Annotated in this window: 44 protein-coding genes (1 of these 44 running past the window's edge); 14 read left to right on the top strand and 30 right to left on the bottom strand. The window is 44.2% G+C overall.

Annotated elements, in window-relative coordinates; translation table 11 throughout:
- A protein-coding gene (locus H6A28_RS11175; protein WP_204480342.1) for an Nramp family divalent metal transporter crosses the window boundary here: on the top strand, positions 1–1,205 show its 3' portion. The gene continues 49 nt to the left of window position 1, outside the view; the window shows 1,205 of its 1,254 coding nt (coding positions 50–1,254); the start codon falls outside the window, past its left edge; the stop codon is at positions 1,203–1,205.
- 7 nt (positions 1,206–1,212) lie between these two features.
- On the opposite strand, the gene H6A28_RS11170 is transcribed toward H6A28_RS11175, so the two are convergent.
- Entirely contained in the window at positions 1,213–2,574 is a 1,362-nt protein-coding gene (locus H6A28_RS11170; RefSeq protein ID WP_204480336.1) for an MATE family efflux transporter, read from the bottom strand.
- 87 nt (positions 2,575–2,661) lie between these two features.
- Here H6A28_RS11170 and H6A28_RS11165 point away from each other — a divergent pair, with 87 nt between their 5' ends.
- From H6A28_RS11165 to ettA, 4 genes are all read left to right on the top strand, one after another.
- Positions 2,662–3,309: an HAD family hydrolase gene (locus H6A28_RS11165; protein WP_204480334.1), complete on the top strand. Its 648-nt coding sequence runs from the start codon at positions 2,662–2,664 to the stop codon at positions 3,307–3,309.
- Positions 3,310–3,373: 64 nt separating this feature from the next.
- Positions 3,374–4,195 carry a 3-methyl-2-oxobutanoate hydroxymethyltransferase gene (gene panB, locus H6A28_RS11160; RefSeq protein ID WP_204475631.1) on the top strand — a complete coding sequence of 274 codons (822 nt, stop codon included), beginning with the start codon at positions 3,374–3,376 and terminating at the stop codon, positions 4,193–4,195.
- A gap of 122 nt (positions 4,196–4,317) precedes the next feature.
- Positions 4,318–5,439, top strand: coding sequence for an MFS transporter (locus H6A28_RS11155; protein ID WP_204480332.1), 1,122 nt, complete (start codon positions 4,318–4,320; stop codon positions 5,437–5,439).
- Between the two features lie 19 nt (positions 5,440–5,458).
- The gene (gene ettA, locus H6A28_RS11150; RefSeq protein WP_204475629.1) at positions 5,459–7,147 is read left to right on the top strand and encodes an energy-dependent translational throttle protein EttA; all 1,689 of its coding nucleotides are present in this window, start codon (positions 5,459–5,461) and stop codon (positions 7,145–7,147) included.
- A gap of 193 nt (positions 7,148–7,340) precedes the next feature.
- Here the strand turns inward: ettA and H6A28_RS11145 are convergent, their stop codons facing one another.
- Positions 7,341–8,528: an ectonucleotide pyrophosphatase/phosphodiesterase gene (locus H6A28_RS11145; protein WP_204480330.1), complete on the bottom strand. Its 1,188-nt coding sequence runs from the start codon at positions 8,526–8,528 to the stop codon at positions 7,341–7,343.
- 95 nt (positions 8,529–8,623) lie between these two features.
- Positions 8,624–11,833 carry a TonB-dependent receptor gene (locus H6A28_RS11140; RefSeq protein ID WP_204480328.1) on the bottom strand — a complete coding sequence of 1,070 codons (3,210 nt, stop codon included), beginning with the start codon at positions 11,831–11,833 and terminating at the stop codon, positions 8,624–8,626.
- A gap of 410 nt (positions 11,834–12,243) precedes the next feature.
- Between H6A28_RS11140 and H6A28_RS11135 the strand changes: the two genes are divergently transcribed.
- Both H6A28_RS11135 and H6A28_RS11130 read left to right on the top strand, forming a co-directional pair.
- On the top strand, positions 12,244–13,419 hold the full coding sequence (locus H6A28_RS11135) for an MFS transporter (protein ID WP_204480326.1): 1,176 nt from the start codon (positions 12,244–12,246) through the stop codon (positions 13,417–13,419).
- Positions 13,420–13,442: 23 nt separating this feature from the next.
- Entirely contained in the window at positions 13,443–14,612 is a 1,170-nt protein-coding gene (locus H6A28_RS11130) for a DUF3843 family protein (protein WP_204480325.1), read from the top strand.
- A gap of 77 nt (positions 14,613–14,689) precedes the next feature.
- Here the strand turns inward: H6A28_RS11130 and galK are convergent, their stop codons facing one another.
- The 7 genes from galK to H6A28_RS11095 all read right to left on the bottom strand — a co-directional run bounded on the left by galK (position 14,690) and on the right by H6A28_RS11095 (position 22,648).
- The gene (galK, locus tag H6A28_RS11125; protein WP_204475624.1) at positions 14,690–15,844 is read right to left on the bottom strand and encodes a galactokinase; all 1,155 of its coding nucleotides are present in this window, start codon (positions 15,842–15,844) and stop codon (positions 14,690–14,692) included.
- Positions 15,845–15,915: 71 nt separating this feature from the next.
- Positions 15,916–17,409 (bottom strand): MFS transporter, encoded by a 1,494-nt coding sequence (locus tag H6A28_RS11120; protein ID WP_204480323.1) that lies wholly within the window; start codon positions 17,407–17,409, stop codon positions 15,916–15,918.
- A gap of 51 nt (positions 17,410–17,460) precedes the next feature.
- Complete coding sequence (locus tag H6A28_RS11115; protein ID WP_204480321.1) at positions 17,461–18,555, bottom strand: aldose epimerase family protein; 1,095 nt, start codon at positions 18,553–18,555, stop codon at positions 17,461–17,463.
- Between the two features lie 96 nt (positions 18,556–18,651).
- Positions 18,652–19,938 carry a bifunctional folylpolyglutamate synthase/dihydrofolate synthase gene (locus H6A28_RS11110; RefSeq protein WP_204480319.1) on the bottom strand — a complete coding sequence of 429 codons (1,287 nt, stop codon included), beginning with the start codon at positions 19,936–19,938 and terminating at the stop codon, positions 18,652–18,654.
- Between the two features lie 71 nt (positions 19,939–20,009).
- Positions 20,010–20,663 (bottom strand): hypothetical protein, encoded by a 654-nt coding sequence (locus H6A28_RS11105; protein ID WP_204480318.1) that lies wholly within the window; start codon positions 20,661–20,663, stop codon positions 20,010–20,012.
- A 170-nt stretch (positions 20,664–20,833) separates the two neighbouring features.
- The gene (dnaJ, locus tag H6A28_RS11100) at positions 20,834–22,018 is read right to left on the bottom strand and encodes a molecular chaperone DnaJ (protein ID WP_204475619.1); all 1,185 of its coding nucleotides are present in this window, start codon (positions 22,016–22,018) and stop codon (positions 20,834–20,836) included.
- A gap of 15 nt (positions 22,019–22,033) precedes the next feature.
- Entirely contained in the window at positions 22,034–22,648 is a 615-nt protein-coding gene (locus H6A28_RS11095; RefSeq protein WP_022053079.1) for a nucleotide exchange factor GrpE, read from the bottom strand.
- A 275-nt stretch (positions 22,649–22,923) separates the two neighbouring features.
- On the opposite strand from H6A28_RS11095, the gene H6A28_RS11090 reads away from it, so the two are divergent.
- From H6A28_RS11090 to H6A28_RS11075, 4 genes are read left to right on the top strand one after another with little or no spacing between them, the layout of a single operon-like run.
- Positions 22,924–27,264: a CusA/CzcA family heavy metal efflux RND transporter gene (locus tag H6A28_RS11090; RefSeq protein WP_204480316.1), complete on the top strand. Its 4,341-nt coding sequence runs from the start codon at positions 22,924–22,926 to the stop codon at positions 27,262–27,264.
- 18 nt (positions 27,265–27,282) lie between these two features.
- Positions 27,283–28,200, top strand: coding sequence for an efflux RND transporter periplasmic adaptor subunit (locus H6A28_RS11085; protein WP_204475617.1), 918 nt, complete (start codon positions 27,283–27,285; stop codon positions 28,198–28,200).
- 9 nt (positions 28,201–28,209) lie between these two features.
- Positions 28,210–29,253 carry a sensor histidine kinase gene (locus H6A28_RS11080; protein WP_204480314.1) on the top strand — a complete coding sequence of 348 codons (1,044 nt, stop codon included), beginning with the start codon at positions 28,210–28,212 and terminating at the stop codon, positions 29,251–29,253.
- Between the two features lies 1 nt (position 29,254).
- The gene (locus H6A28_RS11075; RefSeq protein WP_204480313.1) at positions 29,255–30,013 is read left to right on the top strand and encodes a LytR/AlgR family response regulator transcription factor; all 759 of its coding nucleotides are present in this window, start codon (positions 29,255–29,257) and stop codon (positions 30,011–30,013) included.
- A 55-nt stretch (positions 30,014–30,068) separates the two neighbouring features.
- On the opposite strand, the gene H6A28_RS11070 is transcribed toward H6A28_RS11075, so the two are convergent.
- From H6A28_RS11070 to H6A28_RS11025, 10 genes are all read right to left on the bottom strand, one after another.
- On the bottom strand, positions 30,069–32,471 hold the full coding sequence (locus H6A28_RS11070) for a hypothetical protein (RefSeq protein WP_204480311.1): 2,403 nt from the start codon (positions 32,469–32,471) through the stop codon (positions 30,069–30,071).
- Between the two features lie 31 nt (positions 32,472–32,502).
- Positions 32,503–33,345, bottom strand: coding sequence for a hypothetical protein (locus H6A28_RS11065; RefSeq protein ID WP_204476044.1), 843 nt, complete (start codon positions 33,343–33,345; stop codon positions 32,503–32,505).
- A 6-nt stretch (positions 33,346–33,351) separates the two neighbouring features.
- A complete protein-coding gene (locus H6A28_RS11060; protein ID WP_204480309.1) occupies positions 33,352–34,500 on the bottom strand; it encodes a hypothetical protein in 1,149 nt (382 codons plus the stop codon).
- Positions 34,501–34,561: 61 nt separating this feature from the next.
- Positions 34,562–35,170 (bottom strand): hypothetical protein, encoded by a 609-nt coding sequence (locus H6A28_RS11055; RefSeq protein WP_204476042.1) that lies wholly within the window; start codon positions 35,168–35,170, stop codon positions 34,562–34,564.
- A 21-nt stretch (positions 35,171–35,191) separates the two neighbouring features.
- Positions 35,192–35,509: a hypothetical protein gene (locus H6A28_RS11050; RefSeq protein ID WP_204476041.1), complete on the bottom strand. Its 318-nt coding sequence runs from the start codon at positions 35,507–35,509 to the stop codon at positions 35,192–35,194.
- Positions 35,510–35,593: 84 nt separating this feature from the next.
- On the bottom strand, positions 35,594–37,291 hold the full coding sequence (locus H6A28_RS11045) for a hypothetical protein (protein ID WP_204476040.1): 1,698 nt from the start codon (positions 37,289–37,291) through the stop codon (positions 35,594–35,596).
- Positions 37,292–37,332: 41 nt separating this feature from the next.
- A complete protein-coding gene (locus tag H6A28_RS11040) occupies positions 37,333–37,779 on the bottom strand; it encodes a hypothetical protein (RefSeq protein ID WP_204476039.1) in 447 nt (148 codons plus the stop codon).
- A 7-nt stretch (positions 37,780–37,786) separates the two neighbouring features.
- Positions 37,787–38,929 (bottom strand): hypothetical protein, encoded by a 1,143-nt coding sequence (locus H6A28_RS11035; protein ID WP_204480308.1) that lies wholly within the window; start codon positions 38,927–38,929, stop codon positions 37,787–37,789.
- Between the two features lie 18 nt (positions 38,930–38,947).
- Positions 38,948–39,754, bottom strand: coding sequence for a hypothetical protein (locus tag H6A28_RS11030; RefSeq protein WP_204480307.1), 807 nt, complete (start codon positions 39,752–39,754; stop codon positions 38,948–38,950).
- Complete coding sequence (locus tag H6A28_RS11025) at positions 39,751–40,983, bottom strand: HesA/MoeB/ThiF family protein (RefSeq protein ID WP_204476036.1); 1,233 nt, start codon at positions 40,981–40,983, stop codon at positions 39,751–39,753. Before H6A28_RS11025 ends, H6A28_RS11030 begins: the two co-directional genes overlap by 4 nt.
- 238 nt (positions 40,984–41,221) lie before the next feature.
- On the opposite strand from H6A28_RS11025, the gene H6A28_RS11020 reads away from it, so the two are divergent.
- Complete coding sequence (locus H6A28_RS11020) at positions 41,222–42,562, top strand: PEGA domain-containing protein (protein WP_204476035.1); 1,341 nt, start codon at positions 41,222–41,224, stop codon at positions 42,560–42,562.
- Between the two features lie 63 nt (positions 42,563–42,625).
- Positions 42,626–43,315 (top strand): ribosome recycling factor, encoded by a 690-nt coding sequence (locus H6A28_RS11015; protein ID WP_204476034.1) that lies wholly within the window; start codon positions 42,626–42,628, stop codon positions 43,313–43,315.
- Positions 43,316–43,378: 63 nt separating this feature from the next.
- Here H6A28_RS11015 and H6A28_RS11010 read toward each other — a convergent pair whose 3' ends face one another.
- The 10 genes from H6A28_RS11010 to H6A28_RS10965 form a co-directional block, all read right to left on the bottom strand.
- Positions 43,379–43,750: a DUF4280 domain-containing protein gene (locus tag H6A28_RS11010; protein WP_262896978.1), complete on the bottom strand. Its 372-nt coding sequence runs from the start codon at positions 43,748–43,750 to the stop codon at positions 43,379–43,381.
- Positions 43,751–43,780: 30 nt separating this feature from the next.
- A complete protein-coding gene (locus tag H6A28_RS11005) occupies positions 43,781–45,571 on the bottom strand; it encodes a hypothetical protein (protein WP_204480306.1) in 1,791 nt (596 codons plus the stop codon).
- An 18-nt stretch (positions 45,572–45,589) separates the two neighbouring features.
- A complete protein-coding gene (locus tag H6A28_RS11000) occupies positions 45,590–49,294 on the bottom strand; it encodes a phage baseplate assembly protein V (RefSeq protein ID WP_204480305.1) in 3,705 nt (1,234 codons plus the stop codon).
- A 19-nt stretch (positions 49,295–49,313) separates the two neighbouring features.
- Positions 49,314–49,820 carry a hypothetical protein gene (locus H6A28_RS10995; RefSeq protein ID WP_204476030.1) on the bottom strand — a complete coding sequence of 169 codons (507 nt, stop codon included), beginning with the start codon at positions 49,818–49,820 and terminating at the stop codon, positions 49,314–49,316.
- A gap of 27 nt (positions 49,821–49,847) precedes the next feature.
- On the bottom strand, positions 49,848–50,255 hold the full coding sequence (gene tssD / locus H6A28_RS10990; protein WP_204480304.1) for a type VI secretion system tube protein TssD: 408 nt from the start codon (positions 50,253–50,255) through the stop codon (positions 49,848–49,850).
- A 102-nt stretch (positions 50,256–50,357) separates the two neighbouring features.
- Positions 50,358–50,756: a type VI secretion system tube protein TssD gene (gene tssD / locus H6A28_RS10985; protein ID WP_204476028.1), complete on the bottom strand. Its 399-nt coding sequence runs from the start codon at positions 50,754–50,756 to the stop codon at positions 50,358–50,360.
- 39 nt (positions 50,757–50,795) lie between these two features.
- Positions 50,796–51,188, bottom strand: a complete 393-nt coding sequence (gene tssD, locus H6A28_RS10980; RefSeq protein WP_072544428.1) for a type VI secretion system tube protein TssD — start codon at positions 51,186–51,188, stop codon at positions 50,796–50,798.
- A 33-nt stretch (positions 51,189–51,221) separates the two neighbouring features.
- On the bottom strand, positions 51,222–52,595 hold the full coding sequence (locus tag H6A28_RS10975; protein WP_204480303.1) for a hypothetical protein: 1,374 nt from the start codon (positions 52,593–52,595) through the stop codon (positions 51,222–51,224).
- Between the two features lie 20 nt (positions 52,596–52,615).
- Positions 52,616–53,080, bottom strand: a complete 465-nt coding sequence (locus H6A28_RS10970; RefSeq protein ID WP_204476026.1) for a hypothetical protein — start codon at positions 53,078–53,080, stop codon at positions 52,616–52,618.
- Positions 53,081–53,123: 43 nt separating this feature from the next.
- Positions 53,124–55,574 carry an AAA family ATPase gene (locus H6A28_RS10965; RefSeq protein ID WP_204480301.1) on the bottom strand — a complete coding sequence of 817 codons (2,451 nt, stop codon included), beginning with the start codon at positions 55,572–55,574 and terminating at the stop codon, positions 53,124–53,126.
- 253 nt (positions 55,575–55,827) lie between these two features.
- Here H6A28_RS10965 and H6A28_RS10960 point away from each other — a divergent pair, with 253 nt between their 5' ends.
- A complete protein-coding gene (locus tag H6A28_RS10960) occupies positions 55,828–57,447 on the top strand; it encodes an ABC-F family ATP-binding cassette domain-containing protein (RefSeq protein ID WP_204480299.1) in 1,620 nt (539 codons plus the stop codon).
- Positions 57,448–57,671 lie beyond the last annotated feature (224 nt).

Here is a 57,671-nt window from a genome sequence, read left to right as displayed (position 1 = left end):
TAGGTGGATTGGATTTCTTCAAATACATCGGTCCGGGATTGCTCGTGACCGTCGGTTTCATCGACCCGGGTAACTGGGCCTCGAATTTTGCGGCAGGAGCTGATTTCGGCTATTCCCTGCTGTGGGTTATCACCCTGTCGACTATCATGTTGATAGTGTTGCAGCACAATGTAGCACATTTGGGTATCGTTACCGGGCTTTGCCTGAGTGAGGCGGCCACGAAATACACGCCCAAATGGGTGTCTCGTCCTGTATTAGGTACGGCGGTACTGGCTTCCATCTCTACTTCGCTTGCTGAGATTTTGGGAGGAGCCATCGCTTTGGAGATGCTCTTTCACATTCCCATCATTTGGGGAGCCCTATTGACCACAGCATTTGTCGTCATCATGCTTTTCACCAATTCCTATAAACGGATTGAGCGGGCCATCATTGCTTTTGTCTCCGTCATCGGATTGTCTTTTCTGTATGAAATGTTTCTGGTGGAGATTGACTGGCCATTGGCAGTCCGTTCATGGGTGGTACCATCCATCCCCCAGGGGAGTCTGCTGGTTATTATGAGCGTACTGGGAGCGGTGGTTATGCCCCACAACCTGTTTCTTCATTCGGAGGTGGTGCAGAGCCGGGAATACAACAAGCAGGACGATGCTTCCATTCGCAAGCTGCTGAAGTATGAGTTCTACGATACCCTTTTCTCCATGGGAGTGGGCTGGGCCATCAACAGTGCGATGATTTTGCTGGCAGCGGCTACTTTCTTTGCCAATGGAGTGGAAGTGGAAGAACTGCAACAGGCTAAGAGTCTGTTAGAACCCTTGTTGGGTAGTCAGGCAGCCTTAGTGTTCGCTTTGGCCTTGCTGATGGCCGGTATCTCGTCGACAGTGACGAGCGGTATGGCGGCAGGTTCCATCTTTGCCGGGATGTTCGGCGAGTCATATCATGTGAAGGATATCCATTCGCGGGTGGGTATTTTGCTTTCCTTGGGCGTCGCTTTGGTAGTGATTCTGTTCATTGACAACCCCTTTCAGGGTTTGATTATTTCTCAGATGGTGCTGAGTATCCAGTTGCCGTTTACCATCTTTTTGCAAGTGTGGCTGACTTCCTCCCGGCGGGTGATGGGTCCGTATGCCAATTCTCGGTGGAGCACGTGGGTACTCTATACCATGGCCGTGGTGGTGTCCGTACTGAATCTTGCACTGCTGTTTTCGTAAATGCTTGTCAGGCTTCGTGCGGAAGTCTCTCTCTCATTTTCTTTTTGAAATGATAAAGCAGCATGAGGGCGGCTACCGCAAAGGCCAGGCCGTCGGACAGCGGCATGCTGAACCATACCCCTTTCAGTCCGTAGACAGGCGGTAACCAGGCCAGTCCCGGAAGCAGGAAGAGCAGCTGACGGGAGAGGGACAGGAAGATGGAAATCCGTGCCTTTCCAATGGATTGGAAGAATTGAGTGATGACAATCTGTGCCCCGACCACGGGAAAAGCTAAGATACCGATTCGCAAGGCGAGGATGGCATCGTCCATCAGTTCCTGACTATCGGTAAACATACCCACGAAGAGTCCAGGAAACAGCTCTCCCACGGCAAATCCCACGGTGGTGATGATGCAGGCCGCCGTAATACCCAACTTTAAAGTGTGTTTCACCCGACTGAAATGGCGGGCTCCATAATTGTATCCCGTAATGGGTTGCATACCCATGGTGATGCCCATCACAATCATGACAAACAACATCTGGATGCGGTTGAGGATACCGAAGGCTCCGATGGCCATGTCGCCTCCATAGCTGAGCAACCGGTTGTTAATGAAGATGACGATACAGCAGGCGCACACGTTCATCACGAAGGGGGACATGCCGATGGCAAAAATATTTCCCATGATTTTCTTCTGCAAGCGAAGGTTGGGTCGGTGGAAACGGATGTAGCTTTTCCGGTTGCAGAAGTGATAGAGCACCCAGATCATGCCGAAAAACTGTGAGCAGACTGTGGCCAGTGCCGCTCCCCGGATGCCCCAGTCGAACACGAAGATGAAGATGGGAGCCAGAATGATGTTGCATCCCACCGTCAGCATGGACGAGAGCATGGCCTTGCGCGGATAGCCCGTGGCCCGCATGACGTTGTTGAGTCCGATCATGACATACGAGATGGGGCTGCCCAGCAGGATGACCTGCATGAAGTCGCGGGCATAAGGCATGGTCGCTTCGCTGGCCCCGAAGAAAAACAGAATCGGTTCCAGGAAGATGAACGCCAGTCCCCCGTAGAACACGGCATTGATGACACAGAGAATCGCCACATTGCCCAAGATGTCTTCGGTCCCTTTCTTGTCTTTCTGTCCCAGGCGGATGGAGGAGAGTGTAGCACCTCCCACACCCACCAGCGTACAGAACGCCACCAGCAGGTTCATGAGCGGGAAGGTGATGGCCAGTCCCGAGATGGCCAGTGCCCCCACACCGTGTCCGATGAAGATACTGTCGATGATGTTGTAGAGCGAGGTCAGTGTCATGCCGATGATGGCCGGGATGGAATATTCCAGCAACAGTTTACCGATGGGAGCTTCTCCTAAGATATGCGGATTGTTCTCTTTCATGTGAAATTTGTTTATTTTAATTCTCAAAGTTAGGAATATGAACCGATATTTCAGAACTTTGCACCGTTAAATCAAACTAAACATCGAATGGACAAAACGAAATGTGTAGCTGCCCTTTTTGATTTCGACGGGGTGGTGATGGATACCGAATCACAGTACAGTCTTTTTTGGAACAAGGTAGGAAAACAATATCATCCGGAATATGAAGAGTTCGGACGGGTTATCAAAGGACAGACTCTTAAGCAGATTTACGACCGCCATTTTCAGGGAATGGAACGGGAGCAGGCGGAGATTACCGACCGTCTGAACCGTTTTGAGACGGAGATGAAGTATGAATACGTGCCGGGAGTGGAAGATTTCATGCGCAGCCTGCATGCCCATGGGGTGAAGATTGCCATTGTGACCAGCTCGAACGAGAAGAAGATGGCCAACGTCTATGCCGCGCATCCCGAACTGAAGGGACTGGTCGACCGGATTCTGACGGCTGAAATGTTCCATAAATCGAAGCCGGAACCCGACTGCTTTCTGTTGGGGGCTGAGGTTTTTGAGACGGTACCGGAAAACTGTGTCGTTTTTGAGGATTCCTTTCATGGCATTCAGGCTGGAAATGCGGCAGGGATGGCTGTGGTGGGTCTGAGTACGACCAATCCGGCGGAAGCCATTCAGAATCAGTGTGCTTTGGTGATTCCAGATTTCCGCCATTTTACCTACGAGGCCATGATGAACTTGCTGTAACACTTGTCTGATTCAGAGAAATCGGCTATTTTTGTGGAAATTTTACTAAATAGGAAAAAGAATTATGGCAGGATATCTTTCAGGTGATACTCGTAAAGTAACGACTCACCGTTTGATTGAAATGAAACAAAGAGGTGAGAAAATTTCCATGCTGACCTCTTACGATTATACCATGGCACAGATTGTAGACGGTGCCGGAGTAGATGTGATTTTAGTAGGCGATTCGGCTTCAAATGTCATGGCCGGAAATGTGACCACCCTTCCCATCACGGTAGACCAGATGATTTATCATGGCAAGTCGGTGATGCGCGGTGTGAAACGGGCACTGGTGGTAGTAGACATGCCGTTTGGTTCGTATCAGGCAGACCCGTTCGACGGCGTGCGTAATGCCATCCGCATCATGAAAGAGACACATGCCGATGCGTTGAAGCTGGAAGGCGGTGAAGAGGTTATCGATGTGATTCGCCGTATCATCGGTGCCGGTATGCCGGTGATGGGACACCTGGGACTGATGCCGCAGTCCATCAACAAGTATGGTACTTATGGTGTACGGGCCAAGGAAGATGCCGAAGCTGAAAAGCTGATGAAAGACGCGCGTCTTTTGGAAGAGGCCGGATGTTTTGCGCTTGTGCTGGAAAAGATTCCGGCTGAACTGGCTGCCCGTGTGGCCAAGGAACTGACTATCCCCGTAATTGGTATCGGTGCTGGAGGGGGAGTAGACGGACAGGTGCTGGTGGTGACCGACATGCTGGGCATGACCAAAGGGTTCAGCCCACGCTTCTTGCGTCGTTATGCCGACCTGAACACGGTGATGACCGATGCCATCGGGCATTATGTGGCCGATGTGAAGTCGTGTGACTTCCCGAATGAATCAGAGCAGTATTGAGCCTATTTTTTTGGCATAAATAAGGGTGCATGGACTGTAGGACCGGGCGGTCAGTTTCCGGCAGGTGATACAGTCTGTGCATTTGTGTTTTGGAGAAGATAGAGATATAAAAGAATAAGAACATGTGGAATCGCAATTTTAATCTTTTACTTACAGCGAATTTTTTCCTGTACACGGCGGTGTATATGCTGTTTCCGGTCCTTCATCGGTGGATGGTGGGGGAGGGAGGATATACCAACCTTCAGGCCGGAGGAACCATTGCTATTTTTGGGGCTTCCTTGTATATCTTTGGGCCCTTTAATAATTACCTGGTCGATACGTTTAAGCGTAAGGCCGTATGTACGCGCAGTATCTTGTTGCTGGCGTTGGTAGGATTGATATACCCTTATTTTTCGGGGATAGGAACCATCGTAGCCCTTCGGGTATTGCAGGGAGCTTTGTTTGGAGTGGCGCTGATGTCGATGGGAAGTACCTTGGTTATCGACGTGACGCCCAGCCACTGCCGGAACAGGGCCAATCTTACTTTCACTTGGTCGGGAGTCCTCGGCATGTTGTGTGGCATCTGGGGGGGATACAGTTTGGGAGACTTTCTTTCGTTCCAGTATGAGCTGTATCTGTTTGTTATCCTGTGCATCGTTCCTATCCTGTTGGTATCGATGGTGAAAGTTTGCTTTCGCGCTCCGCTGGATTTGCCGTTGCTGTCGCTCGACCGTTTCCTGTTGTTCCGCACTCTGCTTCCGGGACTGAACATGATGGTGGTACCTTTCATTTTGGGGGTAGTATTCAGCACGACTTTCGATAGTTTTTTCTACATTTGTATTATGGCCGGATTTGTGGTCTTCCTGTTGCTCGACCGGTTGTTCCGCAGCCAGGCCGACGGGCGTTTCCTGAATGCCGTGGGATTGGTGCTGATGGGGATGGCCTTGGTGATGCTTTATCTTTCAGACGGTCGGGATTCCCTGTGGGGAGCCGGATTCCTGCTTGGATTGGGCATGGGACTTTCCCTGTTGCAGTTCCTGCGGATGATGATTTATCTTCCGCTGCATTGTGAGCGGGGAACGGGCTATCACACTTACCAGTTGCTGTGGGAGACCGGTGTGATGGTGGGCGTACTACTCGGGCAATATGTAGCCAACTCCATGAAACGGCAGTACCTGCTGGCCTTGCTGGTCTGCATGGTGGGACTGCTGGTTTACCAGGGAGGCATTCACGGCTATTTTGTGCGACGCATGAGAAACAGATAACTTAACCAATATAAAGAATATGGCAGACGACAAGAAAATTATCTTTTCAATGGTGGGAGTGAGCAAGTCATTCCAGAACAACAAGCAGGTATTGAAAGACATCTACCTATCCTTTTTTTATGGCGCGAAAATCGGAATCATCGGTCTGAACGGTTCCGGTAAGTCTACGTTGATGAAAATCATTGCCGGACTCGACAAGAATTACCAGGGCGAAGTGGTATTTTCGCCGGGATACAGTGTCGGCTATCTGGCACAGGAACCCCAGCTCGACGACGCGAAGACCGTGAAGGAAGTCGTGATGGAAGGGGTGCAGCAGGTGGTAGACACGCTGGCTGAATACGAAGAAATCAATCAGAAGTTCGGTTTGCCGGAGTATTACGAAGACCAGGAAAAGATGGACGCCCTCTTTGCGCGTCAGGCCGAATTGCAGGATATAATCGATGCTACGGATGCGTGGAATCTTGACAGCAAACTGGAGCGGGCGATGGATGCCCTGCGCTGTCCGCCAGAAGACCAGCTGGTGAAGAACCTCTCCGGAGGGGAACGCCGTCGGGTGGCTCTGTGCCGTCTGTTGTTGCAGAAGCCTGACATCCTGTTGCTTGACGAGCCGACCAACCACTTGGATGCGGAAAGCATCGACTGGCTGGAACAGCACCTGCAGCAGTACGAGGGAACGGTGATTGCCGTGACACACGACCGTTACTTCCTGGACCACGTGGCCGGATGGATTCTGGAACTCGACCGTGGCGAAGGTATTCCTTGGAAGGGAAACTATTCTAGCTGGCTGGAGCAGAAGACCAAGCGCATGGAGATGGAAGAAAAAACGGCCAGCAAGCGCCGCAAGACCTTGGAACGTGAGTTGGAATGGGTGCGCATGGCTCCCAAGGCCCGCCATGCCAAGGGTAAGGCTCGTCTAAATTCGTACGACAAACTTTTGAACGAAGACGTGAAGGAGAAGGAAGAGAAGCTGGAAATCTTCATCCCGAACGGTCCGCGTCTGGGCAACAAGGTCATCGAGGCCAAGCACGTGGCCAAGGCGTATGGCGACAAGTTGCTCTTTGACGACCTGAACTTCATGTTGCCGCCTAACGGCATTGTGGGAGTTATCGGTCCGAACGGTGCCGGAAAGACTACCCTGTTCCGTCTGATTATGGGACTGGAAACGGTGGACAAGGGTGAGTTTGAAGTAGGGGATACGGTCAAGATTGCCTATGTGGACCAGCAGCACAAGGACATTGATCCGAACAAGAGTGTGTATCAGGTCATTAGCGGAGGCAACGACCTGATTCGTATGGGTAACCGCGACGTGAACGCCCGTGCCTACCTGAGCCGTTTCAATTTCTCTGGTTCTGATCAGGAAAAGCTTTGCGGCATGCTTTCGGGTGGTGAACGTAACCGTCTGCACCTGGCCATGGCCCTGAAGGAAGAAGGTAATGTGCTGTTGCTCGACGAGCCGACCAACGATATTGATGTGAACACACTCCGGGCATTGGAAGAAGGTCTGGAAGATTTCGCAGGTTGTGCCGTGGTCATCAGTCACGACCGCTGGTTCCTCGACCGTATCTGTACGCACATCCTGGCATTCGAGGGAGATAGTCAGGTGTTCTACTTCGAAGGTTCCTACACGGAATACGAGGAAAATAAGATGAAGCGCATGGGCAATATAGAGCCGAAACGCGTACGCTACCGCAAATTGATGGAAGACTGATTTTCAGTTACTTATATAAAACATAAAAAACGCTTCGACGTTCGGAAGAAAACGTCGAAGCGTTTTTGTTTAAATGTACTTGCGTTTGAAGGAAAACGCACTTACGTTTTAGTTGAAACGCACTTGCGTTTAAGGTCAAACGTCCTTGTGTTTTTTTAAAACGCAAGTGCGTCTTTTTGCAGAGTTATAAATCTCATGGAATTAACATGTTTTCTACTTCCTCTAAGCTGCCGTCTGTCTTTTCAGGAGTGATGTGCAGCAAACGAGCCAGCAGGGAATAAATCGATACGTTCCGGAACTTGGGTGCTTCGTATCCCTTCTTGAAGTCGGGTCCGCATGCCCGGAACATCACCTGCATATCGTCGTAGGTCGGGTCGAAACCGTGAGCGCCTGGAAGTGTCTGGGTACCTTCTTCCACCAACCAGCCCAGGTCGGGCAGTACGATGATGTCGCCCACTCGCGGATTGCTACCGTAGTGCAGGTAAGCCGGAATTTCTTCTTTCTTCCATACCCGCACGTGCTCCAGTCCCTGCAAGGCCTGATATACTGAGTCGCGGTATTCTGGTTTTGTATAAATCTGTGCCGGCAGGTTGCCGTCTATCAGTGTGTACCAATTCTCTTTCAGCAGGTGCTTGATGGGCACAAAGCGGTCGGCACTCACTGTGGCCATACCGTGGTCGGCCGTCACAATCAGGTTGATGTCTTTTCCGAAAGGCAGACTTTGCAATCCCTCCCACAAGTATCTCATGAGTCCATCCAGTTCTTCGATGCAGCGGCGTGTTTCCTTGCTGTGCGGGCTGTAACTGTGACCGTAGGTGTCGGAATCTTCAAAGTACATCATAATCAGTTGAGGCCGTTCTTCTTCCGGCAACTTCAGCAGTCGCAGGGCCTCTGCCACACGTTCTGTTTGAGTAAGACGGGGCTTTTGGTCGTACACATGATAATAGGTAGGATGCTGTCCTTTTACGGCAATGTCGGAACCTACCCAATAGATATTTCCTGTCTTGATGCCCTGTTTCTGGGCTGTAATCCAGATGGGTTCCCCTCCGTAGTAGGCGGGGTTGTTGCGGGTTTCCGGCTTGGTCATCTTGTAGAGTTCCTTGCGTTCCGGGTCCCAGAATGTGTTGGCTACGATGCCATGATGGTCAGGTACCAGTCCCGTGGCAAGGGTATAGTGGTTAGGGAAGGTTTTTGAAGGGAAAGAAGGAATCATGGTAGCCTTCACGCCTTCGCGGGCCATCTGGTCGAAGAACGGAGTGTCGTACATTTGGGGGTAATCCCAGCGGAATCCGTCGAGGGAAACAATCACGGTGTAGTGTTTGCCGGCCCACAAGGAGAGGCAGGTGCACCACAGGAAAAAGAGGATGAAGAATTTTTTCATAAGTCCGGTTTTTGTTGAGGGTTGATAAAAAAGAAAGGTGTATTGCCGCTGGTCTTGTGGGCAATACACCTTTTATGAGAAGGGTCAGTCTTTCATTAGAAAGTCAGTCTTACACCCACCTGGCAGTGCCAGCGTGAGCTGATATCACTCTTCTGGATTTCAGCCTTGTTGTAAGAGAAAGAGGCAATCTTGTTGCCGTCTGCATCGGTAGAAAGACCGTTCATTGTCAACGGTGACAAGTTGTAGGCTGAGCTGTAGCTTGCGCCCCATTTCTTGTTCAGCATGTTGGCAAAGTTGATGATATCGAAAGTGAATTCCAGTTTGCCTACTCCCTGCACATTGTAGATGGTCTGAGCCAGGTGCAAGTCGATTTCATGTTCCCAGTTGCTCAGGTTAGAGTTGCGTTCTGCATACTGGCCTCTGTGGTTCTTGGCATAACTGTCGTTTTCAATCCACTGTTTGAAGGCCTGACGGCTCTGTTCAGCGCTCATGGTTACATTGCCCTTTTTGTCTGTAATGTCGACGAAATTCATTTTGCTCAATTCGGCATCGGTCGGGATGTAGAGCAGTGAGTTGCCAGACCATTTGTCACCGTTGTAATCAGACTTCTCGTTCATGGTCAAGCTGTAGCGGCTGCCAGAGAATCCGTTGTAGATTACCGAGATGGTAGTGCTGGTCCAACCGTTCCAGTATTTCGGACTGTTGTAAGAAGCCTGTACCATGACGCGGTGAGGAATATCAAATTTAGAGAAACCAAGTTCGTTTCCAGAGTTGGTGTCTACTGAATAGTTGTACTTCCAGTTAGAGTAAGCCACAGAACTTGTACCATCATTTACGGATTTGGCATGTCCGAACGTATAAGATGCAGACAAGTCCAGACCGAAGTTGAAGTGTTTCTCCAGCAAGGCTGACAATGCGTAAGTATATCCCTTGTTGGTGTTCTTCAGGTTGATGATACTGTAGTAGTTACCTGAGTTGAACTGGTAGTAAGGAGCGGCAGAAGCTTCATTGCCAGCTACGGCATATACTTTGTTACCGCTCTGGGTCAATGCCAGGTTTTCAAAGAAGACATTGTTCATGGTCTTTGAATAGATACCTTCCAAAGTCATTTTCACATCGCCCGGCAATTTCTGTTCCCATGCCAGGTTTACACGGAATACCTGCGGGTATTTGAAGTTTTTGTCTACGGTTACAATATCAGGTTTTGCGGCAGCTCCGCTTTGTGAGTTAGCTGCACCCAGCGGGTCGTTTGCATATTGTCCCAGTTTCGGGGCATCGTAAGTATAGTTTCCATCTTTATCTTCCGGAGTGATGGTAGTACCCTTGCTTTCCATACCGGTGTTATTGAAGGCATTTGATAACCATACGAACGGTACACGTCCGGTAAAGATTCCGACACCACCACGAATCAGGGTGTTGTGTGAATCGTTGGTATACCACCGGAAACCTACACGCGGTGAGAACAGTACTTTTGCGCTCGGGTTTTCTCCCACACGGGCGTTCAGATTCTGTGCTTCTGCAAACTGGTTGAAGGTTTCGTTTGTAGTCGGATTATTGAAGATGACCGGAATATCAATACGCAAACCGTAAGTCAGGTTGAAGTTGTTGCTGACATCCCATTTGTCCTGTGCGTAGAATCCGAACTGTCCGGATTTCATGGCAGGAGCCCATTTGGTTTCACCGCCTGTCAGTGCCGGGTCAGTATATTTGTACGAATATTTGTAGGGTCTGTCGGCAATGAAGTCTTCCAGTGAGTTGTAATACCATGAACCGTTGGAAGCCTGGATGAACAAGTTTTTCATCCGGTAGATTTCATTGTGCGTACCAAAGGTCAGCGTATGGTTACCCAAGTACCAAGAAAGGTTGTCTTCGAAGGTATAGATGTCCTGATCCAAGTAGTTGGCTCCAGAAGAATATTCAGTACCGATGTTGGCTGTAATGTTCGTGCCGTCCGGTGCCGGGATGTTGCTGATCTGGACAGTCGGACCCTGGTAGGCTACGTCACGGTGGTCACGGATGAAGCTGGCAGAAGCACGGAGTTCATTGTACAGGTTCTGTCCCAGGTGAGAGTTCAATTCGGCCACGATAGAGTTGGTCTTGTTGTTCATGCGGTAGCCGCTGTTTTCGAACATGTAGCTGGTAGAGCCTACACCATAGTTGTCTTTGTATGAGTTGTTGTGCTGGTAGCGCAAAGCCAACTTATGGTTCTGGTTGATGTTCCAGTCGATACGTGCTAACAGACCGAAAGACTTGTTGTCGATATTACGTTGTCCGTAGCTGTCACTGAAACCTGTCATGTTGTAATATGCATCTGCAATCTGCTTGGCTTGGTCAGACGTCAGATAAGAAGTGGTGTATCCCGGATAGATGCTTGACGGATAAGATTCCTTCTTGGCTTCTGCACTGACAAAGTAGAACAGTTTGTCTTTTACGATGGCACCACCCAATGTTCCACCAAAGGTACGGGTGTATTGCTGGGTGAGCGGAGATTTTTCGTAATCACGTACGGCGCTGTACTTGCCATACATGTTCTGGTTGTTGAAGTAAGTATAGGCAGAACCGTGAGTGGTGTTAGTACCCTGCTTGGTAATGGCATTGATACCACCTCCGGTAAATCCGCTCTGGCGTACGTCGAAAGGAGCTACGACTACCTGGATTTCCTGGATGGCATCCATTGAAATCGGGTTGGCATCTGTCTGACCGCCGTTGGTTCCGGATGCTGACAGACCGAATACATCATTACTTACTGTACCGTCAATCTGGAAACTGTTGTAGCGGTTGTTTGAACCGGCGAAGGTGATACCTCCGTTCTTGGAAGTCATGGCCATCGGCATGTTCTTCACGATGTCGTACACGTTACGGTCGACGGTCGGAGTATTTTCAATTTTCTGTGTAGAGAAGTTGTGGGCTGCTCCAGCATTTGCCTTGGCATCGGCTACCACTACTACTTCATCCAGCAACTCTGAACTCGGTTTCATTTCTGCATTCAGGCTGAGTGTGTTACCCAGTTCCAGAGAGATGCCCGTGTAGGTGGTCTTGTTGTAACCCACGTAGGAGATTTCAATTTTGTAGGGTCCTCCCGTACGCATACCTTGGATGGTGTAGCGTCCATCTACATTCGTTACTGCACCATACAGCGTACCAGACGGTTCATGAATGGCTACTACTGTAGCGCCGATAACCGGAGCTTTGGTTTCATCGAGCACTTTTCCGCTGATAGCAGAAGTTGTCACCTGAGCATTTGCGCCTACAGCCATCGCTGAAACGACGAATGCTGAAAACAGGAATTTGGAATGATGTACCATAAAATTTAGATTAAATGAATTGTAAATCTATTTTTAGTGTTTGTCAGTTTATGTCTGTTGTCTTGTTAAATAATGCCTGATTGTCAGACCTTTTCGTTTGCAAAGTTAAAAAATCTTTTCAATTCGTAGAATCTCTCGAGGTGCTTTAACAAATCGCTCAAGGAATTATTAACTTTTTTACTTTACCAAAAAGGGGAAAAGTCCTTCTGAAAAGATTATTTATGTCTGATTATGTGTGAGATATTTGTATTCTGAGTTTTGTAACGAATTTGTAATTTTCTATGGAAAAGGGAAGTTGTTCTTTATATTATTGCATAAATTATGAATTTATTCCCGTTTTAATCTGTAAGTGAATTTTTCGAACTTGTGTTTTTTGCTTATTTTTGTGCCTCAAAGAATTTTGACGGAAGATGAAACTAAGATTGGAGGAAAATAAAGGAATACCGGCACATTTATTATGGATGCTGGCTGTGATATCGGCATTGTCAGTCGCGAATTTGTATTATAACCAGCCATTACTGAATAGAATCAGTGAAGATCTGGGAGTCTCGGAGTTTACAGCGAACCTGATACCGATGACCACGCAGATTGGCTATGCACTGGGATTGCTGTTCATTATTCCGTTGGGCGACTTGTATAAGCGCAAGCATATCATTGTCGTGAATTTCACGCTTTTGGTGGTGGCTACTTGCAGTATTGCCTCTTCGAGAAGTATACCTTATATTTTAATAGCTTCGCTGGTGACGGGTATCTGTTCGGTGATGCCACAGATTTTTATTCCGATAGCGGCACAGTTTTCGTTGCCGGAAAATAAGGCTCGCAACGTGGGAATGATGGTCAGTGGTCTGCTGACGGGAATTCTCGGTTCCCGGGTGGTCAGCGGCTTTGTAGGAGAATATTGGGGGTGGCGCACCATGTATTACATTGCGTCCCTTCTTATGCTGTTGTGTATTTTTCTTGTGCTTCGGGTGTTGCCGGACATGCCGTCGAACTTCAAGGGAACGTATGGTGGACTGATGAAGTCATTGTTTACGCTGTATCGTGACCATCCGACCATCCGGATGGTGTCTGCACGGGCTGGATGCTGCTTCGGCAGTTTTTTGGCTTTGTGGGCTTGTCTTGCCTTCAAACTGAGTGGAGAGCCTTTCCACGCGGGAAACAATGTGATTGGCATGCTGGGTTTATGTGGTATCGCAGGGGCCTTGACGGCTTCTTTTGTGGGCAGTCTGGTGCATAAGTTGGGGGTACGTTTTTTTACCTATCTGGGTTGTGCACTGATGATACTGGCCTGGGTAGTGATGTATGTTTTCCAGAACTTCTATCTTGGGTTTATCGTGGGCATTGTAGTGATTGATATTGGTATGCAGTGCATCCAGATCAGCAACCAGACATGTGCTTTGTCGCTGGCCCCCAAAGCGACCAATCGGGTGAATACGATTTTTATGACAACATATTTCGTGGGCGGTTCGTTAGGAACCTTTCTGGCTGGTACTTGCTGGCATGCATTTGGATGGGCAGGGGTGACAGGAGCAGGAATCGGTTTGGCAGCAGTGTCGTTGCTAATTACGCTTTTCGCCCGGAATTGATTTAATATGGAGAACAGACAAAGATGAAAAAGAATGTGATTTATCTGAACGACTGGCTGGCCATTCATCCCTATACGGCGGTAGCTCCGTCGGATGGTTTCTTTGTGGAGTTGGCCAACCGGCTTTATATGGTGTGCGATCTGGAAGAAGTACCAGAATCGTACCGGAAGAAAATATGTCTTTATGCAGCGGCCTATCTGGAAGATTTGGTGTCAGATTTGGGGCTGTGGCAGGCTTTTATAACGGCTCATACTCATCTGTATGGACGATGTCTTCCGTTTTATCCGCTTGGAAAGAATTATGTCAAGGGAGAAGTCAATGAAGAAGACCTTCGTTTTCTGATTTGGAATACGTGGCAGAAGGCTTTGTTCAAGCATTCGTATGTAAATCCGCTGGACGGACAGATTCTACGGCTGGCACGGGCTTTTATGCCGATCATGGAAGAGGCCTATGAGCAGGCGCCGGAGAATGAGTTGTTGCACAATTATTTTTCGGGGTATGCCGACGAGAAGGAAGCTGACCGGAAACTGACTTGGCTTTTCGGACATACATACCTTACGGAACCGTCTATGTGGCCATATATTCAGCAGGTGACTCCGACCGACCGGTTTATTGTGCCGGTAGGACCTTTGGCGTTGTTTTTGCATGAGTGGATTGATTTGCTGGCAGGCAAGCAGTCGGAGGTGTGGAAGAAGGTGCCGGGACTGTATCCGGAGGAGTCGGTGATACCGGACGAGGTACTGAAAAAGAATGCGGAAATCTATCGGTTGTTCACATTGTGGACGGGTGGAAGACGGATTATCTATCTCAATGGGTATGATTCGTTGAAGCGTTTTCTGGTGGAGATTCTCCGTTGGCCGGACGATGAAAACCATACGATGCCACAGATGAAGTCCAACCGTAACTTTGTGCTGATGGTGGATGAGCAGAAGGGACTATTGCTGGCAAAGGATGTGTGTGAGTATATTGCGGATGCGGAGAATCCGTTTTATAACCAAGAAGAAGCATCACAGAATGCGTTCCGGATGCTGACTGAAGAGATGCTTTGTCCGCCCGATTTACTGACTTACTGCATTTGTGAGAATCTGCTTCCCGATGCGGAATTACCAGAGGTGGGAGAGAAGATGCTGGTGAAGCTGAATGCGGATTTTATCGCCCGTCATTCTTTGCTGTATTATTATCGGGGAGATTGAGTGGATAAGGATTTTATGAATACAAAAAAAGCACGAATTTAATTCGTGCTTTTTTTATGCTTGATATGGATATTGAATTAGCAAATTTTATGAGAACCGTCGCTGATGACCACATCATATACTTTCGGACTGCGGCCGAATTTTTCTTTGAAGCGTTCTTTTGCAGTAGAGATGAAGGTTTCATACAGTTCGTTCTTCACTAAGTTGATGGTACATCCGCCGAAGCCTCCACCCATTACACGTGAACCGGTTACGCCGCAATCGAAGGCGATGTCGTTCAGGAAATCCAGTTCTTCGCAGCTTACTTCATAAAGCTTGCTCATGCCGTGATGAGTTTCATACATCTTCTGGCCTACTGTTTCGTAGTCACCTTTTTCCAGTGCATCACATACATCCAATACACGCTGGATTTCTTCAATTACGTATTCTGCACGCATGTAGTCTTCCTGAGTGATTTCAGCTTTTACTTCGTTCAGCATGTCCATGTTGCAGTCTCTCAAGAATTCTACGGTCGGGTGGTTCTTTTTGATAGCTGCCACTACTGCTTCGCAGCTCTGACGACGTTTGTTGTATGCAGAAGAAGCCAGTTCATGTTTTACTACTGAATCAACCAATACCAGGCGGTATCCGTCCGGTCTGAAGGGGAAGTACTGATATTCCAGTGAGCGGCAGTCCAAACGAATCAGATGGCCTTCTTTACCGAATACAGAAGCAAACTGGTCCATGATACCGCAATTCACACCGCAATAGTTGTGTTCTGTAGCCTGACCAACTTTAGCCAGTTCAAACTTATCGATTTTGTTGTCGCCGAACAAGTCGTTCAACGCGAAAGCATAAGTAGATTCCAATGCAGCAGAAGAAGACATTCCGGCACCCAGAGGCACATCACCGGCAAATGCAGTGTTGAAACCTTTCACGTCAACTCCGCGTTTGATCATTTCGCGGCACACACCGAATATATAGCGTGCCCAGCTTGCTTTCGGGGCATCTTCTTCGTTCAAACCAAATTCTACGTAATCTTTCAAGTCAATAGAGTAGGCGCAAACCTTATCTTTTCCGTTGGGTTTGATTTCGGCTACCATTCCTTTATCTACTGCTCCCGGAAATACAAAACCTCCGTTATAGTCTGTGTGCTCACCAATCAGGTTGATTCGTCCCGGAGAAGTATATACTGAGCCTGTTGTACCGTCAAAATGCTTGATGAAGCGGCTTCTTACAAATTCTATGTCCATAATGATAAAAATTTAAAGGTTAATATTAAAAAGCATATCCGATCCTGACACGCAGGACCGGACAGCCGTGTTTATTCTACAGGAATATCTTTGTTTACATTCTTGCAACCTGTCACACCATAGAACAACAGGTAAGCAAGCATAGCAACAATCAGCCAGTAGCTGGCCATGTAGCCTACTGCATCGGAGATGACTTGCTGCAGCAACGGGAAGATTCCACCACCCACTACCATCATCATGAAGATTCCGGAAGCTTGTGCGGTGTATTTACCTAATCCTTCTACAGCCAGGTTAAAGATACCTCCCCACATAACGGAAGTACACAGACCGCAAAGTACGAGGAAGAGGGCACTTACCGGAACTGATGGAGTTTTCATAGAGTTCATCACATCGGTAGTAGTCATGTGCACTTCATTCAGCTGTTCTGTATAAGGAGCCAGTGCTTCTTCTGACGGGTTGCTGGTGAATGCGGCAATCTGATCAGTTGGAACACCTGCATTTGTCAATATTTCAGAAGTTTTGGCTACAGGATCATATACTATCTTCGGTACATTGAAACCTACTGTTTTGGGCGTAAAGATGGCAATGATGGTAAAGATTATAGCTGTGGCAGAAACTGTAATTAACTGTGCACGGGTTGAAACCTTACCACTGATAATACTACTGGTCAGACGACCCACCAGCATCAACAACCAGTAGATTGCGGCGATGGCACCACCGATGGCTGCACCGTTTGTCAGGATGCCGGCTCCTTTGTCGCTGGAATCGGCCAGATAGAAGTTCAAGGTTCCCGGAATACCGATTTCAATACCTACGTAAATGAAAATACCGATTACACCCAATACCGTATGACGGAAGCTCCAAGGGCTATGCGAGAATTTTTCTTTTGTCGCGTTTTCACCTTTCTTTCTCATGTGAGGTTCCGGAATGGTTACGAAAGAAATCACGATGAAAGTAAAGGCAAACACACCCATGGCAATAAACAACAAGGGGGCTACATCAGACATGGCTGTTTTCGGAGTTACGGTACCAATCAGTACACCTACGAAAAGAGGGGTCAGTGTACCGGCCAATGAGTTTAATGCACCACCTGTCTGAATCAGCTGGTTACCTTTGTTACCGCCACCACCTAACAAGTTCAACATCGGGTTAACTACTGTATTCAGCATACATACGCTGAAACCGCAGATGAAGGCACCTAACAAGTATACAATAAAATTCAACTTGATAGAATATTCGCCTAAAGAAAATACATCTACGTCAGCACCAAAAAGACTTGACAGATATTGTACCAGCAAACCGGCGAAACCGACTGCCATGGCAATCAAGGATGTTTTCTTGTATCCGATTTTTTCCAGCATGTTGCCGGCTGGAATACCCATAAACAGGTATGCCAAAAAGTTCATCATGTTACCCATCATGCCCAATGTGTTGGCACCGGCGTACTGGTTTTTCCAGATAGTACCAAACGGTGCGGCCAGATTGGTAACAAATGAAATCATCGCAAACAGAAAGAACATCGTAATGATTGCGATGACATTAGTTTTTTGTTTTTGTTGTTCCATGGTTTAAATTGAAAGTGTATTAAGTAATAAATTAGATTGTTTTCCTATGTGTTATTTTTCTACCCCGAATTTGTAAATCGTTACTTGATGATAGGTTTCTTCTGGTTTCAATACTACTGAAGGGAAATGTCCTTTGTTGGGTGAGTCTGGGAAATGCTGTGCCTCAAAGCAGATGGCACTTCTGGCGGGGAAGGTAGCCCCGTGATATCCCGCAAAGCCGTTGTGCCAGTTAGCTGTGTAAACTTGTACGCCCGGTTCTGTGGTATAGACCTCCAAAGAACGTCCGCTTTCCGGTTCTACGCATTTTGCGGCAAATACCATCGCATTGGTTTCGCGCTTGTTTAATACGTAGCAGTGGTCGTATCCGGCTCCGTTGATCAGTTGTTGGAAGGATTCGTTGATGCGACTTCCCACGGTATGTGGGGTACGGAAGTCCATCGGTGTTCCTTCAACTTTCAATATTTCCCCGGTCGGAATGGATACTTCATCAATAGGTATGAAATAATCTGCATTAATAGTGACAATGTTGTTATCTACAGTAGGAGTGGGATTGTTCAGACCTGCCAGGCTGAAGAACGCATGGTTGGTCAAATTGATGATGGTTTTCTTATCTGTGTTGGCTACATAAGTAATTACCAGTTCATTATTGTCTGTCAAAGTGTAGGTTACATGGACATCCAAATTTCCTGGAAAACCTTCTTCCCCGTCTTTAGCGAGATAGTGCAGATTGACACTATGTTCATCTTCTTGTTTGGCATCCCATACGCGTGCATGGAAACCGGTTGGACCTCCGTGCAGAGAGTTTGGTCCGTTGTTGATAGTCAGTTTGTATTCTTTGCCGTCCAGCATGAAGCTTCCTTTTGCAATTCGGTTGCCGTAACGTCCAATTAAGGTACTGAGGAAGGGTTCATGACTGTGGATTACATGGTCGATGCTGTCGTGTCCCTGTACCACATTGGCCAGTTTACCGTTTTTATCCGGAACCATTATTGCTAAGATTGCTCCCCCGTAGTTTGTGATGGCTGCTTCTGCACCGTTTTGATTGGAAAGAATAAACAAATCGGTTTCTTTACCGTCAATTGTTTTTTGAAAATCTGCTCTTTTTAAGCCGCTTAAATTATTTTCTTTATAAAATGTGTTGTTCATATTATTAAAATCTTTTTAGTTCACACATCATTTTGTTGTGCAAATAAAAAGATTTTCTCTAACATACCCAAACATTTTTCAAAGAAAGAATGTGGTTTAGTGGTTTAAAGAAAGTAAATCGGCAACGATGAAACTGCTTCCTCCCACAAAAATGAAATCATCGGGTTGAGCTTCATGCCGGGCGGCCTTGAAGGCTTCTGCAACATGTGGATAAGCATTTCCCTGTAAGCCGTAGTTCCCAGCCAAGGCTTTCATCTGTTCACAAGGTAAGGCACGTTTTACGCTGGCTTGGGTGAAGTAATAGTGAGCCTCTTTAGGGAGCATAGAAAGCACTCCGCTCACATCCTTGTCGTTGACCATGCCGATGACGATGTGCAGCGTGTGATAGGTCTGATGGCGGAGCTGCTCGGTGATGTATTGCATACCACCCACGTTGTGTCCGGTATCACAGATGATGGTAGGGTGTTCTCCCAGTTTCTGCCAGCGTCCCATCAGTCCGGTCAGTTCGCATACGTGCAGAAAACCTTCCCGTACATTCTCTTCCGTGAAATGATAGCCTGCCTCGGGTAGCCGGCGGAGAGCAGAGAGCAGGGTATTGGTATTCTTTAACTGGCACAGACCACCCAGTTCCCCTTCCAAATTTGCGTAGTCTGCAGTCTGATAGACATAGTGCATGGCTTCGTTTCGTGTGGCACTGAGAAGCAAGTGCTCATCTTCGGCAAAAACGATAGGGGCGCCCACCTCGTCTGCTTTGGCCTGAAAGACCGGACGGGTTTCGGAGGTAGTTTCTCCAATCACCACAGGGACGCCTTTTTTGATGATGCCTGCCTTCTCAGAAGCAATCTTTGCCAAGGTATTGCCTAAAAATTGTACGTGATCGAAACTGATGTTAGTGATGACACACAAGTCGGGTTGGATAATGTTGGTACAATCCAAACGTCCGCCAAGACCTACTTCGATAACTGCTACGTCTACTTGTTGCTGGGCGAAATAAGTGAAGGCCATGGCTGTGGTCAGTTCGAAGAAAGAAGGATGCAAAGGCTCAAAGAAACTCCGGTGCTTCTCCACGAAGTCGATGACAAATTCTTGACTGACCGGGATGCCGTTCACGCGGATACGCTCCCGGAAATCCACTAGGTGGGGAGAGGTGTAAAGTCCCGTTTTATAACCTGCAGCCTGAAGGATGGCTGCCAGTATATGCGAACAAGAACCCTTCCCGTTGGTCCCGGCCACGTGGATGGTACGGAAACGACGGTGAGGGTGGTGAAAATAATTGTCTAATGCATACGTGTTGTCCAGTCCCTCTTTGTAGGCGTCTTTGCCAACTTGCTGAAACAGAGGGGCGCTGTTATATAGATAAGTAAGGGTTTCCTGATAATTCATGATTCTTGTTTTTTTAAGTCGCTGCAAATATCATCATTTTTATCAGGATAACCTATCTTTTTAGCTTTCATTTACCACCAGTAAGGTCCTTGGGGAGCTCTGATTCCTTCCACGCCAATGCTGATAGAACTGCTTTCATTGAATTTGAAATTGATCATTCCTCCAATCCGGTCGGGTGCGAAATTAGGCAGAGGGTAGTAGTAGGGCGAACGTTTTGGCATAAGCGATTTGTTACCATACGCATATAAGCTGATTCGTTCGTTTACTTTGAAAGCCGCTATTCCAGCCACTCCTACATTCCGGTAGTTGATTCCTCCCCAGTTAAAATTGCTGGCATATAGTCCGCCTGCCACGCTGAAGCGCTTGGTCAGTGGAACCGCATACAGGAATGCCGCATCCTGTCCGAATCCTACGCCGGAAGGAGCATATTTGCTGGGACTGAACGTGACGTTCATACCAATGGAGGCATTAAACCCTTTGTGCAGTTCCCAAGTGGCATAGCCATAGTGGAAAGGAGTAATGCCATACATATCGAAGGGGGAATACAAATAATGTTGGGGTACCGGTGCAGGCAGCGGTACGCTGAGTGTATCCTGCGGCAATGCGTTCTCCATCTGCAAAGAGGTTGCACCAATGGAGTCGGCTGGCAGAGACTTCTTGTTTTCGGTCTGTGCAAAAGCAAGTACCGGACAGAATAACATCCAGAACAAGATACAGCTTTTCATGATTTCTAAATTTTAGTCACTTCAAAATTACAAAAAAAGGTATTGAGTTTGTCGCGATTATTTCTTTTTAGGGTTGGTTTAAAGATTATTTGGACAAGCTGGGAGGAATATACAAAAAAGCCACCCCCTTTGTGGAGGGATGGCTGTGATGTCTTGTCAAAAAGAGGTTATTAATCAAACAGACTTCTGAACTTCTTGAAAATCTTCTCTTTCAGGCTCATATTAGGCTTGAAATTATCAGCTTCCTGCCATTTTTCCAATGCCTGACGTTCTTCTTTGGTCAGTGTTTCTGGAATATAGACACTGATGTTAACCAGCAAGTCGCCTGTGCCTGTATTGTATCCGTAACTGTTGATGTTCGGCAATCCTTTGCCTCTCAAGCGAAGTACTTTACCCGGCTGTGTACCTGGCTCAATCTTGATTTTGGCTTTCCCGTCGATAGTCGGGATTTCTACGGTACCTCCCAAGGCGGCAGTCGGCACGCTCAACAGCAGGTTGTAAATCAGGTCGCTTTCGTCACGAATCAGTTCCGGATGCTTTTCTTCTTCAATCAATACCAGCAAGTCGCCCGGTACTCCGTTGTGCTTTCCGGCATTACCTTTTCCGTTGATGGTTACTTGCATGCCTTCTGCTACTCCGGCCGGAATCTTGACAGTGACTACTTCTTCACCGTACACGATACCTTCGCCGTCGCATTCCTTACATTTGTTTTTGATGATTTTTCCTTCACCTCCACACTGTGGACATACGGTCTGGGTTTGCATCATGCCGAAGATACTTTGCTGGGTACGTGTTACGCTACCTGTTCCGTGGCAAGTTGGACAGGTTTCTGTACCTCCATCGCCTTCAGCACCTGTGCCGTGACAATGGCTGCACTGTACGTATTTTTTCAACTTGAACTTCTTTTCTACACCAGTAGAAATTTCTTTCAGGTTTAATTTTACTTTTACACGTAGGTCGGAACCACGGAATTTACGCTGACGCGGTTGGCTGTTTCCGCCGAATCCACTGCTGAAGCCGCCAAATCCGCCGTGACCTCCAAAGATATCACCGAACATGGAGAAGATATCGTCCATAGACATACCTTGGCCGTTGAATCCACCGAAGCCACTGCCACCACCGGCAGCGCCATCCACACCGGCAAATCCGAACTGGTCATAGCGCGCACGTTTGTCGGCATTGCTCAACACTTCGTAGGCTTCTGCTGCTTCCTTGAATTTTTCTTCTGCCTCCTTGTCCCCCGGGTTACGGTCTGGGTGATACTGGATGGCTTTCTTTCGATACGCTTTCTTTATCTCATCTGCCGTGGCCGTTTTGGCAACTCCCAGCACTTCATAGTAATCTCTTTTCGCCATGACTCTACCTATTTATTATTGGGCAACCACCACTTTGGCGTGACGGATGACTTTTTCATTCAATTTGTATCCGGTCTGTACACAGTCCAGAATCTTTCCTTTCTGATCTTCACTTGAAGCGGGTACCAGTGCGATGGCTTCGTGATAGTCGGTATCAAAATCCTGACCGATAGGTTCCATTTTTTCCAGTCCCTCCTGATGCAAGTTCTTCAGGAACTTTTGATAAATCAGTTCTACACCGTCGTAGATTGCTTTCACGTCTTCTGCTTTCTGCATATTCTGTAAAGCACGTTCCAGGTCGTCCAAAACTGGTAGTACGGCATTGATGGCTTTTTCGCCTCCGTTCTTAATCAGTTCGGCTTTTTCCTTGATAGTACGTTTCCGGAAATTATCAAATTCAGCAGACAGACGCAGATATTTATCTTTTTGCTCATCAATAACTTTCTGAGCTTCTTCCAATTCTTTTTCTAACTTCTCTTCTGCGGTAAGTTCTTTTTCTTCTTCGCCTTTTTCCTGGGCTTTTTGTGCTTCCGCTTCCTGAGATTCAGCGGCAGCCTGTGCATTTTTGTCAGTGTGCTGCTGATTCTTCAATTCTTCTTCCACCTTTTGGTTTTGATTCTTGTTGCTCATATCTTATTTAGTTTTATTCCAATTGAATGTTTTTGCTTTTTCTCCAGCAAAAATCGTGCCTTAGCTCAGCTTTTTGTGGATTGGCCGCAAAAATAATAAAAAACTGCCACACTGACATAGAAAAAAATAAGTTTCGGCTTCTGTCTGCTCTTTTTATATTTCATCTTTCTAAAAGTACAGTTCAACCCCTGATTTGTCGGTTTCATACTTTTATGAATCTTTAAAAGGTAGTGAGACACTAATTTTGCTACCATCATTAATCAACACTCAAGAAAATGTTTAAGAAAATAGTCCATTTTTCAATTCGAAAAAAACTGTTTGTCGCTTTGACAACACTGTTTTTAATGATTGGGGGCATTTATTCTATGCTGACGTTGCCTATTGATGCCGTACCTGATATTACCAATAATCAGGTGCAGGTGGTCACGGTATCGCCTACTTTGGCTCCGCAGGAGGTAGAGCAGCTGATTACGTTCCCGATAGAGGTTGCCATGAGCAACATTATGAATGTGCAGGAAATCCGTTCGGTGTCTCGTTTTGGACTTTCCGTAGTGACGGTCGTATTCAAGGAAAGCGTGCCTACGCTGGATGCCCGTCAGTTGGTCAATGAACAGATACAGACCGTGGCCGGGGAGATTCCTTCCAATCTGGGCGTACCGGAAATGATGCCGATTACCACTGGTTTGGGAGAGATTTACCAGTATGTGCTGAAAGTAGCTCCGGGATATGAAAAGAAGTACGATGCCATGGAGTTGCGTACCATCCAGGACTGGATTGTGAAACGTCAGCTTTCGGGTATACCGGGTATCGTGGAAATCAACAGTTTCGGAGGGTATCTGAAGCAATATGAGGTAGCGGTTGACCCGGATGCGTTGTATTCGTTGAACATTACCATCAGCGACGTGTTCGATGCTTTGAGCCGCAACAACCAAAATACCGGAGGTAGCTATATAGAAAAGGTGAACCGTGCCTATTATATCCGTTCGGAAGGTATGATTACCGACTTGAAGGATATTGAGCAGATTGTGGTGACCAACCGTGGCGGTATTCCCGTACATGTGAGCGACATCGGGAAAGTACGCTATGGTGCTCCCAAGCGTTTCGGTGCCATGACCATGGATGGAAACGGCGAGTGTGTGGGTGGTATTGCCATGATGCTGAAAGGAGCCAATGCCAATGTGGTAACTCAGGAACTGGAGAAACGGGTGGCGAAGGTGCAAAAGATGCTGCCGGAAGGAATTAGCGTGGGACCTTATCTGAACCGTTCGGAACTGGTGAACCGGAACATCTCGACGGTGATTCGCAACCTGGTGGAAGGTGCAGTGATTGTGTTCGTGGTGTTGATTATCTTCTTGGGAAATGTACGTGCCGGACTGATTGTGGCTTCTGTCATACCGCTGGCCATGTTGTTTGCCTTTATCCTGATGCGGGTATTTGGTGTGTCGGCCAACCTGATGAGTTTGGGAGCCATCGACTTCGGTATTGTGGTAGACGGCTCCATTGTGATATTGGAAGGTATCCTGGCACACATCTATAGCAAAAAATGGATGGGTCGTACGCTGAGTAAGAAGGAAATGGATGAGGAAGTGGAAAAAGGTGCCGGCAATGTGGTGCGGAGCGCGACGTTTGCGGTGTTGATTATCCTGATTGTATTCTTCCCGATATTGACTTTGACCGGAATCGAAGGAAAATACTTTACCCCGATGGCCAAGACGCTGGTGTTCTGTATCATCGGAGCTCTGTTGTTGTCACTCACGTATGTGCCGATGATGGCTTCGCTTTTCCTGAAACGTAGTGTAGCTGTCAAACCGACCTTGGCCGACCGTTTCTTTGAGAAACTGAACCACGTGTATCACCGTGTCTTGAGTTTCTGTCTGTCCCATGTGTGGGGTACACTGGCTTCGGCCTTTACCTTATTAATATTATCCTTCTTGTTGTTTACCCGGTTGGGAGCTGAATTTATTCCGACACTCGACGAAGGTGACTTTGCCATGCAGATGACCCTCCCGGCAGGTAGCTCCTTGAGCCGCAGCATTGAGGTGTCGCTCGCAGCCGAGAAGAAACTGAAAGAAGACTTCCCGGAAATCAAACACGTAGTAGCCAAAATCGGTACGGCTGAAGTGCCGACCGACCCGATGGCGGTAGAAGATGCCGATGTGATGATTGTGATGAAGCCTTTCAAGGAATGGACTTCGGCCAGCAGCCGGGCGGAAATGGTAGAAAAGATGAAAAAGTCGCTGGAGTCGGTAAAAGGAGCTGAATTCAATTTCAGTCAGCCTATCCAGTTGCGTTTCAATGAATTGATGACGGGCGCTAAAGCCGACATTGCCATCAAGCTGTATGGAGAAGACATGACCGAACTTTATGCCAAGGCAAAAGAGGCCGCAAAATATGTGGAGCAGGTACCTGGCGCATCCGATGTGCTGGTAGAACAGGCCATGGGACTTCCGCAGCTGCTGGTGAAATACGACCGTGACAAGATTGCCCGTTACGGCATCGACATTGAAGAACTGAACTCCATCATCCGTACGGCATATGCAGGCGAGACTGCCGGAGTAGTGTTTGAAAACGAACGCCGTTTCGATCTTGTGCTGCGTTTGGATAAGGATAAGGTGAAAGATTTGAATATTGACAAGCTGTTTGTCCGCACGAGCGAAGGCATCCAGATACCGGTCAGCGAAGTGGCCAGCATCGACCTGGAGAACGGTCCGTTGCAGATTAACCGTGATGCCACCAAGCGACGGATTGTCATTGGTGTCAATGTGCGAGATGCCGACATTCAGCAAGTAGTGGCACAGATTCGTACCTCTTTGGAAAAGAATATCAAGCTGAAACCGGGTTATTATTGGGAGTACGGCGGACAGTTTGAGAACCTGCAGAATGCCGTACGCACGTTGAGTATCGTGATCCCAATTGCCCTGATGTTGATACTTTTACTGTTATTTTTTGCATTTAGAAGCGTAATTTATTCATTAGTTGTTTTTTCTACTGTACCTTTGTCGCTGATTGGAGGTATCGTGGCGTTGTGGTTGCGCGGTCTTCCGTTCAGTATCTCGGCTGGCGTGGGATTTATAGCCCTGTTTGGCGTGGCCGTGTTGAATGGTATCTTAATGATCAACCATTTTAATGACTTACGAAAAGAAAAGACTTATACTATGTGTACGAATCGAATTATTGCAAAAGGATGTCCTCATCTGTTGAGACCGGTATTCTTGACCGGACTGGTAGCTTCACTGGGTTTTGTGCCGATGGCAGTGGCCACTTCGGCCGGAGCGGAAGTACAGCGTCCGCTGGCTACGGTAGTGATTGGCGGACTGATTGTGTCTACCGTGCTGACTTTGATAGTGATACCGGTATTCTATCGGCTGGTAAATTCCATTGCTCATGTGTGGGGACGGAAAAAACACCGTGTACGGTTGGGTAGAAAAGCAGGAATGACTTGTCTGCTGCTGTTGCTGGCCGCATCTGCTTCTGCCGTGACTTCAACTCCTCAGAAGGCGATTTCGCTGGAGGAGGCAGTAGAGATAGCTTTGCAGAATCATCCGCGGCTGAAGATGGCCAATGCGGAGATTGAGCGGAGCCGGGCAGCCCGCGGAGAAGTGTGGGATGGAGGTAATACCTCGTTCAGCTACTCTTGGGGACAGCTGAATGGAGCCTACCGGAAAGATAATGAACTGTCGGTGGAACAGTCGCTGGGTTCGTTCCTGACGCCATTCTATAAGAATGCGCTGGTTAATGCACAGGTGACCACTGGCAGCAACTACCGTGATATGGTGAAGAAAGAGATTGTGGCCGAAGTAAAACGTGCTTGGGTGTACTACCAGTATGCCTGCCATTTGTATCGTTTATATAGCGAGCAGGAAGCATTAGCTCTGAAACTGAAGGAAAGCGGGGACATGCGTTTCGAACAGGGGGACATCGACCGGACGGAACGGAATATGATTGCCGCTCTTGCCGCAGATTTGCATACCCGTATCTTGCAGGCACGTGAAGAGATGGAACTGGCTTCCCGTCGTTTTGCTTGGGCTTGCTACTCAGATTCTCCGGTGGTACCGAACGACAGCTCATTGGCTGTTCTTCCACTTTCTGTGCAGGACAGATCTCTTTCGGCTGCTCATCTGAATTATTTTGCCAGCCAGGTGCAGGAGAAGAAATCGGAGCTCCGTATTGAGCGCAGCAAATTCTTCCCGGAATTCTCAGTGGGCTATGTGCGTCAGAAAATCGCCCCGCTGAACGGACTGAATTCGTGGATGGTGGGAGTGTCTTTCCCTATTTTATTCTTTCCGCAGCGCAGCCGCAGCAAGCAGGCCAAGGTAAACCTGCAAATTGCGGAATGGCAGGCCGAGCAAAATCGGGTGCAGTTGAATAACCAGGTGGAAGAACTTTACCGGCGTGCCCGTCAGCAGCAGGAAAGCCTGGACTATTATTCTAAAGCAGCTCTGAAAGAAGCGGAAGCTCTTCAAGAAAGTGCCTTGTTGAAGTTCAAGGAAAGTGAAATCAACATCACGGATTTCGTACAGAATTTGAATGCTTCCCGCGAAATCCGTAAGAATTACATTGAAACGGTATATGCCTACAACGTATCCGTACTGGAAATCGAATTATACACTGAATAAAATAAAAAGCATAACAAGATGAAACAGATACTTTTTTTCTCAGCCTTATGGTGTGCACTGGCTTTCACCTCTTGCGGTGGAGGTGCATCCGAGCAAACCACTGATGAAGCAACCGATACCCTTTCTACATCGCAGGATAGCCTTGCTGCGGCTACCGATAGCATGGTGGTAGACGGCATGTCGGGAGCTACCCAGGTGGCCAATGCTCCTTCGTTCAACGGAGTTTTGATGATACCACCGCAAAAGCATGCTACTATTACCTTGAGTATGGGAGGAGCCGTACACAGTGTGTCTTTTCTCCCGGGCAGTTACGTACAGAAAGGTCAGGTTATTTTGACCCTGAAGAATCCGGATTTCATTACTCTGCAGCAGACATGGCTGGACGCGGCTGCACAAATCGAGTTCTTAGAAAAAGAATATGCACGCCAGAAGAATCTCGCTTCACATGAGGCAGCTTCCCAGAAACAGATGCAGCAGAGTAAATCGGAATATCTTTCCATGAAGAGTCTGTTGGATGCAAGTGCTGCCCAGTTGAAAATTTTGGGTATGGATACTCATCATTTGCAGACGCAGGGCATTCATCCTTACCTGGAAATCAAAGCTCCTCTGAGTGGATACGTTACCAATATGAATGTCAACTTGGGAAAATATTTCAACGTGGGAGAACCCGTGTGTGATGTCATCGACAAGCATTCACTGATGTTGCAGCTGACGGCCTATGAGAAAGACCTGGACGACTTAAAGGTGGGCGACCATTTTGAATTTCACGTGAATGGCATGGGAAATCAGAACTTTGAGGCCGTGCTGGTATCTATCGACCAGATGGTGGACAGCACTAACCGTTCCATCAAGGTATATGCGCGCGTGCTGAATCCGCTCAAGGACTTCCGTCCGGGTATGTATGTATCGGCTCGTAAGGTGTCTTCCAAATCTTGATTTTGACGCATGAAGCGAATCGTGGACAATAAATATCTGCTGGTAGTGAATGCCATCTCTATCATGGTGGCATTCCTTACGCATTTCCCGGAACTGATTGCTTTGTCGAATCCGTATGTTTCCGACGGGCTTTCGTTTCCGGGCATGCACTGGGCAGATGTGGGCAATGAGGTGTTGTTTACATATGTTTCCTTGTTGTTGCTTTTCTTCCTGAATGAGGCCGTGTTCCACTTCAACAGCGACATGGTATCCATCGGGTGGAAGAAGATGCTCTGCGCGTTTGTGCTCACGTGGGTGGTCAGCAACCTGCTGGGAAAATGCTTCGTGTATCTGCACCAGTATTTCGACATCCCGGCCATCGATGCTATGCTTCATCATTATCTGCATCCTTTACGGGATTTTCTGATTACTTGCATTGTGACGGGTAGCTGCTATTTCTTTCATCAGAACCGGATGAGCCGCAAAATGCTGCTTGAGAACCAGCAGTTGCGCACGGAAAACATCATCAACCAGTACGAGGCCCTGAAGAGCCAGTTGAATCCGCATATGCTTTTCAATTCACTGAATACCCTGTACCTGCTCATTCGCGAATCGCCCGACAAAGCCCGTCATTACCTGGAGGAACTATCGAAAGTGATGCGTTACACCCTGCAGGATAATGAGTCACATTCCGTGACTCTGCGGGAGGAGATGGAGTTTGTGCGATCGTATATCTTTCTGTTGCAGGTGCGCTATGAAGAGAATCTGCAGTTTGACATTCAGATTTCTCCGGAACTGCTTTCCCGTAAGCTCCCGCCCATGGCCCTTCAGTTGCTGATCGAGAATGCTGTGAAGCACAACGAAATCAGCAACCGCCGTCCGTTGACCGTTTCAGTGAAGGCCGAAGGCGATACTGTGGAGGTGAGTAATCCGTTGCAACCCAAGCGGGGAGGAAGTGCCGGAATGGGTATCGGGCTGGCTAACTTGGCTAAACGTTACCAGTTGCTTTACAAGAAGGAAGTTTCCGTACAGGAAGAGAACAACCGTTTCACCGTGATTTTACCTTTGATTTGAAATGAAAACACTGATTATAGAAGATGAGAAAGCGGCCTTGCGTAACCTGAAGGCCGTGATGCAGGAAGTGGATACCAATTTTGAAATCGTCGGGGAGGTGGACAGCATTTTCGACGGGGTGGAGTGGTTTCGCACGCATCCCATGCCGGAATTGGTGTTTATAGACATTCATCTGGCCGACGGTTCGGCTTTCGATATCTGTGCGCAGGTGGATATCACCTGTCCCATTATCTTTACCACGGCCTACGATGAATATGCCCTGAAAGCATTCAAGGTGAACAGTGTGGCCTATCTGCTCAAGCCCATCAGCCGGACCGACTTACAGGAGGCCATGCACAAGCTGGAACTGTTGGGCGGACAGCCGAAGGTGGCGAAACAGCCCGACTTGTCCGAGATACTACGGAGTCTGAAAAAGGAGGAAAGCTACAAGACCCATTTTCTGGTGCCGGTGAAGGGCGACAAGTTTCTGCCGGTATCGGTCGATTCCATCCAGTATTTCTATATTTCCAACGGGCTGGTCAAGGCCGTCGACGGGGACGGGAAGGAATTTGTGTTCTCACAGTCGCTCGACGAGCTGGCCGAACTGCTCAACCCGCACGATTTCTTCCGGGCCAACCGCCAGTTCATCGTGTCGCGGAAGGCCGTGTCCGACATCAGCCTGTGGTTCAACGGGCGGTTGGCTATCAACCTGAAAGTGCCGGTGCCCGAGAAAATTATCATCAGCAAGGCCAAGGCCTCGGAATTGAAGGATTGGTTCTGATTTTGAAATTCTGGATTATCCAAAGTTTTGGCCTTGTTGTTTCTTATTTTAGCTGTTATAAATCTTTTTCGAGGTATGTGAATATTGTTTTTCCTATTACAAATTTAGTCCCATGGTAGAGTTTCTTTTTGTTATTAGTTTTTAGTGGTTTTTTGTTAAATAGAATACCTTCTTCTAAAGCAGTCAGGTAAAGGTATCCATTTATCATTTTTATTTCCGCTTGCTCAGGAGCAATAGGGCTGGTAATGTCCCATGTCATTTGTAGATCACAATTGACAGATTTTCCAATTAATATTCTTTTGGGCCGATTTGAAGATTTCATCCATTTGTAGAGTGCAATATCTGTTTCTTTGATGGGCCCTTCAACTCTGAGAAAATACCGTTCAGATTTCGGACTAGTGGCTGCAACACTAATAGCAAATCCAATACAATAAATCATGTAACTCAAAAGTAGATATTCACGTGTGTCTATTTGAGAGTTGAATGAGAATGACCACAAATACATTGAACCAAGTCCGAATATGATAGAGATTGTTGCACCAATCAGCGCTCTCTTTAACTTGATGTCAGTTCCATAAGTTACGGCTGTTGCAATGAATAGGCCGCTTAACATCCAAGGAATCCAATCGATGAGGAACGAATTGTCTTTTAAGTTTAGTGTGATGGAAATGACACATCCGATAAAAAAAGATAAATAACTGAGAAGTCCTCCAATCATAGATCTAAGGATGATTTGTAATATTCTCTTCCATAACCATCGGCCATGGCTGGTTAAAATGCTTAATGAGAGGGTAAGAAAGAAACCAATATTCAAGCCATAGAAAGGAAGGAATAAAAGATTGCTTTCGTATTCTTCTATTAGGGACGTGATGGATGGTGAATTAGGTTCTATACCCCAAATAAGGTAAATGAACTTCACAAGTAATAAATTTTCGCTATGGTGGACATTGGCTGTAAAGTTAATCCAGGCAATGAGACCAGCGAATGCTCCAGCAATAATCCATGAGAGATAAAATGATGCGTTGCGTGGATCAAATAAATTCTTTGAGTTGTAATAATGCCGTCCTTTCTTGCAATGTCTTCCATACTCAGGACATTGGTATTCATTTTCATCCCAGCATGATTTATGGAGTACATGTTTGCATTTCACCACAATCTCGTCTCCTTCTTTAAATGGAGCTTTGCAGAAATAGCAAGACTGCTCGATTAACATTCCGTTATAACTCATGTTTTGGCCGTTATATCGAGTGACATATTTCTTTTTGAACAGCCAATAACTTATACATGGTAAAATCAATTGGAAGATTAGATAGAGTATAAGGATTGTTATTATGCCAATAAAACAGCCTTGAAGAATGATTTGGAGTGTTGTAGAACCATTGACTATGATGGGGTTATAGATGCTCCCTACATTATAATAGATATAATCGGATGCAATCAGACTATCGCCTGAATAACATGCAATCTGGAGTTTACGTTCTATTCCTCTATAAATTTTATAATCGGGATTGACATATGTAAAGATATTATCTATATAATTTTTTCTGAATAGATGTAGTATGTCATTTAAACTTAATTGTTGATTAAATGCATTGATGTATTTACCTCCGCTTTTTTGACAAATTGCCATTAAAAAATTTTGGGCATCTTTATTTTCTTGATCAATTCGTTCCGTTTGTTCTTTTAGGTTAAAATAGAAGATAGGGAAAGTTTGGGTTGTGTCAATTTTTTTGGTAATTTGGTATTGTAACTCGAAATGTTTTGGGTCAATAGGTTTATTATGGTCGTAGACCTTTCCGTCGGAAAAGACGAACATAATTTTCTGGGCAGAAGTTACTGTATTTGCGTGGATACTGTCTTTTACATTTCCTACATATTCGGAAGAGTCATTTTTGAATTCATCAATTTTAGAAGATATGGCACGGTATAGGTATTTACCTTTTGGCTCACTTTTGAAATAGTTATTTAGTACGTACTCTGACGCTATCATTGTTGGTGTTACCCCTCCATTTTTCATAAAAGCTACATGAAGATGGTCTAGTGCAAAGAGTCGTTTCAAATCCTTGATAATCCGATATTGTTGGCTGATTGCTGTGGAGTCCAATGTAAGATCAACCAAAAATAGTGCATCCAGTTTTAGTTGGGTTATTTCTTTTAATCTAAGGTTTTCATAGCTTTCTAATTGAGGTTGAGTTTTGGGATTGTATATATTACCCTTCAAAAACTCTTCTGTTTTGAAATGAATACTGTCAGCATTGGTACTTAATAACAATGCTGTAAGGGTATCGTTTAGTTCTACATTTAATTTAAAATGTTTGTAGTCTGGCTCAAATTCTATTTTTGTGATATTGATGTTTAAATCTTTTTTATACGAATTACGGTCAGGTCTGAGTTGCTCACATCCGGACAATGTGAGGATTAAAAGTAGTAGAAATGATATGATATACTGTCTGTTCATTGTTGTAGAAGATTTTCTAGTTATAAGTTTATTAAATAGTTGGATAATCATTATTGTTTTTATCCATCATTTCACGAAGTTTTTTTGCGTTTTCTCGTGCTTGTTTGAATGCTTTTATTTTAGCTTGCAGCATGTTGATAAATAATAATATTATAGCTACTGCTGCTAGACTATATAAGTAGTCTTTTATGCGTTCCAGCCAAGGTTTGTATTTCAAGGCCTGAATTTTCTCAGAAGTGTTTTTAAGTTCAATGTATTTCTCTTCTATTGGTTGGAAGCGGGGAAGAAAACTTTCAAATTCTTGTGATACCCCCTTAGCGGTATCATATTGGTTTTGGATTTCTGCAAATAATAACTGTTCTTTTCCTTTCACTTTCTCTAGTTCGGTAGTTAAGGTTTGTACCAATGAAAGTTCGAATGCGGTTTTATAAAGTTGAGCATAAATGCTGTCTTGCGTTTTTAAGAATGTTTCCGCATTCGAGAAACTTTTTTGTGCATCAAAAAAATGTTTCTGAATGGCTATTGAGTCTAATAAACTCTGTTTAGCTAGTTGGTAGTTTGCTACGATTTGCAAAAGAGAATCATCTTCGGCAATTTCTATTTGTTTTGATTGGTAGTATGTGTTCCATTTGGCATCAATTGTAGATACTTTTTTGTCGGCTTTTATAAGTTCATCTGGGGTATATTGTCCTACATTAACAGCAATTTCTTTAAGTTCTTGATAAAAGTTGAGCATGCGGCTTTCTATTTCTAACAAATGCATTTCATTGTCGAATATGCCTGGATCATCCTGACACCAGGCTTGTGTACTTGGTGAAATAATCCAGAAGCATAAGTAGAAAAAGAACTGTATGTGATGTCTCAATCTTTTCATTGTATGTCATTTATTTAGACAGGTTTGACGAAAATAAATTTTGGCCTTGTTGAATATAGCAAGGGCTTCTTGTTGGGAATGGCTAATATCTGTGGCCTGTTGTACATGTGTATCAATAGAATCAATGATTTGGTTGCACGTAGCTTCTATATCTGACTTTTCAATATCGTCTGAACTTAGTAACCATTTGTTGGTGCTGTTGTCAATTTTTCTTGCCATACTCAAGATATATTCTGCGCTGATTTCAAGCATTACATGCTGTTTTTCTTTTATAATTTGAAATTTGCATTGCATGTTCTGGATGGCATCCACATAGCTGTTATAGGTTTCAATGTTTGTTTGAATATCTGGACAGGTGTTTGTCTCTTCTTTTTTGGGGTATTGTTTTAGAAGAAGAGCTTTCATTTCATTAAATATTTTTTCACTCTCGGATGTGTTCAGTTGGGAGTCTGGACCAAACTTCTGTTTGAGTGCCATAAATGCAGTTCTAATGTTTTCGGCTTGATTTTTAGTTGTTTGTATGGCGTCTTCTTTCCCAAAACAAGGATCTCTTTTGATGGAAATATGATATGTGCGGTCTAAGTCTGTTTGGAAAAAAAGATCGTATTTCTTTTTCTTCTGATTTATTTGTTCATTCATCACTAAGATATCTCTTAATGTGATAGATACGTCTGCAGCTTTATGGAGAATGTCGAATGTTTGCTCAATATAATCATTTACTATTTTGTATTCAGTGGGTTGTGGTTGGAGGCCTTCATATTTAATCCATGATTTGAAGATATGTTTTCTTTTAGGTTTGATAGATTTTCTTAATGATCGGGTTATTTTATATTTTGCCTTTTCGTCTGATTCTGCTACATAGGGTAATTTGTTGGGACGTAGTTTGTTGAAACGAACGACATGTGAGTAACGGACGTTTTCTTGGAATGCAAAAAGTTTCCGATAGGATATCAGGCTGACAATGAGTCTATTATTTGGCTCGTCGAAGTTTATTTTTACCAGAAGGTCCATGTCTGTTGCTCCTGGTTTGAGCGAGATATGATCTACGTATGGAGCGTTTTCTGCTACTTCTATTTGCTTGACCGTCTGTGCTCTCAGACTGGAACCGAAGCAAAGGGTAATGAGGCCATATATGATAGTCTTTAAGAATTTCATGTTTTAATATTTGAATATGACAAAAATATGAATTTAAATTGGAAAAAATTATTTTATGACCTTATTTTAAAGATGGTTGTTGGTTGAAATAAATCCATCCTTTGGGTTCTCCTTGCTTAATGACCCACTCTGCTACTTTTAAGTCTTCCGGATATGGAGGTTCTTGTATTGCATGGTATCGATCGTAACTCAAATAATGTCCAATACGTTCTACACACCAAGCTAAGCTGGAATAGCTATCTGGAGTATTCAGGCATACTCTTCCAGCAAAATCTCCAAAATATCGGATGTTCGGATGCCATGGATGAGGAAGAGGATGTCCTTCTTTATCGCATGTTAGAAAATAAAATTCGGCAGGAGCGTCTACGCAAGGGTAGTTTTCAGGTAAACTGATGCGCATATAAAAAGTAGAGGCGAAAAGAGGAGAGTTGGATATACCTGGTTCGTTAAGCTGCTCTACATATTCTACACCGCTAATAGAGGAAATGTGATAAGTTATCAGATATACGATAGGTAACCCTTGCGTGTTACGTTTGATTATCTGGTATTCTATTTTATCCCGTTTCGCAAAGGTTTGGTCCAACTGAATCCATTCATGGAGTAGTCGTCGATTTCTACCATTTAGTTGTTGGGCTGAAAAATCCTGCCAATTTGTGGAATGTGTTTGCATAGTTATTTCTTGTTAGTTCGTTTAGCCGGGGAAAGGGTCAGGTATTAGAAAAAGTGTATCTCCGTTGTTGACATTGTAGTCACTTAAAGTTTGTTCTGTTTTTCCAATGCGAGGTCTAAGCACACGTACTTCATGAGTTGCTGTATCTTCTTTTCCAAAAAAGTAATCCAAAGGAGCACCAGTTGGATCTATCGAAGGAAAATCAAAAATGAGCCGGCCGTCTTTTCCAAGAGCATGGCGTAGATTATTCATCAGAGTACTCAAAGGTGCTTGAGGGTTCATGATGCGGAATTTAACTTTTTTGTCTTTATATACGATGTCTAAGAAAAAATCTTCCATTGTTATATTTCTATTTTAAATTACAAAAATAATAAATTATAAACTCTTATTCATAATCTGTCTGGAGATTTCTAAACTTGGTTTTTAGTTTATCCCGATATTTACTAGAACAGGCAGGATGTTAGTGCTTCTTACTTCAATCATCTTTTGTAATAAAAATTCAGTCATGGGAATTTTTTGCTGAAAGTTTCGTTTGATGTAGGGGTCATCTTTTAGAGAAATATAAACTTGGGTCTCCAAGCCGTAATGGTTGCCTTCTGTGCGTCGATTGTTTCTGACTTTAATGCTTGTAATCATTTCGTTTGTTATGCCGAAGCGGGTGAGAAGTTCGTTATAACACAATATCTTGATGTCGGCAGGTGTTACAATGCGGTCATTAGTGGTCAGGTAGTAACGCGTGAGCGTATTTTCAGCATCTATGTTCTGTGTCTCGTCAAATCCTGGCATAGGTTCGGCAATCAGTCTGGTATTCGTGAAATATCCGTTTGCCAAGATGTGGAACTGACTTTTGTTATTCAGGAAGCTATTCACAGCACTACCGTTAGTAATCAAGTAGTCAATATGCAAACTCTTGTCTTTGGGATGGAAACCACTATTGTTCTTGAGCATCAAATATATACTTGAGGTATAGGTGTTCGAGGCTTGTGCCACTCCTTCTGCCATCTTTTTCAGTAGTGAGTAGAAATTGTTCATGAAGTTGCCTTCCTGGAGGGATTCGATACCCTGAAAAGCATAATAATCAGAAGAGAAACGGTTGATAAGTGTACTCGCAAGTTTAACTAAACGCTCTGGGTTGAAGCGGCTGCCTGTCATTTTGCGGATTTCAATGGGCTCTTCTCTGAATATTTGTGTGTCTGATGGTCGAATTAGATGCAGGAATTGCCCGCGTGTAGAAATATCGTTCCAATCGGTTAAACGCGCGATAGGAGAACTGGGTGAGAGGGTGGCAGACGCTATAGAAGCGTTAGCTAAGATGGTACAGTTTATGGATAACATTTCTTTGTCGAATGAAAATTGTTCATCAATGCCAAAGAATTCGAAAGTTAACTCTAACTTTTCATCTGGTTGAGATGTTGCAGAAGGAGTTTTGTACGTATCTACCGTAAATAATCGTACGTTTTGTCTGGCAAATAAGTCAAACCAGATGTGGCGAGCTTGGAAAATACTTGATTGGTTGTAAATCAGATTCTCTAACGAGAAACATTTGTCCAATGGTAAATCTGCATAGTCCCATGGCTTGATGAGTGGTAATGGGTGACCGTTGGCGAAAACTTTTAGGTCTTGAAAGTGAATATTGTTAATTGAAAAGGTGAAGCCGGATAGGTTGCTGGTTGTTTCTTTGAATTGTAGGGTCACTTTCCAGCGGCGTTTGTCCGCTCTGATTATTGAGGTAATTTTGCAGTTGAAAACTTGTGTGCAGAGAAGAGGTATAAACTTGAATTGCGTATCCTGTAGCGAAAAGATTGTTTGATGATCCAGTGTTTGCACAGAAATACTTTCACTTGGCGTCACTTCTACGGTTGCTGTGGCGGGAAGCGCATGGGTGCGTTCGTAGGGAATAAGCATTTGCTCCAGTTCATAAAGAATTTCGGTTTTGAGCTGTTCAATTTCGTTATCAATTTCGTTGGCTTGATAGGCCAGCGCTGTCAGAAATAGTGAGAAAACCGGGTCTTGCTCAATTCCTTCGAGGTGTTCATTATTGGTGCTTTGCTCCCAGATTGCAATTGCTTCTTTGATGATTTCTTCTGCTCTTTGGCGTGTATTGAATATCGTTTGCTTCATTTTTTTTCGTTTTAGTTCTTGTTAGGAAGTTCTTTGAGAGTTCAGTTCCAGAGTTTGATGCTGGTTGTATATTTGTAAACTTCACCTGTTTCTATGAGTACGCCTTCAACGATGACTTGAATTATTCTTTGACTTTTAAGGTATGTCATGGAAACAGAAACATGTGATAACCTTTTTTCGTATTGTTCGATGGCTTTTTTTAAGTCTATCGCAAATGTATTGATGTTCTTGGAATTTCCTGATATTTTTTTGTCATATAAATTAGGATATAGACTCTCTTGTGGGGTTGAATCATAAATGACTCCTTCCTTTTCATTGAAAATCTCAAATTTCAGATTATTAAATATAAAGCCAAATTGAGGATCTGCCACATTGCTTCCACATGGTGTGCTCAACAATAGTTCGATGAACGCATTGATAGCAGTTTGTGGCTGTGTGGCGGTGGCCAGTCGGCCATTTGTTATTTGCAGTGGTAGTAAAACATTCATAATCTACTTAAATTAAAGGCATAAATTCATCCTTGTCTTCTTCTTCTGTTGGAACATATAAAGCCTTGTACAGACTTTCATATAACTTCTTATATAGGTTCTCGTACAATGTCTCCGACAATTCTTCCGAAAGTAAATCATGTAATTCGGCTTTGAATTGGTGACTGATGTAATCGGTCAGTCGGTTGGTTAAGTTTTCTGTAATCTCTGTATAAAGTTTTGTCTTTAATTCGGCGTAGAGCTGTTCGTATAGTTTGGGGTGTAGTTGTTCGTATAATTCTTCTTTGATTTGTGCTTTTAGTTCGTCAAAATCGATGGAGTGATCTTCCAGCACGACTTTGTCCAAAATATTTGACGCATTATGTAAGTAACTGTTCAGCCATTCCAACCAGGTTGCAATGTCGTATTCAGAATGGGATGGAATGACTACTGGTGTCTCAGTATGTGGACTAACTATGTAGTAGTCAATGGACTGTGCTATTTCTCGGGTTAGTTGGATGAAGGGGTAGGTTCTGCCTTGGATGTCATAGTTCTTTAACAAATAGGCATAACGTTGTAGGGCGCGTTTTCCTTCGCCGCTCTCTAAATTTGGATGCTCAGCCAGCACGCGAGCCTTTTCTGTGAGTTCTTCCAAGTATGTTTGGAAATGACTGTTGGTTGAAAGGCATAGGCTGGGAGGAATATAAGACTCGTCAATGGCAAAGATACCGTCGTTGACCTTAAACTTCATAACAGGGAAAAGGTCTGTACCTTCCAGTTCGCTCAAGGGGTATATGCCGTAAGTGTACTCCGGTCGTACAAAAGGTACTTCTTCGACATCGAATTCAAGTTTCTTTTCGCTGAAGCCACAAGCCAGGTAGTATTCGTCGCCATACACCAATGGTATGGTTACCGTGACTTTTTCGTCTATATGTAAAATTTTCCCGGAAGGAAGAAGAGCCATACAGGTTAGATGCTCCATTTCTAATTTATTACGAACGAAACCTCCCCGGTTGTTGAATTCAGTGAAGGGAATGAGCCCAAATTCATTTCCATTAGTGGCTCGGTTAGCAACCTGCAGCCTATTGTGTAAGTTTTCGTCCAATTTCAGGAAGGTACGGGCGGAGATTGCCATACCTGATTTCCAGTCTATTCTTGAATTGATGTTCATAATGGATACCTGTTATTGTCAATATGTTGGGTTGATAAATGTATTTATTTTAGTGTTGTAGTCCAATGTCAGGTCTTTCCCCAAAACAAATGGACAGTCGTGGTGTTTGATGGATATGCTGCAATGTGTATCGAAGGGTATAAACCATTCGCGGATAAAGTCAATGAATGGATTAATGGCTTGTTTCAGCTCGTTGTATGCTTCATTAGTCAGGTTAGGAATTATTAAGTAATAGAAAACGGCCGGTTGTGAATACTCGTAACCTTCATCCCATGTATATTGGCCGGTTGTCATTTCTACAGAGCACTCAAATAGATGTTTTAGTAGGGTGCGCAGAAAGGAAAAGTCAGCACGCAGCTGGCTGATGAGAAGCAGTAGCGGGGCTGTTTTTCGGATGTATGGATTTTTTTCTTCTTCTAAATTGAAGTTGAAATATTGCTTCAGTAGGAGGGTAAGTTTGTTTCCCGACAACTGTGCTATCTCTTTTTCGATGTGAAGACGGAATCTGAAGTTCTGGGTGTCTATAGGCTTGAAAAGATCTTTCAGAAGTTCTTCTTTTTTCTTCAGTTGCTCGTATTTCTGTTCGAAGTCTTTTCCTTTCAGGGCATTGTCAGGGGCGATGATGCCTTGAGGGAGAAGTCGCAGGAAGCCGTCGCGAGCCAAGCGCACTGTTGTTTTGTCTTTTTCGATTGACAAAATGTCTGGACTGTAGTTCCGATAAAATGTTCCTGCACATTCTGCCTGCCATTGGTCTGTTTGGTCCGGATACAGGTAATTTAGCAAGAATTCTGCGTTTATATCGAAGAGATCTGTCTCGTTTATCATATCTGTTCGTTTTGAAATAAGTATGTTATATAATTCTGTTCGTCGGCCAGTTCTACATAGCGGGTACCTTTCTCTGTATGTACATGTAATATGCTCCATGGAGGAATACCGACTTGTGATAAATTTAATTTCTTGTACGGGAAATCTGTGCCGATACTTTTTATTTCATGCTGATATAATGCATGAAAGGGGAGATGACATAAGGAGGGCTCTTTTTCTATATAGCCCGTTATGGCATAATCAGGTAACATGACGTGAATTTTACGGTCATTTTTTCGTTCGGTCAGGTAATCCACGAAACTATGGTCCCTGAGAACGATTTCTATGTTTTTACATCCGAGATGTTTAGATAGGCCTGTCAGCATTTCTTCAATCGGTAAAGTAGTTGTAAGGTTTACTTTTTCTACTGGCTTCCATTGTTCGTGTACGGGACATTCATCGTCATAACCCTTAAATTCCACAATGCGGGAGGTTAGGTGTTGTCCTTCGTAGTAGAACATTTTTCCGCATAATGAGGTCAACTCTTCGTGTTCCAGTTCATCTGGATGTAGTAGTTTGATTGCCTCTTGTGCTTCTACTGCTCCGATAATTGAAGCGATGATAGGAGTGGTCGGTATTCGTCCGGCTTGTTCATTTCGACGTATGGTTGAACCACATGAAAGGCGGTATGATAAATCTTTCAGAGCTTCGGGGCCCAAGTTGCAGGCATAACAGTTCTTGCCGGGAATGAATACCCTTGCAGTTCCTTCAAGGCCGTCTATTCCACCGTCCACCCAAGGGATGCCGACGCGCATGCACAGGCGGTTTAGGCAATAGCGTGCCCATCGGTTATCTACGCATCCTATCACGACATCCATTCGGCGTAGGAGCCCTAATCCCACATCGTGGCAAATGTTGCCGGTTAAAGGTAGAACTTGAATGGAAGGGTTAATTTCACGGAGTCGTTTGGCCGCTACGAAAGCTTTGAATTGGTGAGTTTCAGCATCTCCTTTTCTGAAGAGTATAGATCGAGTCAGATTAGATGGTTCGATAGTATCGAAATCCACGATGACTAGATGTTCAATCCCAAACAAAGCTAAATTCTTCAGAACCTCGTTACCTAAGGCTCCACAACCTACAACCATTACATTGGCGTGTTTTATTTGGTCTAGTTTGAACCAAGAAAGTAGCGGAAAGATATCTGCCCCCCAAACTGGGGAAAGGGTTGGTATGAAGTCGGTTTCTTTCATAGCACGATGCTTTCGTTTAGCCTTCCAAATGTAATAAATCTTCGGGATAATTCCCAAAGGATTAGGCTAATATTTGAATGAAAGGTAACAAAAAGGCCTCTTTCTTCCTTTTATGGTGACTTTTATTATGAAGGATTTTCAGAAATGTTCAATCTATCATAAGTTGTAGCTTTGTTTGGTAAAGAAAATGAGGAAGCGGTAGCAATTATTTCAGTATTTTTCTGTATGTTTGCATGGAATGATTTCAGAAACAGCACTCATGAAATATTGTTGGATCATAATTTTATGGAGTTTGACTGCTTTTTCCGCTATAGCTCAGCGGATGTGCGTTGAGGATTTCGGACGATATAAGAAGCCGTTTTTACGAAAGGCGGTTTTTGCAACTGATAAAAGACATGCTTTACTCGATTTTTTTACGAATGAAAAAGGTTTTCAGTTTTTTGCATGTAACGTTGCTGTGTCTGCTACGGAGGGAGATGGAGTGGTTACTTTATCTTTGCCACATCGCACAGAATCTCTTCTTATCAAGCACCCTAAGTATGGGGATTTAGTGTGGAAAGTTCCTGATGGTGTGCTGAAAAAAAAGCGACGTTATCATGCTTATTTGCATACTGAAAGTCTGGATAAAGAGTTTCGTCAGGAGAAGCAATGGGCATTATTCTCCACAGACCCGGCACATGCCATTGTCTATATTGATTCTCTTATTTATCCCGTTTTGGAGGGTCATCTTTCACTTTATTTGCCGTTGGGTAAACATACTTGTCGTATTGAGTCACCTTTTTATCAGACCTTGAATGATACAATTGAGTTGATTGATTCTGTACGCTTTGAAAAACAATATATATTGCAACCCTTTTATGCTTATCTGAGTGTAGAAACAGACTGGTCTGATGCCAAAATTTACTTGGATGGTTCTCTAATTGGCATGCAGCGTGCTGAAACTGCTCGTTTGATGCCTGGTCGTTATCGCCTGACTGTCAATAGGAGTGACTCGCTTTATTATGAACGGTGGGTAGAGTTGGCTAATGCTGAGCGGAAGGTTGTGAATCTGAATGGTGTCGAGTTGTATCCACTGAAGCAATGGGATTTAAATTCGGGAACCATTTTGGCGGGGGAGACTTCACCTGATACAAGGGTTGATAGTGTGTCTGTTTCTGAAAAACTGTCAGACGTGTACATAAAAGCTTTTGATAGTGATACTGAGATTTGGCTCAATCGTGAGAGGGTGGGACGAGGAGAGTGGAGGGGAAAGTTGTCTCCAGGATTTTATGCTGTCAGTTCAAAGAAAGAAGGATTAGATTCGCGTACTGATTTTTTCTGGGTAGAAGCAAGTAAGACTGTAGAACTGAATCTGATTTCTCCATTGGCTGATTACGGATTGTTGAACATATCGTGTGATGAGGTGGATGCCCTTGTTTTTTTGAATGGAGTTATGGTAGGAGTTGCCCCTTGTGTATTGCATAATTTGCCGGTTGACAATACCTATCGTCTTCGTTTGGTCAAGGGGCATAAGAAGGCTGAAAAGGTAATTCGTTTGAAGGGGAACGACATTGTGAATGTGCAGCTGAAACTAAAATAATAACGTAAAAGAAAAATAATGAGACAAACAGTGTTTAGTTTATTAAGAGAGGCTCAACAGAAAATGAGTGCTTACGCTGTATATATGAATTATCAGTTCATGCATTTCAGTGTGGAAGCTGAACCGGCAGCTCTCCTGTCGGTCGAAGTGGAAGTAGGGGGTAATCGCTTGAATTTGGAGGACGTGGCTGATGTCGCTATACCCGAGGAAAATCAGTTTGCTTTGATTCCTAAGGACCAAGATTATCTGTTTGCCATCTGTAAGTCTGTGGTTACAGCACATCCAGATTATAAAATCGAACAAAAGTCGATGAATGAGGAGGAAAAGGATGCTGAAGGTGAGAAAGACGAAAAGGATTTAGATGAAGATAAGTACGTTTTGTGTACCATGCCTGAAGTGAATGGCGATCGTCACGATGCGGGTATGAATTATGTAAAAGCTATTTACGAGGAGATGATGGCAAAGATTGATAAAGCCAATGTGGCGTATGGTACGAAAATAGCCAAAGAATTAATGACGGCTAAACCTGAGGAAATGGATGAAGCCAAAGAGGAACTCCAGAAACAGTATGATCAGATAAAAGATCTCTGTAAGTCGTATCGTGAAAGTAAGGAGAAGCAGATAGAAGAGGCATACCAGAAATATTTAAAAGAAAGAACTGAAGCTGAACAGGCTGAAAAGGAGCGTCAAGCTGCCCATAGTGAAGAGAAAGGCTCAAAGTTGGACCTGAGCCAGATAGGAACTGATGAATAAGAGTGTTTTCAGACGTTTCCGCCCTTCCTGGAATTATTTTCAGGAAGGGGGAAGCGTCTGTTTTCATTTTCCTTGTGAGTCGCACGTGTGGCCAGGCATATTGATGGAAATACTACCGCCGTAGGCGCACATCAGTTTGCAATTATCTAATAGTGCTGGCATGTTGGTTATCAATTGTTTACCTCCCGGTGCCCAGGGAGCTACGATTACAGGGATGCAAGGCATGGGGGTTAGCGTACCCATAGCAGCAGCGGTAGCAGAGGCTACCATAGGGTTGCTCAGTGATTGACACATGCCGAAGGGCAGGATGTTGACCATTGGGGCAAAGTCCATGATGGTGGCTTTTGGCTTGTTTTGAATCATTGGCCGTAAGGGAACTGTTACCATTAATGAGGAGGGGGTCATGCCAAACGTGCATTTCAGTGTGGCACCCATACAAACATATTTTGCCATAATTTTTTGTTTTTATTCGTTGCTCGATTTCAGTTCTTCTTCACTCAGCTTTGTGCTCAGCTTTGCGGTAGACGGTGCGCCGGGCACAGAGACACCTTCGGTGGTGTAGGGCGTCTTGAACGATGAATCCACTTTGAGATTCTTCATCTCGACCGTTCCGGCAGTGACGTCGGATTTGAATGTCGTTTTGCCCTGTGAGGTCATCTCACCATAGAGGGTGGTTTTGCTGCCGGAGAGTGCGGCATCGCCACCACTTAGTTGCAGGATGGCTTTGCCGTCCTGTTGCAGCTCGATGGTGGTGTCGCCGAAGAGGCCCACTTTGTCCGAGGCCACTTGTACGTTCTTGCTTCGCATCTTCTTGTCCCCTGCTCCTGCATAAACCTTCTCTGCCAATAAAAGCAGGCTGCTGCCTGCAGCCACCTCCTTGTCAGTGCGTTTTTCCTTGTCTACGTCCATTGCTTTTACCTCCACCGTCTTAGCGTTGGCGGCAATCGTTCCGGTTGCTTTGCCTTCAGTGTCGGTGGCGTTAAGGTTGATTTTTTCAGCACGCAGGGTAAACGAGCCTTCTTTGGTCAGACTCTTTTCTTCGGTCTTGTCGTCTTTCGTCTCATAGTCTACGGCCTCCACTTGGATTTCTTTTGAGACGACGCGTACACTGCCCTCTGCCGGCAGATCGGTGTTTTTGTCTGCTATCTTGGGATTGGCAGTGTTGATTTCCACGTCTTGCGAACCCATGTAGATACCGCTTTCCTTAATCAGTGCGCCGTCGTTACCGTAGGAAGTGAGGTTGATTTCTTTACCTGCCAGTTCGATACCTGCGCCTTGGTTAGTGCGCAAGTTGCCGTCGCCGTCGGTCGAGGTGAGGCTGATATTTTCAGACTGGAGTGAGATGGAGGTATCGGTGCTCTGGTCTTTGAATGAAGACTGTAATTGGCCTGCCGCTTCTTTCTGTTCCTTGATGCTGTTCAGTTGGCGGTTCGTTTCGGCAAGGCGGGACAATACGTTGAAGTAGCGAGTCATTGCGGAGTAGATGGTGCCGGAAATGTTCCGGATTTCCTCGTGCAGTTCCTCGATGTCCATGTAGTTCGTTCGGGTCATCGTTTCATCCAGGTTCATAAGGTCCTGGTCGAACAGCTTGTCGATTTGCGATATGAGCGACGATACTTCAGATTTGGCCTGGCTTGCTTCCTTCTTGAGGTCATTTGTTTGTGTGGTCAGTGCTGCCTCTTCTTGCTCCAACCTTTTTTTGAGTGTGTCGCAGGGGAGTGTCGCGTTCAGGCTGATTTGTCCATCAGTAGAGAGAGTGATGCCACCATCGTTGTTGGTAAGTCCGTACGTTGGGAAGACATTTTTGGCTTGCTTTTCGCCTCGGATGGTGACATTCCGGGCTTGTGAAACAATCTCCGAAATTTCTTTCGCCACATTCTCTTGCCCGTCCATTCCCGGATCCACCGCTATTTGACGGATGCTTGCAGCACGGCTCACAATGCTTCCCACACCGGAAGCACCTGCGCCAACGCCATCCAGACAAATGTCTGTTCCGCGAAGAATAATTTTCGAATGGCTACCACACAGAGTCCCGCTTTTGTCTACATTACCAATGATGATTTCTGGGGCAGAGATGATGACACGCTGGTCATCGCGGATATACCGTCCTTTCTCCAGATGGTCTATCAGGTCAATCTTCATTTGTTGGACTTCGCTTTTGTAGCGTCGGATTTCATCCAAATCTTTTTCCACGTTTTTTTGGAAATCATTCAGAGCTTCTTGCCAATATTTGAATTGTTCTGCGATTGTTCTCATGTGTAATGGTGTCTGTTATTATTGTATTCTTCTGAGTATGTTTTTTAATGCAGTAAGAGGGTCTGTTTCTGATTTTTTGTAATAATGGATTTCTTTGTTGTGAAAATTAAGAGTTTCACCTGCTTGATCTGAAAATAGAATCTTGCCTGCATCTTCATTGGTATCCCATATATATTGGTCAAGCATACCGTTCAGTTTATGAACTCCTAAGAATTTCCATTCTGTCATCCCTAATCTAGCCTTATCTCGTTTTCTGAGTTGAACAGGAGATTGTGGTTCATACTTTAATGAATTACACCAAGTATCCCATTGTGCCCAATTGGTGTTTTGTTCTAGTGCTATTTTGTTTACGTTATTATAGGCAGCTCCTTTGGCTTCGGTTCCATTTTGGCGGTTTATTAAACCTACTAGAACGTTATACAAAAGTTCCCGTTTGTTCTTTGTTCTACAAGATTGAGAACGACGGTTAAAATAACTTTGGGTAATAAAATCCCTATATAATTTGGTGATATCGTTATCAATGTTTACATAATTGTCTATTAATTCTTTTACAATAGGATCCTGAAGATAAACGTTTTTAAAATCATTCAAAATCTTGTTGCTTGTCAGCTGATTCTCTTTTATATTTAGGGCATGTTTATTTAGCTTGTTTAGGAAAATTTTTGTTGATAGAAATTCTGTTTGACTACCATCTGCAGGTATTTCACTAACCATTTGAAATGCTGTAAAGTTATCAATATTAGCGGGATATAAACTGTCAAAATCTGGAAGCTGACTTCCATTTTTTATATACTCATTACTCCTTGGTATTCTATTAATCGTTTTGAAAGCGTCAATATATGCATTTTTTGCACTTAACAGATTGGTGTTTATCGTTCTAAATGCTTGCTCTGCTGCTTCGATAGCCTGAATGACATTGTTAATATGTATTGGTATTCTGTTCGTTACCACAACATTATTTTGATATGGGATGGTTACCTCACATATTTGGTCTGGGGCGAAAGTTAAGTCACTTGTCTTTCTTATTCCTAATTGTTTAACCGTTTGGCGTCCGGCAATTTGAGCTTCACCTTTGCCGGCTTCGAAACACAGATATCTATTGGATTTAATAAGCAGAGTACCAGCACAGGGACGTAGTAGTGTTTCAAATATGGTACGTATTAAATTCATGTCAATAATTTCAACTTTTGACAAGAAACTTGTTCCCAGCGTTTGAAGAAAATCTTTTCCTCCTTCTCCCCACTTGGAATCTCTCATGTGCCAAAAGTGAGATGCAATATTGTTTCCAGAAGAAATGGACAGGTTATTACCCGCTACAATATCGATGTTCTTTCCCTCGATGCGGACGTTCCCGTTGGGGGCACTGATGGTAATTCCAGTAAAAGCGTTGATATCTACTTTTCCCACAGGGCTGTCGATGGAGATAGTGCGTTTGTCGGACGACATGGATATAGAATATAACCCATGTTCGTCTGTAAATTCGATACCTCCCATCGCTTTTTTGTTGTACTCTTTAAGATCTTTCCCTTTCAAAGCACTTGGAACAAAGCTGTTAATTGTCTTCCAAAGAGGGAATAGTCCATTGATGGCATTCGTGCTGACTGGTGGGTCAGAGAAGATGATGGAATGGCCGTTTACAGATGAAATGACGCGGGCATTATTTTGTTTGAAGTCATATGGAACAGATGATTTTCCCGTATAGAGCATACCTTCTACGTAAGGTCTCTCAATATTCCCGTTTTCATAATTGATGATGGCTTCGTCGCCTATTTGTGGGAGAAAGTTAAAACCGCAGTCATTCGATGCCATGGGCAGAGCTATACGGATCCACGGCGTGGAATCTTCCGGCGTGGAATCTTTCGGCGTGGAATCTTTCGGCGTGGAATCTTTCGACGTGGAATCTTTCGGCGTGGAATCTTTCGACGTGGAATCTTTCGACGTGGCTTGCCATGGATAACGTACCCTTACACGGTTCATTTTTAGGGGATCCAAATTATCTGTGATGAAGGCTCGTTGGGCTTTGGCTTCACGTATAGGATTGACAGGCGCAGCAGGAGGAAATACGGTGTTTCCCTCTGAGTATGGAATGGCCTCGATGTCGAGGGTCTCAGTCTCGTTATTGACACAGCCATTGATTTGGACAACAATGTATGTTTGGTTGTCCAGCTCAATCAAACTACCCAGTGAGAGAGGGTAAAAATGAGTGCCTAGTGCGATTTGAATGCGTGACTGTTCATTTTTTTCTATTCCCTTGCGGACCGCTTCATAAAATTCTAAGCTGAAAGGTATGTAACTATTTGGAGGGATATTTGATTCAGAACTCTTAACAGTGGTTGTATTGCTATTTGATGTACTGAACGGATGGATGCGTTCTCCATTTTGTCTTTCTTTTATGTAGGCTTTGTTTGGGTCAAAATATTTTTTTTCATATTCGTCATTGACATTTTTAGAAAAGACCGCACTGGCTGAAGTGGTTGCTGTCGTACTAAACACTAAATTTGTGAGTGCTTCGGCTACATTGGCTGAATTGGCAATGTCTGTAAATATATTAATAAAATAACATCCTGGAAACAGGGCAAAATCAGTCCATTGGGTGTATTCATCTTTCGGAGGAATAGACGCCAGATTTTCATCAGAGGCTAAGTTGGAATCATACATCTTAGCTGCAGATTTACTATCTTTTTTGTTCTCATTGGTTGTGTAATCATTGTGTACACTGCTAATAGAGTCTTCTTCACAGGCTGTAGTTACATTTTGAGCGAAATTGATAGCAACATATTCTGTAATGGGCGTTTTGACTTTAGTGTCTTTGTCCCATCCAATATTGAAATAACCATCCTCATAATAAAGGAATTCCCCACATCGGTTGCTGACTCTGACCAAAAAGTCAAAGAAACTTTCGTTGTATTGAACGAGGTAGGGCTGAATAAATTCAATACCATTATGATAATGTAGAAGTTGAGGTGTTATATTGAAGACAGAGCTTCCTTCTATTGTTGTCGCATTAATTTCTTTCTTAGTTGTCTCAAGAGGTCTGTCTTCAGCTTCTAATTCATGAATTTTATTTTCTAGTTCTTTGATTTTCTTTTCATCTCTTTCTTTTTCAGGTTTCTTGTTTTCTTTATTTTTTTGGTCGTTTAAATTTGCTATTATCCATTCCAGTGTTTTTTTCTTTTGTTCTAATACAGCTTTATTTCGTATAGATTTTTCAAGAGTAAATTGTGTTTTTTTTATTGCCGTTGGAAGCTTTTTTGGCCAAAGGTCGGTATTCCAAAGAATATCCAAAATAAATTTTTTACCAGTATAAGCCTTGCAATAGTTGTCTAATGTAAGGTATTTGAATGGGTCAAATGCTTGAACTGTAATATAGAATATATCTGATCTTTTTTGGATTCTTATACCGAAAATATAATAATCTTTTGATATATTATTCGTTTTATCATTCTCTTTGGATATTAATGTAACGGTCTTCTCTTTGAATGTCTGATAAATCTTATTTACATTTTTGCAACCCGTTAATTGCAAATTAAATTGGAGCTCCCCAGGTTTATAAATTGCTTTTGAATAACTCAAATTTTGGAGCGTGCAAGTCCATGTTTCTTTTTCGTTATTATCATTTACGTCAAAAGTCTTTTTTGAATCTTCACTATTGGTGTTATATTTAAATTCAAGCTTGGCGTTGTCTGTTGGGATATTATTGATTACTAATATATAGGAAGTCATAATTCTTTAATTGTTTGGATTAGAAGTTGATATATAGTCTTTTTTGGTAGCTGTCACTGCCAATGTAGATTATTGATTTTGTCAGTAGCTTGATGTTGGTCATCATCAGGTCGGTTGTTTTTTCTTCTTGTGGAAGAACCGTTGCCGATTCAGACCAAGTCCCAAAAGTTTCGTCAACACTTATGACGTAGCCTGTTATAATTAGACCGCTGTCGTAGTCGCTTAGCATATTTTCACCGCAATCATCCGTACGAAAAGTGGCATTGAAAACAACCGAGAAATGTGATTCTGTTTGTTCGTCCAGTCGTTTATATAATTCCTTCAAATAACCATTAGGTAAGGATTTTATTTGAATTTGAAGGAGAGTTGTCATGGTCGGACCGTACGGCATTCCTGTGTTATTTCTTTTTCTGGTACATTCATAGTGGAATTGTTGTATTGTGAAGCTATCTTCTCTTTTTACCCTGGTCTCATTGAGGTCGTCAAAAAAAAGAGTGGCTTTGAGGTAGTTGGAAATGTTTTGCATGAAAGAATCTGATTTAGGTGGTTTGCTTTATTGGAATTCTATCTCATCGATTTCTAACTTTTCTGCCATAATCCCCAGCTTGAGTTGATGGCGATTGGTATCGTTGATATTATACGATTCGGCAATTGAAAAACATTTCGCACTCTCAAACTTAATGTCCCGTTCCGTTATGTCATATTTCGTAGACTGGTTGGTCAGGTCAATAACGATTTTACCAGATAGAGAGGTCTGGTCGATGTACCAGTCAAATAATTCCAAATCGTCTTTGTCGGGAGCAATGATTGAAAGAATGATTTGGTCACAGCGTGGATTGCTGTCAGGATTGTAGGAGTTATGATGCCTGGATACTTTGATTTGGCATTGGGTAACCTGATATGTGTTTGTATAGTTTTCAGAGGCATTATCTCCCAAATATAAACTTGCAGATAAGGACATAGCGGAAAATTTAAATTCATGTGTCTTTCGTTTACTTTTCCAGCAAGTGAATACTTGCTGGAAAAGTAATATGGATAACTGTAATTAGAATATTGGTGAACTTTATTTCCAAGGATTTTGGAATTCAACAGGGCCATTTTTCAGTTCTTGGCAAACAATCTGTAATTGTTCGAAATGTTCTTCGCCGTCTTCCCATTTTTCCAAATAATGTACGCAGTAGCATCCCTTTCCTTCCAATTCCTTCATGGTAGAACCATCAATGGTATTGTAGAAAGTAATTTTGATGTCGCGTGGGTCATTTGGTGATAACATCCATTGTAATAACTGATTGTTTCCGTCGTTCATAGCTTTTACGCGGATGTCGATACGGCCGCCTCTGGGGATACCTGAAATCTGGCCTTCACGGTCGGTTGTTTGTGAGAATGTGTAGTCAATCATCATGACTTCACGAGTCTCGAAATCCTTTACCGATAATTGTACCGGAGTCATATTTTCTGCCATAGTACTTCAATTTTTCTGATTAAACATTATGTTTTGAACTTAAGCCCAGTCGTTTTCAAAAACGACGGATTCAAATTCAATTTTTTGACACGTAATTTCGATTTCCTCGAAATGCCCTTTTTTATCTTCCCACTTTTCCTCAAAGTTTACGCAATAGCCGTTCGTGAACTTGATAGTTTTCATATTTTTCCCCGTTTTTGTTTCCAGGAAAGTGATTACTCCGTTTTTCGGTAAATTACGTTCTATCATCCATGCCAGTAAATCCGGTGTACCGTCATTAAGCGCTTTTACACGGATGTTGATTTTACCACCCCGTGGAATACCTGACATTTGGCCTTCGACGTCAGTTGCTTGATCAAATTCGTATTTGACCATCATGACTTCGCGTTCCTTATAGCCATCAACTTCTAATTTTACAGGTGTCTTTGCCATAATTTTACGTTTTTATGTTAAACAATAATTGTTTTATGCCATCTGAGCTTCTTTGTCTTTCTTGTCTGCAGAAACTTTAATAATGAAATTCTTAGCCGAATAGAACGGGGTCAAGCTGATGTCGCACGTGATGCGTTTGGTTACCGGATCCTGTGTCGGTTCTTTAATCTCATAATTCTGGAATAAGTTGCCATAACCCTTATAGTCGTTCAGGAAAGCCTGAATCTTTGATTTTAAGTTTTTGGGAGAGTTGTAGGGATCCCAGTTTTCGAGGGCCACTTCGTGCACGTAGTTCATTAAGACTTTTTTTACCCAATCGAATACGCGGACAATCGGGTATTCTTTCATAGCGGTATTGTCGCCGTTATAAAGGTTGGTGTTGTTAAAAGCCATGACACGTCCGTCAGAGTAGACCATAGGGATGACCTGGTTGTCCATCAAAGCTGCGATTTCAGATTTTAGCAAATCTAATTTAACGCCTTTTATGCCATCAAGTGTACCATATTTTTTACCACCAGCACCTTGAGCCATGTTCGCACTTTCGTCATATAGTTTTCCAGCTAATGCACCAGAACCGCCTATATAGAAAGCGGGGCTGTCTTTTTCGTCTTCAGATAATTTTTCGGAATCACGTCCGACGAGCCAATTGGCTGTCATGATGACGTTTTGCAGCTCGATGTCGCTGTCACGGTATCCTTCTGTATTTGCTTGCAAATCATCGAAGGAGTATTCGTCTGCATGGTCTGTAATCAACATGACTTTATACTTGAAGGCAATCTTTGCCCATTGCAGCAATGTGGGTTTATCTTGGAATACATTGCCTGGAATCACGAGCAGGCTATAGCAATCTTTCAGACTCAGACGGTCGAATCCATTGCGTAACAAGGTGTCTACTTCTTGTGCGAACCCGGAATCGTTGTCGGCGATGTCATCTTTATATACATTGATAATGCGTAGGTTCTTTACTTTTTCCGTGTTGGCTGTCTTGAAGAAACTATCGAGGGTACGATAGGAACGTTCAAGGTTAGCTGTTGCAAAAAGGGCATCCGTAATTCCTTGGCTAAGAATTTGGGTGTATTTATCTTCTTTTGCTTTACAAGCATCGACAAATTCCGTTGCACTTTCGTGACCTTCATTGAGTATTTCAAGCCATCCTTTAATATCGTTAATTAAATTTTCCCGCTTTTCCTTGAAACGTTTGTCTGACAAAAATACGGCTTTGACCGCTTTGCGGGCTGGGTTCAGATTATCCGCATCAGGCATGAATCCACGAATGGCGTTAAAGCCTCCAAATGCGGATAACAGTTGTGATACGTCTTTTTTAGCTTGGGAAGCTTGCGTGGCCTGATTCGCTTCTTCTGCGCTTTGTGAAACTATTTTGTTTTTTTGTAATTCTGCTTCTGCCATAATTCTTATTATATAAATGGTTATTTATTATTTTCAAGTTCTTCCAGCATAGCTTGCAGCATCTCTTTCAGTTCTTCTTTTGCTGTACTGTTTTTCAAGATGTCTCTTAGCTTCCTGTTCTGTTCAATGTTTTTGCGGATTTTACTGTTGGTATCGATTTTCTTTTTTACACTTGAAAGGAACTGGCTGTTTTCTACCAATTTTCCTTTGCCTCCTTGTGCTTCGAAATCCCGGATCTCATTGAAATGAAGAACTTCATTTACAGAACCTCCTTCTTCGTCTACAAAGTCGACTTCAACAGATGGTTTGAAGTGAGCAAACGCATCGTTGATGTTTTGTATGTTTTCTACGAACTCGGGGTTTCCAGGTTCTACATCCGATGTGTATTGGTCAATCATTAATGTCTTGTTGTTGTCAATAGGGCTAACTTTTGCATTGGATTCTTCATCTGGTGCCATTGAGATGAAATTCTCTTTCATTGCCATAAATCTAATGTTTTTAGAATGGTTATTAAATTATTGTATTGCTTTAGTTCGTTATAAATTCAGTCTTTCCGTCTTTCATTTGTACTTCTACAGTATCGCCAGGTTTGATTTGACCGGAAATAATCAGCTTGGATAATGGGTGCCTGAGCTCTTTTCGGATAATCCCGAGGATGGGGCGGGCACCATATTGCGGATTAAAGCCCATCATGGCAATATCTCGTTTCACTTCTGGACTGATATTGAGCTTTATGTCTTGTTCCTCCAATAACTTGAGAAGCCCTTTTAGGTGTATATCAAAGATACGTGTAACGGTTTCTTCTGTAATTGGAGAGAACGGAACGATTTCGGTGAGACGTCCTAAAAATTCAGGGCGGAAATAGTTCTGCATAATGTTCATTAAATCATTATTTTGAGGTATGGAACCTTTGTTGAATTCGTCAACAATAAACTGGCTGCCGATATTTGATGTGAAAAGAATCAAGGCATTTGAAAAATCACCTACACGGCCTAAACGGTCATGAAGTTTGCCTTCATCCAGAATCTGGAGGAACAAATCAAACACTGATTTATGGGCTTTCTCAATTTCGTCGAACAGCACTACAGAATAGGGCTTTTGTCGGATTTTGTTTACAAGAAGTCCTCCTTCTTCATAGCCCACATATCCCGGAGGTGCTCCATAGAGTAATGCTACGGAGTGTTCTTCCTTGAATTCTGACATGTCGAAACGTATAAGTGCCGATTCATCTTCGAACAGGAAGGCAGCCAGTGCCTTTGATAATTCAGTTTTACCGGTACCCGTAGGGCCGAGGAAAAAGAACGATCCCATGGGCTGCCCTTTCTTGTTTAAACCTGAACGAGATTCAAACACGGCATCGAGCACAATCTTCACAGCATGATCCTGCCCGATTACACGTTTCTTCAGCGTGGATTCTGCATTGATGAGGCGGTCGCGCTCTTTTGATTGTACTTTTCCTAAGGGGATGCCCGTCTGTTTGGCTACTACGGCAAATAAATCAGCACTGTCAAGTTTTGTACGTTTTTCTTTACACAGTAAAGAAAGCTGGTCAAGAACTTTCTTTAAGTAATCAATCCGTTCTTGGACAGTAGTTATCTTGTTAAACTCGATGTTGGCATCCATTTGTGCCATTAGTATGCAACTGATTTTATTGACTAACTTATAATGTAGCCATTCCAGTTCAGTCATAATTTGTTCGTTTGCTTTGGTTTCTGCTTGCTCTGTTAGTTGTGCAAGTTCTGTTCTTAGGCTGGCTATGTCGTTAGCCGACATATCGTTCATGGTTTTGACAAGGGCCATGGTTCGGTCTATAAGATCGAAAGCAGAATCCGGTAGTGCTTTTTCTGTCAAGTATCGTTTAGCCAGGCGTATAGCATCGGCCATAACGGGTTCTTCTATTGCTATATGGTGGTATTCGGAGTATGCGCTTAGCGCTCCTTTCAGGATACGGAGACACAAATTGGCATTCGGCTCTTCAAGTGTGATTTTTTCGAGCTTAGTAACGAATTCTTTGTCTGTCTCAATATTTTTGGTATATCCATCAATGGATGAAGTACATATCAACAAGAGGTTTCCTTTATTTAATTCTTGCTTTAAGATAGAAGAAGCTCCATAAAGGCTATTTTGTTTGTCGAACATTTTGTCGATGGACTCGATGATTAAAATCGTATTAGGGCGTTCCTTAATTTCCTGCAACAAATTTTTGAAACGGTCTTCCAGCTCTCCTTTATAAGATGTATCCGCACTAATACTTGCCAAATCTAGTTCATAGGCGGCTGCATTGCTCAGGAATGAAGGTACGTGACCGTTGAAAAGTTGATTGACAAATGCATTGACGAGAGAAGTCTTTCCTACGCCAGATTCGCCGGTTATTAGTAGGTTCGATTTGGTCTTGCGACCTAAAATCTCAAAAATGACTGATATCTCATTTTCAAATCCTATGACAATGGGAAGTTTGCCTGATTTGGCTTCTTCTATTTTGTCTATGCAATATTTGTTGATAAGTTCTTTTCTGTAGCCTGTAGATGAGCGTTCAGCTGACTCGCCGCCAGTTTCATTTACTCTCGGATGTTCCAAAATACCTATTTTGGCTTGTATTTCGGATATGGTGAGAGGAAGTGTCTTTAGCTGTTCGAATGTAAAACCTACACCCGGTGTAACTAACGATGCCAGTATGCAGACAGGACGACATTCTGAAAATCCGAATTTTTCTTTATATGTTTCAGCTTCTTCCATGACAGCTTTGGACTCTTGAGAGTATTCAAGCCCCCTTTGCGGTTTCGCTGCCCGTGGTGAAAGCTGCATTTGTACATCTGCCCATTCTTGTAGATAATAGTAATCTTTATCGAGTTCGGTCTCGATAAAGTGAACTAAGCCTATGCTTTTATGAAGTATAGCTTTAAACAGATGGGAGGGATAAATAGCGTCGCTACAATATTCCTCAGCGAATGAATTTGCAATGTCCTTGATGCTGTTCATCGTTTGTATGTTTTTGAAGGTTATACAGGCGTTCGTAATAGATTCGGGTTCTGCAAATATAAAAAAAATTGCAAGAAAACGAATAGATTTTAAAGAAATAACATTAATTAGTGGAAAATAGGCCAGATTGTGTGGGGGTATCTATTCAATCTGTAATTTATTTTTGCCATTCTTAAGCTTCTTGTTTTGTTGGCTGTATCTCATATTTTTATATTATCTTTGCCGCGTAATTCAAAAAAGGTAGAAAAAACAGATGATAACAGTTTCAAATGTAGCCGTTCAATTTGGTAAAAGAGTGTTGTATAACGACGTGAACCTGAAGTTCACGAATGGTAATATCTATGGCATCATCGGAGCCAACGGTGCCGGTAAGTCTACGTTCCTGAAAGTGATTTCGGGCGAGCTGGACCCCACCAAGGGAAGTGTGACCATGGGACCGGGCGAACGTCTTTCGGTGTTGAGCCAGGACCACTTCAAGTTCGATGCGCATACGGTGCTCGATACCGTGCTGATGGGACACACCGTGCTGTGGGACATCATGAAGCAGCGTGAGGCCCTGTACGCCAAGGAAGATTTTACCGATGAAGACGGTATCAAGGCAGCCGAACTGGAAGAAAAGTTTGCCGAACTGGAAGGCTGGAATGCCGAGAGCGATGCGGCCATCCTGCTGAGCGGGCTGGGCATCAAGGAAGACAAGCATAACACGCTGATGGGTGATTTGAGTGGTAAGGAAAAGGTGCGCGTGATGCTGGCACAGGCGCTTTTCGGAAATCCGGACAACCTGTTGCTCGACGAGCCGACCAACGACCTGGACATGGATACGGTGACCTGGCTCGAAGAATACCTTTCCAACTTTGAACATACCGTGCTGGTGGTGAGCCACGACCGTCACTTCCTCGACTCGGTATGTACGCACACGGTCGATATCGATTTCGGCAAGGTGAACCTCTTTGCCGGTAACTATAGCTTCTGGTATGAATCCAGCCAGCTGGCTCTCCGTCAGCAGCAGAACCAGAAGGCCAAGGCGGAAGAAAAGCGCAAGGAACTGGAGGAATTTATCCGTCGTTTCTCTGCCAATGTAGCGAAGTCCAAGCAGACTACCAGCCGCAAGAAGATGCTGGAGAAACTGACGGTCGACGAAATCAAGCCGTCGTCACGTAAGTATCCGGGTATCATCTTTACAATGGACCGCGAACCGGGCAACCAGATTCTGGAGGTATCGGGATTGCGTGCTGAAACGGAAGAGGGTACGGTGCTCTTCAACGACGTGAACTTTACGGTGGAGAAGGGCGACAAGATTGTGTTCCTGAGCCGCGACCCGCGTGCCATGACGGCCCTGTTCGAGATTATCAACGGCAACCGTAAGGCGCAGGCCGGACATTATAACTGGGGGGTAACCATCACCACGGCTTACCTGCCATTGGACAACACCGATTATTTCAACTGCGACCTGAACCTGGTGGACTGGCTGAGCCAGTACGGTCAGGGCAATGAGGTGGAAATGAAAGGCTATCTGGGCCGTATGCTGTTCTCCGGTGAAGAAGTGATGAAGAAAGTCAGCGTGCTTTCGGGAGGAGAGAAGATGCGTTGTATGATTGCCCGTATGCAGCTGCGCAATGCCAACTGTCTGATTTTGGATACTCCGACCAACCATTTGGACTTGGAATCCATTCAGGCGTTCAACAACAACCTGAAGACGTACAAGGGAAATGTGCTCTTCTCTTCACACGACCATGAGTTCATCGAAACCGTGGCCAACCGTATCATCGAGCTGACTCCGAACGGTATCATCGACAAGATGATGGATTACGATGAGTACATTTCATCCGACCATATCAAGGAAATGCGTGCCCGTATGTACGGCGATAAATAAGACGCAAAAAAACGCCTTTGCGTTTGGAGGAAAACGTAAGTACGTTTCATCCCAAACGCAAGGACGTTTTGATCAAAACGCTTCGGCGTTTTACTTGAAGAGGCCGTCTCAAAATGAATTGAGATGGCCTCTGTCGTTTTATATCAGATTGAAGTCGTTTGGATTTTCCTCAAAAAGTTTACAAGTTTCCTCCTACAGATTTCATGGTTTCAAACCGTTTTGTT

This window comes from Bacteroides mediterraneensis, assembly GCF_016900355.1.
Classification (GTDB): Bacteria; Bacteroidota; Bacteroidia; order Bacteroidales; family Bacteroidaceae; genus Phocaeicola.
Note: the sequence above shows the minus strand (reverse complement) of the source record. Positions and strands in the feature narration are given on the sequence as shown.

What these genes read in the sequence shown, in the direction of transcription:
- H6A28_RS11170 (WP_204480336.1), bottom strand. Translation starts at nt 2,574, where the DNA reads ATGAAAGAGAACAATCCGCATATCTTAGGAGAAGCTCCCATCGGTAAA.
- H6A28_RS11165 (WP_204480334.1), top strand. Translation starts at nt 2,662, where the DNA reads ATGGACAAAACGAAATGTGTAGCTGCCCTTTTTGATTTCGACGGGGTG.
- panB (WP_204475631.1), top strand. Translation starts at nt 3,374, where the DNA reads ATGGCAGGATATCTTTCAGGTGATACTCGTAAAGTAACGACTCACCGT.
- H6A28_RS11155 (WP_204480332.1), top strand. Translation starts at nt 4,318, where the DNA reads ATGTGGAATCGCAATTTTAATCTTTTACTTACAGCGAATTTTTTCCTG.
- ettA (WP_204475629.1), top strand. Translation starts at nt 5,459, where the DNA reads ATGGCAGACGACAAGAAAATTATCTTTTCAATGGTGGGAGTGAGCAAG.
- H6A28_RS11145 (WP_204480330.1), bottom strand. Translation starts at nt 8,528, where the DNA reads ATGAAAAAATTCTTCATCCTCTTTTTCCTGTGGTGCACCTGCCTCTCC.
- H6A28_RS11140 (WP_204480328.1), bottom strand. Translation starts at nt 11,833, where the DNA reads ATGGTACATCATTCCAAATTCCTGTTTTCAGCATTCGTCGTTTCAGCG.
- H6A28_RS11135 (WP_204480326.1), top strand. Translation starts at nt 12,244, where the DNA reads ATGAAACTAAGATTGGAGGAAAATAAAGGAATACCGGCACATTTATTA.
- H6A28_RS11130 (WP_204480325.1), top strand. Translation starts at nt 13,443, where the DNA reads ATGAAAAAGAATGTGATTTATCTGAACGACTGGCTGGCCATTCATCCC.
- galK (WP_204475624.1), bottom strand. Translation starts at nt 15,844, where the DNA reads ATGGACATAGAATTTGTAAGAAGCCGCTTCATCAAGCATTTTGACGGT.
- H6A28_RS11120 (WP_204480323.1), bottom strand. Translation starts at nt 17,409, where the DNA reads ATGGAACAACAAAAACAAAAAACTAATGTCATCGCAATCATTACGATG.
- H6A28_RS11115 (WP_204480321.1), bottom strand. Translation starts at nt 18,555, where the DNA reads ATGAACAACACATTTTATAAAGAAAATAATTTAAGCGGCTTAAAAAGA.
- H6A28_RS11110 (WP_204480319.1), bottom strand. Translation starts at nt 19,938, where the DNA reads ATGAATTATCAGGAAACCCTTACTTATCTATATAACAGCGCCCCTCTG.
- H6A28_RS11105 (WP_204480318.1), bottom strand. Translation starts at nt 20,663, where the DNA reads ATGAAAAGCTGTATCTTGTTCTGGATGTTATTCTGTCCGGTACTTGCT.
- dnaJ (WP_204475619.1), bottom strand. Translation starts at nt 22,018, where the DNA reads ATGGCGAAAAGAGATTACTATGAAGTGCTGGGAGTTGCCAAAACGGCC.
- H6A28_RS11095 (WP_022053079.1), bottom strand. Translation starts at nt 22,648, where the DNA reads ATGAGCAACAAGAATCAAAACCAAAAGGTGGAAGAAGAATTGAAGAAT.
- H6A28_RS11090 (WP_204480316.1), top strand. Translation starts at nt 22,924, where the DNA reads ATGTTTAAGAAAATAGTCCATTTTTCAATTCGAAAAAAACTGTTTGTC.
- H6A28_RS11085 (WP_204475617.1), top strand. Translation starts at nt 27,283, where the DNA reads ATGAAACAGATACTTTTTTTCTCAGCCTTATGGTGTGCACTGGCTTTC.
- H6A28_RS11080 (WP_204480314.1), top strand. Translation starts at nt 28,210, where the DNA reads ATGAAGCGAATCGTGGACAATAAATATCTGCTGGTAGTGAATGCCATC.
- H6A28_RS11075 (WP_204480313.1), top strand. Translation starts at nt 29,255, where the DNA reads ATGAAAACACTGATTATAGAAGATGAGAAAGCGGCCTTGCGTAACCTG.
- H6A28_RS11070 (WP_204480311.1), bottom strand. Translation starts at nt 32,471, where the DNA reads ATGAACAGACAGTATATCATATCATTTCTACTACTTTTAATCCTCACA.
- H6A28_RS11065 (WP_204476044.1), bottom strand. Translation starts at nt 33,345, where the DNA reads ATGAAAAGATTGAGACATCACATACAGTTCTTTTTCTACTTATGCTTC.
- H6A28_RS11060 (WP_204480309.1), bottom strand. Translation starts at nt 34,500, where the DNA reads ATGAAATTCTTAAAGACTATCATATATGGCCTCATTACCCTTTGCTTC.
- H6A28_RS11055 (WP_204476042.1), bottom strand. Translation starts at nt 35,170, where the DNA reads ATGCAAACACATTCCACAAATTGGCAGGATTTTTCAGCCCAACAACTA.
- H6A28_RS11050 (WP_204476041.1), bottom strand. Translation starts at nt 35,509, where the DNA reads ATGGAAGATTTTTTCTTAGACATCGTATATAAAGACAAAAAAGTTAAA.
- H6A28_RS11045 (WP_204476040.1), bottom strand. Translation starts at nt 37,291, where the DNA reads ATGAAGCAAACGATATTCAATACACGCCAAAGAGCAGAAGAAATCATC.
- H6A28_RS11040 (WP_204476039.1), bottom strand. Translation starts at nt 37,779, where the DNA reads ATGAATGTTTTACTACCACTGCAAATAACAAATGGCCGACTGGCCACC.
- H6A28_RS11035 (WP_204480308.1), bottom strand. Translation starts at nt 38,929, where the DNA reads ATGAACATCAATTCAAGAATAGACTGGAAATCAGGTATGGCAATCTCC.
- H6A28_RS11030 (WP_204480307.1), bottom strand. Translation starts at nt 39,754, where the DNA reads ATGATAAACGAGACAGATCTCTTCGATATAAACGCAGAATTCTTGCTA.
- H6A28_RS11025 (WP_204476036.1), bottom strand. Translation starts at nt 40,983, where the DNA reads ATGAAAGAAACCGACTTCATACCAACCCTTTCCCCAGTTTGGGGGGCA.
- H6A28_RS11020 (WP_204476035.1), top strand. Translation starts at nt 41,222, where the DNA reads ATGATTTCAGAAACAGCACTCATGAAATATTGTTGGATCATAATTTTA.
- H6A28_RS11015 (WP_204476034.1), top strand. Translation starts at nt 42,626, where the DNA reads ATGAGTGCTTACGCTGTATATATGAATTATCAGTTCATGCATTTCAGT.
- H6A28_RS11010 (WP_262896978.1), bottom strand. Translation starts at nt 43,750, where the DNA reads ATGGGTGCCACACTGAAATGCACGTTTGGCATGACCCCCTCCTCATTA.
- H6A28_RS11005 (WP_204480306.1), bottom strand. Translation starts at nt 45,571, where the DNA reads ATGAGAACAATCGCAGAACAATTCAAATATTGGCAAGAAGCTCTGAAT.
- H6A28_RS11000 (WP_204480305.1), bottom strand. Translation starts at nt 49,294, where the DNA reads ATGACTTCCTATATATTAGTAATCAATAATATCCCAACAGACAACGCC.
- H6A28_RS10995 (WP_204476030.1), bottom strand. Translation starts at nt 49,820, where the DNA reads ATGCAAAACATTTCCAACTACCTCAAAGCCACTCTTTTTTTTGACGAC.
- tssD (WP_204480304.1), bottom strand. Translation starts at nt 50,255, where the DNA reads ATGTCCTTATCTGCAAGTTTATATTTGGGAGATAATGCCTCTGAAAAC.
- tssD (WP_204476028.1), bottom strand. Translation starts at nt 50,756, where the DNA reads ATGGCAGAAAATATGACTCCGGTACAATTATCGGTAAAGGATTTCGAG.
- tssD (WP_072544428.1), bottom strand. Translation starts at nt 51,188, where the DNA reads ATGGCAAAGACACCTGTAAAATTAGAAGTTGATGGCTATAAGGAACGC.
- H6A28_RS10975 (WP_204480303.1), bottom strand. Translation starts at nt 52,595, where the DNA reads ATGGCAGAAGCAGAATTACAAAAAAACAAAATAGTTTCACAAAGCGCA.
- H6A28_RS10970 (WP_204476026.1), bottom strand. Translation starts at nt 53,080, where the DNA reads ATGGCAATGAAAGAGAATTTCATCTCAATGGCACCAGATGAAGAATCC.
- H6A28_RS10965 (WP_204480301.1), bottom strand. Translation starts at nt 55,574, where the DNA reads ATGAACAGCATCAAGGACATTGCAAATTCATTCGCTGAGGAATATTGT.
- H6A28_RS10960 (WP_204480299.1), top strand. Translation starts at nt 55,828, where the DNA reads ATGATAACAGTTTCAAATGTAGCCGTTCAATTTGGTAAAAGAGTGTTG.